We start from the raw sequence: 57671 nt of genomic DNA, 5'->3' as shown, positions 1-57671 counted from the left end.
GATTATATACCGAAGAAGACGTTGAGCAGTTGAAAAATATTGTACTCGCGAAAAAGGTACTTGGTTTTTCCCTGCAGGAGATCCAGGAATTTTTGCAAATCCATGATCAGGTCATGAAGCACCGCAGCAATGCTTCTTCCTCCTCGGATGATGCCCTGCGCCAAGCGGAGCTGGAGCATATGGCCGAGGCGGTTAACAAGCAGCTGGAACTGGTAGATTATAAAATTACGGAGATGGCGAAGGTCAGAGAGGAATTGGCTGGTCTCAGCGGCCGGATCACCAAAGCGATGCGCCAATAAAAAAAGGACTAATTAACACAAATTCAAGCGGCAGTTCAGGACATTAGCAAAGATCCCGGACTGCCGCTTGAATTGTTTTCAGCTATCGTTTCCCGTTCATTCAATAAACTTCAGCTAAAGGTTCCGTGATATTTTTACCCTTAACGAATTTTGAAAATAAAAACCGGACAACCGGTCCCACAATGATGACCTGCAGAGGGAAAGCAAAGATGAAATTTCGGAAGACTAGAGAAAAGTAACTTTTAAGCAATGGTTCTCCATTGAGACCGTTAGAGAAATAAGAAGTCATCAAGCCATAAAAAGACATACAGAGAACCATTCCACTCACCATAAAAAATGCCAGGGTTAGGATGACAAATAACTTCTTAGATTTGTCATAGGGTAATGAGAAAGCAATTTTCTTTGCCACTGGACCGACAATAAACAACTCCAATAAAAAAGCAGTAATAAAGACCAGAATAAGCTGGATAAGTATCTCTTTCACCGTTATCGTGCCAAGCAAGCCGTGATTCAATAAATTATAGAATGTCATGAATAGGACCATTCCACAGCACATCATCAACCCAAAATAAAAATTTTCTTTCTTCGTTGTAGGCAACTTTCATCATCCTTTCTGTTTACCTTTTGTCATTATAGAGATCGAGGAATCCTCTTCATAAGTGAACGTTCTGTGAACATTTTAAAAATGAGTGTATTTTTTTACATGCTAAAAAATATAAAAAGCAAAAGCCCGCCCGAAATAAATCGGGGGGGCTTTTTTGGTGTTGTCCTTTTTTGTAGTGTTCCGTACGAACGGACATCTTCTATTCCAAGCCTATCAGCGCTCTACGATGAGGGCCGGGCGCAGCTCCAAAACGCTGGCTGAGCATACTTTATTGCGCCCGCTGTTTTTGGCTTGATACAGCGCCTTGTCCGCCTGTTCTACGAGCGCATTCTCTGTCTCGGTGGCTTCCGTATCTGCCGGATAAGTCGCTGTCCCGATCGAGACGGTAATCCGCAGTTTCTTCTGATTCAAGGCTGGAAGCTTGAAGACATTCGCCTGTACCGCCTTTCGAATCTTTTCTGCAGTTGCTATGGCAAGGGCAGAGGAGCAATTCGGCAGCAGCACAGTGAATTCCTCCCCGCCGTTTCGGGAAACGATGCCCATAGGGCGGGCCTGGGCCAGTAGAATTTTACCGAGATCACGCAGCACCTCATCGCCGGCGGCGTGGCCGTACGTATCATTGACAAGCTTGAAGTGGTCGATGTCAATGGCGAGCAAAGACAGATTTTCCGCGCGCAGCTTTGCTCCGGCCATTTCATTGTGAAGCGACCACTCGAACTGGCGTAAATTGTTCAACTGGGTCAAATGATCGGTAGTGGCCCTTTTTTCCAGCTGGGCAAACAGCACATTGGATGAGTCGATATGCTCGGTGATTACATAGAGAAATAAACAGGCAATAACTGAAATGATCAACTGGGTTGGATAGTACCTCATCACCGTTGTCATATTATCGAGGTTTAAGCTGAGCGTAACGAAAATAACGGCCATGCTAGCCAGATTCATCATATTCATTTTGAACAAACGGGACCGGGAAATCGTGGATATGTAGGCGCATAACAGCCCAACCACCAACATGCCGAGACAAGCAATCAGGGCAGCAGGTGACCAGCCGTAGAGGGCGATTCTGCCGATACCCAGCACGACGCTGCACAGGAGAGCAGGCAACCATCCCATATATACTCCGATGACAACGACCGTCAGATGGCGCATATCCGCGATGACATGTGGTCCAACCGGAAAGCTGTAATTCATCAGAATCATGCCGTACAGGCCAAACAGCAGCCCGGAGTTGATCTTGACGGGTAAGGTCAGGGGACGGGAACCAATCACATATTTTTTGGACAGGACTCCCGAAAAGAAAAGGAATGTCACAAAGATACAAACATTTACGAAGAGACTGCTCAGCATGTCCTTGAAAAACCCTCCACTATCCAAAATCTTGCATCTTGATTCCTATATTAGCGGATTTAATAGAAATTTGTCAGCTTCCAGAGAAAATTTTCATAGAATTTCAAAGAAAGAAAGCTGTTTTTTAAGGTATAGGCCTCTATGCCTATGAAACGGATGATGATAGAATATTTTAAGGGAAATGGATATAAGTTGAAAAAATATTGTGCAATATTCCGATAATATATGAATAAGTACCCAAAAAACTATGTCCATGGTATGATTTTTTTTGGTAACATGCCCCAAATTATTGATGCAGAAAGGAAAATGCCATTGTGAAACGATTGTCTTTCACCATCAAACGGAAATTGTTGATTACTTATCTTATCGTTTTGCTCGTCCCAAGCTTCATGATCGGCATTCTGTCCTATGAATCCGCCAAAAATGCGAATGCTGAGGATATGATGAACAGCGCGCTCGAAAGTACAAAGTCAGCCGATAATATCGTCACCCAGAGCATTCAGGCGAAAATTGATGATATTGCCTATCTGCTGAAGCAGCCTTATCTGGAACGGGCCATAGAAGATCCGATGGGAAAAGGCGCCGAGTTGAAGCTGCAGCTGCGGCGGTATTTGGAAATGAATAAAGATGCCAAAGACATTATTTTAGGCGTGGACGGCGGCTATTTCCTGCGTGCATCCGAGGATCCTCTACCGGAGCAGTATGATGTGACCAAGCAGGATTGGTATATCCGGGCACTCAAGCAGGGCAAGACACCGACCATATCCCCGGTTTTCAAGGCGGCGAATGGTAAAATGGCAGTGTCTATTTCTCAAGCGGCTCCCTCGGGTAAAGGCGTACTTTCCATTGAGCTGAACCTGGACAACATCCGTACACTTACTAATATGAAGCTCGGTAACAAGGGCTATATTTTCATCACAGACCAGGCGAAAAATTATGTGGTTCATCCGAATTACACCGGCCAGAAGGCGGAGGGAGATTATCTCAAACCGCTTTATGCCAGCGCGGAAGGACATTTCTCTTATACGTTTGAAAATGAGAATAAACGCATGGCGTTTACAACGAATAAACTGACGGGCTGGAAAATTGCCGGATCGATGTATGAAGATGAGATTGAGGCATCGGCAGCGGGTATCCGGAATTCAGTGATGATCGTCATGATTATTTCTATCCTGGCGGCGCTCGTTATCATTTTCCTGAATATTCGTTCGATCATCCGCCCGATCACCAAGCTGACACAGGCGACGGAACGAATCAGCCAGGGGGATTTAACCGAAAATATCGATACCTCAAGCAGAGATGAAATCGGCAATCTGAGCCGTCATTTTCAGGTAATGGTAGATAACTTGCGTACAATGATTGTGAATGTTCAGGATATTACCGGTCAGGTCAGCATGTCGGCCAAAGGACTCTCAACAGGTGCAGATCAGACGACCAAAGCAATCGAAAGTGTGACCGAGGCCATTCAGGAGGTTGCAGTCGGAAGCGAGCAGCAGCTTCGGAGTGTGGAGAAGAGCATGGAAAGCATGGATGTCATGTCGATGCAATCTGAAAGCATCCGTAGTCATATGGACGATGCGTCAGCCAAAATGTCACGCACATCCGCATCTGCGGAAGAGGGCCATGCCGCTGTAGTGGACGTTACGGATAAAATTCAGGGCATACATACGACAGTCAGCGATCTGGACGGCGTTGTCGCACATATGAACGAACGCACCAGCCGGATTGGCGAGATCGTCACGATGATGGCTGAAATCGCCAAGCAAACGCATTTGCTTGCGCTGAATGCTTCTATAGAAGCAGCTCGTGCCGGAGAGCATGGCAGAGGCTTCGCTGTGGTTGCCGTAGAGGTCCGCAAGCTTGCAGAACAGTCCGGCAATTCCGCGCAGCGGATTGAGGAACTGGTAGATGGCATGCGTACAGAGATGCAGCGCGTGCTTACTGCAATGGATGATGCCAAGGGCAGAGTATCCGAGGGAATCCAGGCTGTGGATGTCACCGGCAAATCGTTTACCCGTATTCGTAAGGCAGTGGAGGGAGCGGCCGTTGGCATCGCCTCCGCAGCTGAAGCTTCACGCGAGCTTGCCCGCAATGGAGAGAGCGCCATGGAATCCATCCGGAGCATACAGAGTATCTCTGAGATTGCTGCGGATAATACGCAGTCTGTATCCGCCTCAGCGCAGGAGCAGCTTGCATCCATAGAAGAGATTGCCTCTTCCGCGGAGCATCTAAGCCGCCTGGCCGAGCAGCTGCAGGAACTGGTGTCCAAGTTTAAAATTGCGTAAAACGTTTTTGTCGCTTTGAAAACGTCGACGCAGCATGCAACTCACTATTTATAAAATTCAATCTTAAACCAGCAGTGCCAATCCGGTACTGCTGGTTTTTTTATTTTAGGCGTAATAACGTGCTCCACATAATTTATCCAAATATGGCACAAGCTATGGTGAAAACATTCCAAGTAATGGACGGCATACGAGGTGATGAAGACAATGGGTAAACGAAGTATGAATTCTGACCATAAAGCAGAGGCTTTGCCATCCGGCAAGCATCTAGGGCTTCCTTCTCCGTCCTGGGAGAAGCTGTCCATATCGAAAAGCCTGGACCAGAATATTCAAACACTGAAAGATATTTTTAAAGACTGCTCGGATATGATCTACCGAACCATCGAGCTTGCCCCAGACATCAAGGCCTTTGTGGCATATGTGGAAGGGATTGTACTTTCGGAAGAGCTTCAGCTGCATGTGCTGGAACCTATTGTGGAGGGGCTTGTCCGCATCAAAAATTCAGGTCCGGAGGAGCAGATTACCGAGGCATCAGAACTGGAGCCGCTTGAAAACACGCGGGTCTCGCTTTCGCAAGTCATGTCGGCTACGAAATGGATTGACACCGTAGAAGGTATTTTAAACTCCAGTGTAGCGGTTTTCGTGGACGGTCTAAGTGAGGTTCATCTCTTCAACATTAAAGGAGGCATCCGCCGTCCTGTACAGGAGCCGGAAACCGAGTCGGTCATCCGCGGTCCACGCGAAGGCTTTACTGAAATGATCCGTATTAACACGGCGCTGATCCGCTTTAAGATTAAAACGCCGAACCTCAAGATGTCCAGCTTGGTGCTGGGTACGAATACCAAGACAGATATTGTCGTCTCTTATATTGAGGGACTTGCCGATCCCAAGATGGTAGACGATGTGAAGAAACGGCTGAAGGATATTAAAATTGACGGTATTTTGGAGTCGGGTTACATCGAGGAGCTGATTGAAGACCACCCGTATTCCCCCTTCCCGCAGGTACAGTACACAGAGCGCCCGGATAGTGTGGCAGCCCAGCTCCTTGAAGGCAGATGTGCCATTTTCATAGATGGAACGCCATTTGTTCTGGTCGCGCCTATAACTTTCTTTCAGCTGATGCAGGCTACTGAGGATTACTATGAGCGTTTTTTTATCACGAATTTCATCCGGTGGATCCGGTATATATTTCTGTTTATTGCACTGTTTCTGCCCTCACTTTATATCGCGGTGACAACATACCACCAGGACATGCTGCCGTCTACTCTGGTTCTCAGTATTGCGGCGGCAAGGGAAGCAATTCCTTTTCCTGCGCTTGTCGAAGCCTTGATGATGGAAATTTCCTTCGAAGCACTGCGCGAGGCCGGTATCCGTTTGCCGAAGACGGTAGGCCAAGCCGTCAGTATACTTGGAGCGCTAGTGATTGGCCAAGCGGCCGTTCAGGCGGGAATCGTATCGGCACCAATGGTTATCATTGTGTCCATGACAGGGATTGCATCCTTTACGATTCCTCACTATAACCTCGCCATCACCATTCGCCTGCTGCGGTTCCCCCTGATGCTTCTCGCGGGCGTACTTGGGCTGTTTGGCATCATCCTTGGCATTACCTGGGTACTGGTTCATGTGACGCAGCTGACTTCTTTTGGCGTCCCTTATATGTCAGGCGTCAGTCCGTTCCATGGCTCTGACCATAAGGACATATTCGTCCGTGCGCCGTGGTGGAAGATGAACAAACGCCCCACGTGGCTTTCGAAAGAGAATCAAAAGCGGGAAGAGAAGGATATCAACGGAAATCCTAAATTGAACAAGGTATGGTGATGATGCCTCATGAAAAAGACTGTTATCGCAGCTTTGCTGGTGATGACCTCTATAGGACTGGCCGGCTGCTGGGACCGTAAGGAAATCAATGACGTCGCTTTCGTGATCGGATCAGCCGTCGATAAGGAAAAGGATCTGTACCGAAGTACCCTCCAAATCGCTTTGCCGGGAAATTTGGGGGGAGCCGGGAGTGAGGGCGGGGGCGGAGGCACCGAAGGCAGCAAATCCTATTACCTGGAGTCCAAGACGGGTGTTTCGCTGCGTAATTCAAACATGGAAGTCCAGTCAGGGAACTCCCGAACCCTGTCTTTTGCCCACCGTAGGACACTGCTGCTGGGTGAAGATTTTGCACGAGGCGGGATTAGTCCCATGCTGGATCAATTCGCCCGGATTCCTCAAAACAGGCTCTCTTCCCTGGTTGCAGTAACATCCGGACCCGCGTACAAAATTCTGGATGCCGAAGCGCCCATGGAGCAGTTCCCCAGCGAAATGATCCGGGAGCTGATGAATGAATATTCCAAAAGACCCATTTCACTCAAGTACCTGGCCAATGAGCTGCTATCCGATGGAGTGGATGTTTCCCTTCCGTATATTTCGCTGCAGGAAGTAGAACCTGAGGACCTCGCGAAGAACAAGAAAAATATACAAATTACCGGTCTTGCCTTGTTTAAGGGAGATCGATTAGTTGGCATATTGAAGGGACAGGAAGCGAAGATGATGAACCTGGCGCTGAATCAGGCGCCATCTCCGGATATTTTGGTCCCGGGAAGAGACGGGAAGGGAGTTGTTACTGTTAAGTTTATGGAAAATACCGTAAAGTTAAAACCGGTTATTCGTGGTAATAACGTCACCATGTATGTAGATATCCTCGTCAAGGGCTCTGTTATAGAGAACAACACCAATTACACGCTGGGCGGCGGGAGAAACATGGGTATGCTGGAGGATCGTACGAGCAAGGAAGTTGTTACGCAGATCCAATCGGGTATACGTCTGCTGCAGGATCGATATCACTCCGATATTCTGGGTTTTGGACGAACGATTCAGCAAAAAAAACCGAAGGACTGGCAGCGCATCAAGGATCACTGGGAGGAGATATTTCCTACCGTTAAGGTTGTAGTCAATGCCCGAATTCATGTTGAAAATATCGGAGCGGTAGATAAGCCCTTTGGCAGAAAGGATAAGGATATAAAAAAATGATTAGAATTTTGCTGATTTACATCGTGTCGGCTGTGATTATTCTGCTCTTGGACCGCAAAGTGATCCAAAGCCTTCCTAAAATCAACCGCTGGTTTACATATATTATCCTGATCGCGGGCATGTTCATATTCGCTTACAGCCTGCAGGTCAAGCATGTCGTTTATGGATCGGTATGGCTCAGCAGATGGCTCGGCCCATTTGTTCCGTTCTAACCATTTTGCAAGAACCCGATGAAGGAGGGATGTTTGTGCAAAAAATTACTCCACGCCAAATTGTGCTGCTCGGTGTCACCTATGTACTCAATATCACCATGATCAATTTGCCGAGCCAGATCATCATGGTAGCGAAACAACATGCATATATGCCCTATTTGATTGGGGGAGTGATTGTCCTGATTATGCTGTTTTTTCTCACACGAAGCTCACGGCGTTTTCCTGGCCAGGACTTGTTCCAATCCATGGCAAGCCGGTTTCCCGTGATCGGCAGAGTGATTATAATGCTGTATATACTGTTCTTTTTTTTGATTCTGGTTAGAGACATCCGTATCATGACCGATTTTACCAATGTGATTTTGCTGCCGATCACCCCCATATTGATCATAGGCCTATGCATTACAGCAACCGCGATTTACATTGCAAGAGGAGGTGTGAGAACCGTACTCGGCATTACGGAGCTGTATGGACCCATCATGATTTTCGTTATCGTAGCCATGCCCATTATCGTTTTCCGGGACTTCAATTTCCGCTTCATGCAGCCAACTCTCTATGTGGACTGGAAAGGTGTGGCCCATGGAAGCTGGTTATCCTTCTCTTACGTGGGGCAGATTCTGGTTCTGCCGTTTATTTTCTCCAGCAAGGATTACAAGTTTAAATACGGTCTGTATTCCCTGCTGCTGAGCCTTGGTATACTGGTGCTGTTGGTCCTGATGACTTTGCTGCTTTTAGGCGTCCATATTTCCGGAAGAATGATGTATCCCTCTTATGAATTGGTGCGCCAGCTGCGGATTACCGATTTTCTGGACCGATTTGACCTGTTTTTGGTTGCGCTCTGGTATCCGGCGGTTCTGCTTAACCTTGCGATCAGTCTGTATGTTGTCTGCTATGGCTTAAAAACCATACTCTCACAGGTATCCGGGAAAATGATGGCTGCTCCCATTGGGCTGTTTGCATACAGCTGCGCTTTTTGGTTTTATCAGAACTCTATTCAGCTGTTTAATTTCACTCGTGTGTGGACCCTGATCGGGCTGCTTTATATCCTCGTGCTGCCGCTTCTGATCTTTGCGATTCACCGCCCCTCGAAGGCCTGAATATTATGGGACATACCGGGAAGGTATGGTTAGAAAAAAGGGCGCGGAAATGATACAATGTCGTATAAGGGCGGCCTTGATGGTACGGCTCCCCATACGACTTTGGCGTCGTTTTGGGCTATGAAGGGTGATTACATGACAAAGAAACGTAAAAAGCATAACGTATTCCATAAATTTTCCCGGAAACTCAAGTTTAATATGATTAAACTGTTCCGCTCCCCGGGAGGTGTGAGAAAAGTATCTCTCGGCTTTGCGCTCGGGTTCGGGCTGGAGATGATCGTGATCTCGACCGGCTCCTTGGTATATCTGATTTTTTATCCTACCGTCAGACTGGCTGGAGGATCACTCCCCGCCGCGATTATCGGCAACGTGATCGGCAAGCTGACGTTCCTGCCTATTGTTCTTCTTCCTTTTGCAAAAAAAATTGGCGAATGGTTCTTCCCGAAAAAAATGATTGATGTGCCTATGGAGGAGCATGCATGGCGTAATTTGCTGCATGGCGATTTTACGATCTTCAGGCATTTGCTGCAGGGTGGCCTGCATGTGCTGATCGGCATGTCGGTGTTTGGCCTGGTGCTTGGCGTTATTTCATACTTCGTTGTCCAGTATTTCTACAATCAGCGAAAAAAGCATCGTCTTGCGAAAAGAGCAGGCGCATCGCTCTAAAATTCCTTTCACTCTTCCGCGCGGTCAAGTATACTGTTCAAAACAAGACGCGCTCCGGAAGAGGGGGAACGATATGGCGAATCGATTGGCAGGCAGGACGATTGCTTTAACAGGCCCGCGCAAAGCGGGAGATATGGTCAAGATCGTGGAGAAAATGGGCGGTACAGCCTTGATCCGGCCGGCTCAGGGCACCGTATTTCTGGATGATTCCAAGGTTCGAAGCGACCTTGCGGATTGGATCGCGGCGCCGCCGGCATGGACGATTCTGACAACCGGAATGGGGCTGGATGCTTTATTCGGGATTGCGGCCGATATGGGCCTGGAACAGAATTATCTGGAGACGCTGCAGAAATCCTCCATAGCCGCCCGGGGCTACAAGACCGTCAATGCCCTCCGTAAAAGAGGACTTGCTCCGCTTGTCCGCGATGATGACGGCAGCACATCCGGATTAATTCGCAGTCTTGAGGAATACGAGCTTCGAGGAGCGGATGTTGTGCTTCAGCTTCATGGCGATCCGGCACCCCGGCTGGAGGCTTGGCTTGTGGAACAGGGAGCGAAGGTGCGAAAGGTACTGCCGTATCTGCATATTCCACCGGAACCTGAACAGCTTGAGCAGCTTTTGAATGATATTCTCCTGCAAAGAATCGATGCAGCTGCTTTTACGAGCGCACCGCAGATTCGCAATCTGGCGGAGTACGCCCGCAGCCAGGGTCATCTCGAGGACATGGTCCACGCCTTTCAAGGACCGGTTATCGCGGCGGCTGTCGGGAAAATTACCGCTCAGGCTTTGCTGGAAGAAGGCATCATGCGGGTGGTGTATCCTCCGGAAGACGAGCGAATGGGCAGTATGATGGTCGAGCTGGCACGATATTTTCAAACAAAGGATGCGTAACAATTCAATAAAATGGTTATTTTGGTATTGCAACACTAGGGATGCGAAAAGAGCGGCATCTCTTTTTTATTTGCCCCTGATTTTGGATCGATCCAAACGGTTTTATTGGTCTATATATAGTTTCGATTTTATCGTTTTAGTGAGTTATGGAATGGATTCAAGAAGGTTTTTTTTCGGAAATGTGGAATGCTATAGAATAACCATAAAGACACGACCGGTGTGCGCCAAAGAGGAGGAATAGACCGTGTACAACAAAAAAAGCATATTGCTGGGGGACTATACCCACCCCAAATTCCATCCCCTGCAGGGGATTGACGAGCAAATCAGCCATATATTAAACGACGTGATTTCGGTACAGTGCAGCGAGAACAAAAACCTGCTGTTGCTGGAGCATTTGAAACCTTTTGATCTTTGCATCTGTTATTTTGATCTCTGGGATGAGCAGGTGTCGAGGCAGCAAACCTCAGGGCTCCTCTCCTATGTCAGCCAGGGAGGCGGGCTGCTTGTACTCCATAACGGTCTGTCTCTAGGAAACCGGCGTTATGAGCTGGCCCAGCTGATGGGAGGGCGTTTTGACGGAAATGGTCCAATTCAGCCTCTATCCTTCAGAACAAGCGGCGAACATTTTATTACAGAGGGCATCGAGCCATTCGAGCTGGCTGAGGAGCCTTTCCAGATCGAGCTCAGCCCGTTTACGGAAAGAAAGGTGCTGCTGGAATATAAGCTGGGTGATACATGGCATCCTGCGGCTTGGAGGCATAATTACGGACTTGGAAGAGTCGTATTTTTGATGCCGGGTCACCATGAGCCGACCTTCAGGAATCCGCAGATCAGACAGCTTGTTCTGCAGGCAGCCCAATGGGCCGCACATCTGCCGGGCTGATCCGGCCATTTCATATTGGCAAAGATTTCAGGGTATAATAAGGGAAATATAGCATTGGGAGGGAATAATCATGAGTGATCTGTTGAAAAAAGCAATCTCGTTAGGATGGGGTTTAACCATTGTCAGCAAGGAGAAAATCGAGAAAACCGTCGATGATCTGGTCAAGCGGGGGGAACTCGCTCCTACGGAATCAAAGGATTTGGTCGACCGGCTTGTGGAGCGCGGCGAAGAAGAAAAGTCCCAATTCAAAGATTTTTTACGGGAGCAAATCCAGCGTATTTTAACAGAGCTTCATGTGCCTTCCGAAAATGATGTAGCCAGCCTGGAACAGCGCATTACCACCTTGGAAAACCGTATTGCGGAACTCGAAGCGGACGGCGGGGAAAAGGTTCCGGAAGCGGACATCGAAACGGACATCCTATAAAATGGCTGTACGCATCAGGCATACCGGCCGCTACCGGGAGATCGCCATGGCGCTCATGCGTCATGGCTTTGGCTACATGGCGGAGGAATTGGGACTGTTCCAGGTGCTATCCCTTCCCCGGCGCTGGGTCACGCATGAGACGCCTGAAACCAAAACGCTTGGGGAACGCATCCGACTGGTACTGGAGGATCTCGGTCCGACATTCGTGAAGCTGGGGCAGCTTGCGAGTACGCGCTCCGATCTGTTGCCGGATTCAATCATTCAGGAGCTCGTCAAGCTGCAGGATCAGGTTCCCCCGTTCTCTTCGGGTGATGCCCGAAGCATTCTGGAAGAGGACTTGGACGCTCCGGTAGAGGACATGTTCTCCTGGTTTGACGAAACTCCGGTGGCTGCCGCATCGATCGGACAAGTACATCTCGGCAGGCTGAAATCAGGGGAAGAAGTCGCGATTAAAATCCAGCGTCCCGGCGCGCTGCAGACCATTACCCGCGACCTCAGCATTTTGCGGGATTTGACCATGCTCGCGGAGAAACGCTGGGTATGGGCTAAGCGTTATCAGATGGTTAGGCTCGTTGAGGAGTTCTCCAAATCCATGCTGGCGGAAATGGATTACAGCCGGGAAGGCCGCAACACGGAAAAAATCGCGCTGCAATTCCAGAACGATTCCCATATTTTTATCCCTGCGATCTATTGGCAGTATACCTCTTCTCGCGTCCTAACGATGGAATATGTGGAGGGCGTGACGCTCAGTCAGCGGGAGAAGCTCGAGGAAGGCGGCTTCGACCTGCAGGATATTGCAAAGCGGTTCGTAAATGGCATGCTGCATCAGATGTTCATTGAGGGCTTCTTCCATGCGGATCCGCATCCGGGCAATTTGCTTATCCGTAAGGATGGCAGTCTGGCTTTCCTGGACTTCGGCATGGTCGGGCGGCTTAGTGAAGACATGAAAGATCATTTATCCGAACTGATTATCGCGCTCATGCGTAAAAATACCGACAGTATGATCCGGGCGATTCTTCGCCTCGGTCTGCTGCCTGAAGATCATGATATGGATGCTCTGCACAGGGACCTGGATGTCCTGCGTGACGAATACTATGACATTCCTTTTGCCGAGATCGGCATTGGAAGGGCGCTGAATGATCTGTTTGGGGTCGCCCAGCGGCATGCAATCGTGATGCCTCCAGATTTGACGCTCCTTGGCAAGGCGCTGCTGACAATGGAAGGGGTCATTCAAAAGCTGGATCCCGCACTCAGCATCGTTGATATGGCGGAGCCCTTTGGCCGAAGGCTTGTCAAGGAGCGGTTCAGCGCACGCCGTTTGCGCAGCAAGCTGCTGGGAGGTGCAAGCGGGCTGGCCGAGGCTCTGCTTGAGCTGCCTTCTCATGCGAGGCAGCTGTCAGCCTTGATCAGCAAGGGAAAGCTCAAAGTAGAGATCAACGTGCCTGAATTGGAATCGCTGATGAAGAAGCTGGATCAAATCAGCAACAGGCTGTCCTTCAGCATTGTGCTGCTGGCTTTCAGCATTATTATGGTGGGACTGATTATCGGATCATCTCTGAACCGTCAGTCCTCCATCCTGTGGCATTTCCCGGTTATCGGCATCGGGTTTGGTGTCGCATTTTTCATGGTGCTGTGGCTGTTGTTCGCCATTTTTAAATCGGGAAAATTTTAAGTGGACTTATGTTTTATATTATTATGACTTGGCCGGAATGTTATGGAAGAACAATTTTAATAAATGTATAAGTGAGGACTTCTCAGAAATCAGAATCCTCCTGAATATGAATAGAACTTAATGAGGTGGATGTTTTGCCAAATTTTTCAGAGCTAGGCATACAAGAGCAGTGGGTTAAAACGCTGAAGGAGAACGGAATTACCGTACCAACTCCGGTGCAGGAGGAGACGATTCCGCTGCTGCTGGCAGAACGGGACGTGATTGCCCGCGCGCGGACAGGAACGGGGAAAACGCTCGCGTTTTTGCTGCCAATGATGCAGAAGCTGGATCCAAGCCGCGCTTTTCCTCAGGCACTGATTATCGCGCCTACACGTGAGCTGGCGCTGCAGATTACGGAAGAGGCGCGGAAGCTGTCCCGTGGAACAGAGCTGCGCATTCTGGCGGTATACGGAGGCCAGGACGTGGACAAGCAGCTGCGCAAGCTTGAAGGCGGACGGCATTTAATCATTGGAACGCCAGGGCGTCTGAACGACCATTTGCGCCGCGGCACGCTTGAGCTGGGCGGCGTAAAGACACTGGTGCTCGATGAAGCGGACCAAATGCTGCATATGGGCTTTCTCGACGAGGTGGAAACGCTGATTCAGGCTCTGCCGTACAAGCGTCAGACACTGCTCTTTAGTGCAACAATGCCATCTGAAGTTAAGCAGTTAGCGTCGTTCTATACCCGGGATGCTGAAGATGTAACCATCAAGGTGGAAAATTCACCTGTACCGTTGAAGCATATCCGTCAGCTTGTGGTAGAGGTCTCGGACCGCAATAAACAACAGGCTCTCATATCCATGATTGAGTCGAACAAGCCTTATCTGGCTATCATTTTCTGCCGTACAAAGCGTCGGGCCTCAACACTCAATGCCGCGCTGCTGGAATCGGGCTATGCCTCGGATGAACTGCATGGAGACTTGTCGCAAGCAAAGCGCGAACAGGTCATGAAGCGTTTCCGCGAAGCCAAGCTTCAGCTTCTGGTTGCGACGGACGTGGCGGCAAGAGGTTTGGACGTGGAAGGCGTTACCCATGTATTCAACTACGATATTCCGCTTGAGGTAGACAGCTATATTCACCGGATTGGCCGTACAGGGCGTGCCGGGGAGAAGGGGATGGCGATTACGTTTGTCGCCCCGAGAGATAAGGGTGAGCTGCAGCGTATTGAGCAGGGCATCCAATTCGCCATTGAGCGCAGCCATTATGAAAAGTCCGGCGAGATCGTGGAGAACAGAGGTGCATCTCGTTCATCCGCTGCAGGCAGAAGCAGCCGTAATGAAAAGGATGGCCGTCGTGGTGAGGGACGTGTGCCTGGCGGCCGCCGAGGCGAAGGGCGTACATCCACGGGAGGCCGTCGTGGTGAAGGGCGGACATCAACCGGGGGGCGCCGTGATGAAGGACGGGCATCAACCGGAGGTCGCCGTGATGAAGGGCGGGCCAGCGAAGGCCGTCCAAGTCAGGGACGCTCCCGCCGGGATGATAAACCACAGACTTCTTCTTCCCGCACGGGCGGGGAAGGACGCGGAGGCTCCAATCGTGGTTCCTCCGGCAGCCGCGGTCAAGGCCGCGGCGAATCACCGGCACAGGGCCGGGGTGGACGTGGTTCCACTTCTGGACGCCGGGGTGGCCCAGGCCGCAGATCATAGAACCAAATCAAACAGGGAGCAGCCTCTTGCAGGCGCTCCCTGTTTGATTCTGTCTTTAGAATGGGTAAATACCGGTTTTAATGATAACTTTATTTTGAAATGATGGTTATTGACTGGTGTTGGTGTATTCATCCCGCGATTGCTCATAGACTACAATAATGAAACAATCTATAACGAAAGGTCTTGAAGCCTCATGATAAAGCTTAGCATTTTGGATCAATCGACCATCTCCGAGGGAAGTTCGCCAGTGGAGGCATTGGCGCAAACCGGTAGAATGGCTCAGGAAGCCGAACGTATGGGCTATAACCGCTTCTGGGTTTCAGAGCATCATTTTTCTCCCAATCTCGCAGGGTCAAGCCCAGAGGTACTGATCTCCCATCTGGCCGCCGTCACTTCCACGATCCGCGTCGGCTCCGGCGGTGTCATGCTGCCGCATTACAGCTCCTACAAGGTTGCGGAGAATTTTCGCGTTTTGGAAGGCTTGTACCCGGGAAGAATTGATCTTGGGCTTGGTCGCGCTCCAGGCGGCATGCCGCTCGCAACTCGGGCTCTGCAGGAGGGGAAGATGCGGAATGTGGACCGTTATGCAGAGCAGATTGCTGATTTGAGTGCCTATCTGACGGATACTTTAAGCCCGGGACATCCGTTTGCGGGACTTGTGGCTACGCCGCTCGTCAAAACCATTCCGGAGATGTGGATGCTCGGATCCAGCGGCGGCAGTGCCGGCATTGCGGCACAGCAGGGCACAGGCTTTGCGTTCGCACAATTTATCAATGGCTCAGGCGGGGCAGAAGTGATGCGCTGGTATCAGGAAAACTTCAGACCTTCTGTAGTTTTGGATAAACCGAGATCGCTGCTGGCCATTTTTGCGGTTTGCGCTGAAACCGAAGAAGAGGCGAACCGTTTGGCCTCCAGTATGGACCTGTCATTGCTGATGCTGGAGAAGGGTGGGACTTCCGGAGGCACCCCTTCCATTGAAAGAGCCTTGAATTATTCATATTCACCGTACGACCGGATGCGTATGCAGGAGAACCGTAAGCGGATGATTGTGGGATCCCCTGAACAGATCAAACGGAAGATTGAAAGCTTATGCGAAGAATACCGTACGGAAGAAGTGATGGTCGCCAGCATCATTCACCGGTTTGAAGATAAGGTCAAATCATTCCGTCTGATCGCCGAGGCCTTCGGAATTTCAAAAAAGGCGCGGACAAACAGGTCGTAAACTTGCACTTGATTATCACTGGTGTATGATGGAAGAAGAACGGGAAAACTCGGGTCCGGTTGGTAGTCCGGAGCAGATATATACTATTTTCAAGAAAGCGGGGTATGGAAATGTCTGTCTATACGTTTTCAGCCGCCACTCCGGCGGGCAAGGAAGTTTCTCTTGAGGATTACAAAGGGAAGGTGCTGGTCATCGCCAACACAGCGAGCAAATGTGGTTTGACGCCGCAATATGGCGATCTGCAAAAGCTTTATGACCGTTATCAGGAGCAGGGACTGGTCATTCTCGGATTCCCATGCAACCAGTTCGGAGCACAGGAGCCGGGGAGCAGCGAAGATGCCGCTTCATTCTGTCAGCTGAACTATGGTGTATCCTTCCCTGTTTTTGCAAAAGTTGATGTGAACGGGGATAACGCCCATCCACTCTTTACGTACCTGAAGGATCAACAGCCTGGGGATACAGAGAGCAGCGATATCCAGTGGAACTTTACAAAGTTTCTGGTGAACAAGAGCGGTGAGGTGGTAGCCCGTTTTGAACCGAAGGAAGCTCCGGAGGCCATGACAGGCGCAATCGAACAGCTGCTCTAAAAGAGCAACATGAATACAACTTTTAAAAATAATAGGGAGAAGGGTCTGTCCGGAAGCGGCAGACTCTTTTTTCAGCGGTAATAGAACGTTAAGACTTGAAAGAAATACATAGGAGGTACGATCAGGTCATGAAACCAATCATGGAAGTTGCAGGTTTGATCGGTGTGGAAGAAGAGGAACTGGAGCTGTACGGACGATATAAGGCTAAGCTCAGTCCATCTCTGTGGAACCGCGTAAAAGCAAACGGGGACGGTAAGCTGGTGTTAGTCACGGCAATGAGTCCGACACCGGCGGGGGAAGGGAAGACATTAACGACCATCGGTCTTGCCCAAGCGCTAAATGCGATTGGGCATCAGACGGTGGCAGCTTTGCGCGAGCCTTCACTTGGTCCATGCTTCGGTATGAAGGGCGGAGCCACAGGCAGCGGTAAAGCGCAGATTGTTCCGGCTGAGGATATCAACCTACATTTCACGGGTGATCTGCATGCAATTACGTCTGCGCATAATTTACTGGCGGCGATGATAGATAATCACATCTTTCAGGGAAATGCACTGCAGCTGAATCCGCAGCGGATCGTCTGGAAGCGGGCCATGGATATGAATGACCGCAGTCTCCGCAGCATAGTTACAGGACTCGGTGATGGGAATGGCGTTGTCCGTGAAGGCGGCTTTCTGATTACAACCGCTTCGGAAGTCATGGCTGTGCTCTGTTTGAGCGAAGGTATTGGTGATTTAAAGGAGCGTCTCGGCCGGATCATTATCGGATACAATCAGAAGGGGGAGGCTGTGACTGCTTCCCAGCTGGGGGCCGTGGAGGCCATGACCATCCTTCTGAAGGATGCAATCAATCCAAACCTTGTACAGACACTGGAAGGAACTCCGGTGATCGTTCACGGCGGACCGTTCGCCAATATTGCCCATGGCTGCAGCAGCGTCATCGGAACGCGGCTTGCCTTGAAGCTCGGTGAAATTGTAGTTACCGAAGCCGGCTTTGGTGCAGATCTCGGTGCGGAGAAATTCATGGATATCAAATGCCGCCAGGCGGGTCTCAATCCGTCAGCTGCAGTGCTGGTTGTGACAGTCAAAGCCCTGAAATATAATGGCGGGGCCGCTAAAGACAAACTGCATGAGCCAGGTATGCAGGAGCTTGCAGACGGACTTGCCAATATGAACCGGCATGTGGAGAATTTGAAGAAGTTTGGCATTCCGGTTGTGGTGGCGGTGAATCATTTTGCCGATGATAGGCCTGAAGAGGTCGAGCGTGTACTTGCGGAATGCCGTGCATTACATGTCACTGCTGCTGTGTCGAAGGTATGGGCGCAAGGCAGCGCAGGCGGCCGTGAGCTTGCGGAAGCCCTGGTCAAGCTGCTTGGGGAGGGAGAGTCCAGCTATCGACCGCTGTATGACCTCGAAACGGATATCCGTTCCAAAATCGGAACGATCGTCCGGGAAATATACCTGGGCGCAGAAGTATCCTATTCTCCTTCGGCTTTGCGGAGTCTTTCGGATATTGAGAGACTTGGATACGGGAATCTTCCTGTTTGTATGGCCAAAACCCAGTACTCGTTCTCGGATCAGCCGCGTCTTCTGGGAGCACCGGAAGGCTTTACCGTGCAGGTTAGGGAGATATCATTGTCTGCAGGCGCAGGATTTGCCGTTGTGCAGACCGGAAGCATTATGACGATGCCTGGACTACCTCAGTCTCCTGCTGCGGAACATATGGGCATCGACGAAGACGGCCGGATCTCCGGATTGTTCTAGGATAGAAAAAACCAGCTCTTTTCTGCATATGGTTGATGCAGCGAAGGCTGGTTTTTTATTATAGCGCAGATGCATGAATTACCTGTCACGCACCTGATTTGCCTGTGTTGATGAGGCTCGTGAGTGCTTTTTCCAAAGGTTCCATACCTGCCACCAAATCAAAGGATTGGTTCCGGGTTTCATCCATGCCCAGGGAAAGAACGGCAGCAGCGGCCACATCATCCCGGAAAATGCGGCCGGATTCGGCAAGCCGCGGTGCAGCCATGACATTGCCGGTCGCCGGCTCATTGGTCAGTCCTCCCGGCCGGATGATGGTGTACACCATACCGCTCTCTTCAAGCACTTTCTCGGCTTTGCGTTTGGCAATGAGAAATGGCTTGAGGAATGAAGGCATTTCCTCCGGGTTCATCGTGCCCATAGAGCTGATCAGAACGAACCGGGGAATCTTATCCAGCACGCACTGCTCGATCAATCTTACGGTTCCCACATGATCCACATGCTCGGGATCACCATTGGCTCCGGCACCAACCGCGCAAATTACGGCATCGGCCCCCTTCATTCCATCGGAAAACGACTCGGATAAATCACCCAGATAGCCAGTGGCACCGACTGCCTCTACGTTACGCTGATGCTCGGCGCTCCGCACCAGCCCGCGCACTTCATAGCCCGCCTTTACCAGCTCTTTGACAATTCTCCCGCCCGTCTGGCCGTGGGCACCTGCTACAAATACCGTTGTCATCGCTTCAACACCTCCATGACCATTTTACCCATCCTGACTTGTCCTTTAAGCATAGAAAGGGCTTTTGCCAAAAACCAATCATGTAAATCATATATTTTAGGGCCCTCATAGATAGAATATTCCTTATTGCAACTATTATGTGATTATTTTCACATAATAAAATTATGTATTCCATTACAATAAAAATGAAGAGCAGACCAAAAGAATATAACCGAATGCCTGATTCGTTCAAATCTGTGCAGATTAAATTTTAAATAAGTTAAGGCTTCTATAGGTGTATGCAAAGGAGAGGACATTATGGCTTCCTACAAACCTCAGCAAATTGCTGAACTCACCGTGGAGACAGGAATCAAGAAGGCACATAATCCGCTGTTATCCGTATTGGTACTCGGTTTTTTGGCCGGCGCGTTTATTGCGCTAGGGTTCTTGCTGGATATCCGTGTCATTGCAAGCGCCCCGAAAGAATGGGGATCCTTCGCCGGATTCATTGGGGCTGCTGTATTTCCCACCGGGCTGATCCTGGTGCTCCTTGCGGGCGGCGAGCTGCTCACGGGGAATATGATGGTCGTATCCCTGGCCCGGATGGCGAAGAAGATCACGACGCTCGAGCTTTTGAAAAATTGGGTGCTGGTGCTTGCAGCCAACTTTGTCGGCGCATTGTTTGTGGCCTATTTTTTCGGTCATGTGAACGGGCTTACGGAAAGCGGCCCTTATCTGGATAAACTGGTGGATATGGCAGGGCATAAGCTGGATGACAGCTTCCTGCAGGCTTTTGTCTCGGGTATCGGGTGCAACTGGCTGGTGGCACTGGCTGTATGGCTGTGCTATGCGTCGGATAGCTTGAGCGGTAAAATTCTGGGGATTTGGTTTCCGACCATGGCTTTTGTCGCCATTGGTTTTCAGCACGTTGTTGCGAACATGTTCCTGATTCCGGCAGCAATTTTCGCAGGCCATTTTACATGGGGCGATTACTTCATGAACTTCATTCCCGTACTGCTCGGCAATCTCGTCGGCGGTGTCGTATTTGTGGCTGCAGCGTACTGGACTTCCTACCTGCGTGATGCCAAGCCGGCGACTGCGAAGGAAGTTACCGGTGCCAAGCCGGCCGGAATACGCAAGCACGCATAGGACATGGACGCTTAAGCATAAGAACCGGTTCAGCTCTGTAAGGGGCGAACCGGTTCTTTTTGTGTTGTTTTGGTATGTAGGATCACGATTTCGCAGGCATGTTTACGAAAAAGGACAGGCTTTTATGACTTTCCAGTTTTTCAAAAATAGGATTTTGGTACCGTTTACATTTGTTTGGGCAAAAGATTAATATAAGCATACATAATTTAATTTTTACATAATATTGTATATTTAAAAAAATTAAAAAGTATACTTTGTGTACTGGTCTAAGCTTGCATGCAAACTAGAAGCACGAAATGATCAGACAGGCACGAAATAGGCCGAGGCCGGGAGGAAAGGAAGTGCTGCTTGCCGGCGGGCAGCTGCAATGGCAGCTTGGCGAGGCGGGCGATGTCTTGTCGTCGGGGAATTTCGCCCTGTCTCTCGATCAACGTAACGCGCTATCGGTGAAGCTGGCGAATGCCACGCCTGCGGCGGCCATGAAAGTGTCGTGGACAACGGCTGAGGACCCGGAATACAGCGAAGAGAAATCCCAAATCTTCGAGCTGACACCGAACAGTGCCCTCACAACGTATGATTTCAATCTGTCTAGCCAGCCGGCGTGGAAGGGAACGCTCAGCAGCATCCGGCTCGAGCCTGTCCTTCAGGCAGGGGAAGGCGGCGCCGTACAGATCGACGGTCTGGAGTTCAAAAAGATGCCCGATCTTCCGCCTGCCTATATCGGCAGCCTGAGTACGGCGTCCATCGGCGCGAATGGCAGCATTGCGCTGAAAGGAACGGTCAAGCAGGAGATCGTAACCAAGTATCCGGACGGACAGCTTCAGCTCTATGAGATGCCGACGTATGCCGACCCGGCGAAGCCGGATGCGGAGCGAACGCTGCTGGACTCTCGTCCTCTTGAGGCTTCTTTCGCATTCGAAGCTCCGCTGCAGGATGCCAATCACAGCCGGCTGTATTCCAAATTCGGCGTTGCGGTGGAAAGCGGGGGCCAGCTGCAATGGGTAGATGCCCCGCAGTATATCGTGAATCCCGAACTCATAGCACCGAACACTTACGATTTCCCGGAAGCGAAGAGCAAAAAGGGCCTGCAGGTCCAGTTCACCGATGATGCCGAGGATCTGGGCATCAGCCATGCGGCGCTTAACGTCGCATACGATCAGATGCTCTACCTGAAGAACAGCAAGCCGGAAAATACGATTCCGTATGAGTTCCAGGGAAAAACCTACTACTTCAAGAAAAACACCGTGTTGGATTTGGATCGACGGGTAAAAAGCCTGTCCGACAACGATACGATCGTGTCGCTCATTCTGATCATGTACCGTAATCTCGATCCCGATACGCCGAACAGCATTCTGATCCACCCCGATTCGGAGCCGAACGGAACGGTGTATGCCGTAAATACGAAGACGGCCGAAGGCGTCGGGTATTACAGCGCCGTTACGAACTTCCTGGCAGAGCGGTACGCGCGCGCGGATGAAGCCTATGGAAGAGCCGTGAATTATATCGTGGGGAACGAGGTTGGTGAGAACAAAACCTGGAACAACATGGGGCCGAAAACCATCTATGAGTACGTTGAAGATTACGCGCGTACGCTTCGCCTGACGGACACCATCGTACGCAGCAATTACAGCCAGGGCCGGGTATACGTATCACTGGATCATTTTTGGGAAACGAACCTGCCTTCGGATTCGGTATGGAAGTACGACAACAAGGATTTGGTCGAGCTCCTGTCCAAGGATTTGAAGCAGCAGGGTGATATTCCCTGGCATATGGCGTTCCACCCTTATCCGGAGAACCTGATGGAGCCGAGATTCTGGAATGACAAGGCAGCCACCGATTCGTTCGATACGGAGCAGATTACCTTCAAGAACTTGCAGGTTCTGGTCGACTACCTGCGTCAGCCGGCCTATCTTTATAACGGGGAGCCGCGCCGGATCATCCTGTCCGAGCAGGGCTTCCACAGTCTCGACAATACCCTTGAATCGCAGCAAATTCAGGCCGCAGCCTATGCGTATGCGTATTATAAAGTCAAATTCCTGGACGGCATCGATTCGTTCATCCTTCACCGCCATGTCGATCATGCGCAAGAGGGCGGGCTGAATCTCGGACTCTGGACCAACCTGAAGGGCGAAATCGCGACACCGGATCAGAAGAAGGTCATTTATAACGTCTTCCGCGACATCGATACGGCCCAGTCGCTTACAGCCACGGATTTTGCTAAGAAGATCATCGGTATCCAGTCCTGGAACGACGTCATTCCAAACTTTGATGCGAAGGCGCTTGCCGACCGCGCCGTACCGTTCTCATCTCCGGTGAGCCTGCCTAAGAAGGAGAAGGGCGGTGTGCCGGTATCGGATTTTGAGAATGGAACGGGCGACTGGACGCTGGCGGATAACAGCAGCAGCATCCAACAGACGAAGGTTTCCGCCTATGAAGGTAAAGGGGCTTTACAGGTCAACTTCGATGAAATCGGCAAAATGTGGCGCGGGGCGGACATGAAGCTTGCCAAAGTTGTCGATGCGACAAAGTCGCCTGCTCTTAACCTTGCTTTGAAGGTCAATGATGCGGCAGCGGAAAAGCCATACTACGCCAAGATTAAGGTGTACAGCGGAGCGCAGTCTGCTGAAGGCATGGTGGCTCTGAACCAGCCGGGAGAATGGGAGTATGTGTCGATGGACCTGTCTGGCTGGTCCGGGCTGAAATCCGTTGACCGGATCAAGGTATGGATGAATACGCCGACGACGGATCGATGGAAGGGATCCTTCCTGATCGATAGCGTCTCGTTCGCCAAGTCTGCGAACGGGCAGGGGGGCACAGTCAATCTGGATATCGCTCCGAAGCTTGGGGCGGATGGCCTTCAGGCTGGCTCGACGCTTGATGTGACTGTCTCGAACTATGACGGCAAGGATTTGACCGGGAACATCCAGGTGACTTCGGAGGCCGTCCAGTTCTCTTCCGACAAGCTTCACGTGAATAAGATCAAGCCGGGGGACTCGAAGACATTCACGCTGACGGTGGAAAAGTACACGCCGCCTGCGCAAGGCAGCGTAAACGTGACCTTTCAATACCGGAGCACCGAGATCGTGAAAACCCTCGCCACGGTGAAAGATAATGGCGAGGGAACGGTTCCGGCGGGCGAGAAGGTCTTGTATAACTTCGAGAACAGTGCGGAAGGCTGGAGCGGCGCATCCCGTGTCAGCTCGGCAGCGCCGGTGCAGACGTTTCCGAATGGACCCGGCACGCCGAAGCTCGGAAGCTATGCGCTGAATGTCAAAGCAGAGGCGGTGGCGGCAACCGAATGGAAATCGGTTAAGGTAACTCCGGCCACTCCGATCGATATGTCCCAAGCATCGAGTTTCTTCTATTACATCGATTCGTACGGCGGCGTTCCGAACGCCACGTATGAGACAAGAGCGATCCTGACCGCCAGCGACGGGTCGACGAAAACCATTGCCGCGCCTTCGGCTCCTGATTCCTGGAGTCGGATCGAAGGCAGCATCGCGGATTGGGGCGGCAGGGGGCAAGTCGCCTCCATCGAAATCGGATTTCGGGCCGTCGGCAATACGATGGCTTGGCAGCCGGAATTCCAATTGGATTATATCGGCTACACCCAATAAACGCTGGAGTCAGAAAAGGAAAAACCGGCCGCTCTCAAGGAAGCGGCCGGTTTTTTCATATGGATACACCCTTCAACGGCATAAAAACAAATTCGCCATGATAAAGTTCGGGGGAACGAAACTTTAACATGACGAATTTTTTGGGAGTGGTCCATGATATGGCATAGCTGGCGGAACGAAAGGAATGTCCCATGCTTTATGCTCTTATTTGATGATTACCCTGATGCTTAAGAAGTGAAACAACATCATTCGATTTTCTTTGCGCATTTTTCCTCTGCCGATTAAGATGAAAGAAGAGCATGTTATCATGGGAAATTCAGAGGAGAGTGGAGCGGGAATGATTGAACAGAAGGATGGCGTGTTTCCGGCGGTTTGCCCGCTGGATTGTCCGGACACATGCGGCCTCTTGCTGCATAAGAAAGATGGTAAAATTGTGAAGGTGACAGGCAACCCGGAACATCCGGTGACGCAGGGAGCCATATGTAACAAGGTTCGTAATATGACAGAGCGGATTTATCATAATGAACGTATTCTATACCCTTTGAAACGGACAGGACCGAAGGGCTCGGGTGAATTCACCCGCATTTCTTGGGAGGAAGCTGTTGATGAAATCACAGGCCGGTATCGCGAGCTGATCGCGGAATATGGACCGGAGTCCATTTTGCCTTACAGCTTTTACGGCAATATGGGCATCCTCAGCGTAGACGGCATGGACCGGCGGTTTTTCAATGCGCTGGGTGCGAGTCAGCTGGATCAGGGAATATGCAATGCTGCCGGCAATGCCGGCTGGAAATATACAATGGGCTTTAAGGGCGGGACGTCACCGGAGGATACGGAGTTTGCCGATCTGATCATCGTCTGGGGCGGCAACTTGATGAGCACGAACATGCACCAGGTGGTCTATGCCGAGAAGGCGCGCAAGCGCGGCGCCAAGGTCATTGTCATCGACGTGCATAAAAACCGCACTGCCCAGTGGGCAGATTGGTTTATTCCCCTTTACCCGGGAACGGATACGGCACTTGCGCTTGGCGTCATGCATATCCTGTTCCGCGATGGACGGACGGACGAAGCTTTTCTGAAGCGTTACACCGTAGGTTATGAAGAGCTTCGCGAGCATGTCAAGAGCTATACACCTGCCCATGTTTCGGCCATCACAGGAGTACCGGCAGAAGATATCGAGAAACTGGCATCTATGTACGGTGAAGCCTCCACCTCTTATATCGCGATAGGAAATGGACTTCAGCATCATGACAATGGCGGCATGAATGTGCGCAGCATCTCCTGCCTGCCGGCTCTGACCGGCCAATGGCTGAAAAAGGGTGGCGGAGCGGTTAAAACCAACGGCGGCTATAATGCCATGGACAGCAGCTATTTGGAACGGCCGGATTTGCGGCCAAGCCAGCAGGCGCGCAGCATTAGTATGAACCGGATCGGAGAAGCGCTGGAAATGGTGGAAGAGCCGGTTAAATCCATATTCGTCTATTGCAGCAATCCGCTGGTTGTCGCACCGGATACAGAGCGGGTACAAGCAGGTTTTGCACGGGAGGACCTGTTTACGGTGGTGCATGATCTCTTCATGACGGATACGGCCAAATACGCAGATATCGTACTGCCTGCGGCCTCGACCTTCGAGACGACGGATCTGTACGGTTCATACTGGCATCATTATATCCAGCTGCAGGAGCCGGTTATTGAAAGAGTAGGGGAGTCCAAGGGAAACGTGGAGTTATTCGCAATGCTGGGTCGCGCGATGGGACTGGACGATAAGGCTTTTTCCGAATCTCCGGAAGAGATGATTGCCGGTGCGCTCGATTATCCAGCGAATCCTTATTTGAACGGCGTAACACTCGAAGCATTAAAAGAGAAGCGTTTCGTGAAGCTGGACATGTCTCCGCAAGAAACGTATCTGGAGCGGCTGAGCACACCTTCAGGCAAAATAGAGCTGTACTCTGCAGCGATGCAGGAGGCCGGTATGCCCGCGCTTCCGGAATATGTTCCGCTGCATGAAGGATATGACGGTGTCAGCCGTCCGGGTAAGGACGATCTTTATCCGCTCATGTTCATCTCGCCACCCAACCATAACTTTTTGAATTCCACCTTTGCGAATGTAGAGAAGCATCAGCGGCTGGAAAAAGAGCCGCAGCTGCAGATCCATCCGGAGGATGCCTCTGAGCGCGGCATCAGTGATGGCGACCCGGTTGTTATTTATAACCAGCGCGGGCAGCTGGAAATTAAGGCCATGGTCACGGATAAGATGCTGCCGGGGACCGTCATCAGCCAGGGATTATGGTGGGATGGCAAAGGCCGCAAGCAGCGGGCCAATGCCTTGACCCCTGACAGGCTGGCAGACATGGGCGGCGGAGCCACTTTCTTTTCTACCGTTGCCCAAGTAAAGCGTCAGTGAGGTCTATTGCCGGGACTTCAATTATGAAGGATACTGGTTCAGGGACATAAACCTTGAATATGATCTTAAAAGCCCCTCGGGGCTTTTAGTGTCTTCAATAGTATTTGCATAAATCAATTTCAGAACTCACGAAAACGATAAAATTGAAGCTATATATAAACCATTAAAACCGTTTGGATCTATATATAGCCTTGATTGAAGCGGCTTTAGGTATTATGAAATTGATTTGCATAACAGGAGAAAAAAATATATGAAATTTTTGCAATCCTATCCGAAGGAAGTCAAAATCTTTCTCGCAGCCAGCCTAATCAATTCCGCCGGTGGATCGCTGATGTGGCCGCTCACCACAATGTATGTTTTTGACGAGCTGGGACGAAGTATGGCGGATGCGGGACTGGTCGTGATGATCCAGGCCTTTGGCGGCATTATCGGACAGCTGCTTGGCGGGGCGCTCTATCACCGTGTAGGGGTGAAAAAGCTTATCGTCGGCTCGTTAGCGCTGAATGCGCTTGGACTATTCACTCTGCCTTTTATCAGCTCATACTGGGTTATATATATGGTGATGATGGGTTTTATCGGACTCTGCAACGCCGTCTCCATGCCGGCCATTCAGGCATTTGTCGGTTTCCGTTTTGCCGACCGGCGGGGAGAGCTGTTCAATGTGATTTATGTAGCTAATAATATCGGTGTGGCGCTCGGAACGGCACTCAGCGGTTTTCTCGCCGATGTGTCCTACCATTTAACCTTTGTTCTGAACGGGGTCACCTCCGCCGTATTCGCGATGTTCTTCCTGAATTATCTGAATCGGCTGGACAAGCAGGATGGACCTGTGCACCTGGAGAAAAAGGTCAAAACCGATGCGAAGGACGGCATTCCAGCGCTGCTTGGCAATACGCGGATTTATTTATATTTGGGTTTAGGATCTCTCTTTCTGTGGTTTGGTAACTCGATTTGGAACACAGGGGTATCGCCGCATATTATATCCGAGGGTATGAACAAGAGCTCCTACGGCTTCCTTTGGACACTGAACGGGATATTGATTTTCGTTGCGCAGCCCGTGACGACGCTGATCAAACGCTGGTTTGCCAAAGAGTCATCGTCGCAAATGACATCAAGCGGCATCTTCTACCTGGCAGCCTACATCGTCATTCTGCTGCTTCCAAGCTATTCCGGGATGGTGCTCGCGATGGTGCTCGCCACCTTGGGAGAAATGCTCATATCTCCAGCGGTGCCTGCCTTTATATCGGATCATGCCTTTAAGGCAGCTCCGTTCTATATCGGTCTGACAGGCGGCATGACCGCGGTTGGTCGCATGGTCGGGCCTTATTTCATGGGTATACTATATGACCAGGGAGGACTTGAGCCGGTGGCTTGGCTCTCCATCGTCATCGCTGTTGTTGCCGTTGTTTTCTTCGTCATTCACTCGGTGCGGAACAGAGCGGCCGAACGCGCGTTGGCCGAATCATTAAGCAGTTAATACGGGACATTTCCGGCAAACGGCCGGGTTGCTGCAAGTTTCCTGAAAAAGAGGTGTGAACCATGAAGCTTCATGAGCAGCTACTTACGATCAGGCTTTCCCAAATGAAGGATGCACAGGCTCTGATGGACATCGATGCGCTGGTATGGACAGACCGGACAGCTCCGGAGCCGGTGCTCTGGCCATCCAGGGAGGATTTCCTTCAGCATTGTCCTCCGGCGTCGCAGCTCGTGGCTGAAGCGGATGGGACCCTGTGCGGGTATGTCGGCTTCCGTCATCCGACGAACCTGTCCGGCAACAGACATGTGTACGAGATCAACATTGCCGTGCATCCGGCATATCAGCGTGAAGGGATCGGCGCACGATTGATTGGGGCGGCCAAGACATGGGCTGCGCAAGAAGGGAAGCTGAAGCTAAGGCTCCGTGTCCTATCGACCAATCCTGGCGCTATAGCCTTTTATCGCAAATGCGGGTTTGTGGAGGAAGGGCGTCTGATGGAGGAATTTTGGATAGGAGACAGGTACGTCGATGACATCTGGATGAGCTTTTTTCTGGATGGGAAAAAGGATTAATTCTTATTGTATGAATGGGGACTAGGGCCTGCATCCTTCTTACTAAAATCATCATAGAACCGCCCGGCTACGATTATCTGACGGGTGGTTTTTTTGTCCGGAGCAATTTAGGTCGAAGGTCGGGGAAATGAAGAATTTTTGGACGCTATATTTTATGGATAAATGACCGGAATTTGATATTTTTCAGTGACGGACTTATTCTTAATTGAATAGAGTAGATGGATGGACCTTACACGAAATGAAGGTTCTTTTTACAACAGGACGCAGACCCGGTTTGCAGAAATTTCCTGTTTGCCCCCAAGGGAAGAAGTGTAATGTAAGTTAACTGTCTTTTTTAAAATTAGGGAAAATAGCAGCATTCCAAATAAAAATAAAAGAACTATAATTCATATATTAGGAAAAGGGGTTGTCATGATGGATTTGCATCTTCAAGGCAAAAAGGCGCTGGTCATCGCCTCCAGCCAAGGTCTGGGCAAGGCCATTGCCGCAGAGCTTGTGAAAGAGGGAGCGGATGTGATGATCAGCAGCCGCAGCGACGATAAGCTCGAGGCGGTACAGCAGGAGCTGCAGCAGCTCGGCAGCGGGCAAGTCGAGTACTACGCGGCGGATATTACGATTCCGCATGAGGTAGAAGGCTTGATCCGGTATACAGCCGAAACATTTGGCCATATCGATATTTTGGTCAATAATGCTGGCGGCCCGCCATCAGGTACGTTTGAATCCTTTACGGACGAGGATTGGGAGAAGGCATTCCAGCTGAATCTCCTTAGCTACGTGCGCACGATTCGCTGCGCGCTGCCTCATATGAAGGAAAAAGGCGGTCATATCGTCAATCTAACGTCAAGTTCGATCAAGCAGCCGATTCCTGGACTTATACTCTCCAACACCTTCCGTACAGGTGTGGCGGGTATGAGCAAGACCCTGTCGCAAGAGCTGGCGCAATACGGGATACTGGTGAACACGGTAGCCCCTGGCCGAATTGCCACAGATCGAATCAAGAAGCTGGATGAAAGCAAAGCCGAAGCGAAGGGCATAACGGCCGAGGAGATGAAAGATCAGTCACAACAGGAAATTCCGCTCGGACGTTACGGAGAGCCTGAGGAATTTGCCAAAGCTGTCGTTTTTCTGTTGTCCGGAGCCAACACGTATATTACTGGCAGTACACTTGTGGTCGACGGCGGGCTGGTTGAAGCCCTATAGCCTTCGGCACTGATTGTTATAGATTTTGCATGAATCCGGTTATGTTCAGTCACCTTTTGGTATGATGGGATTTAACAATACATACAAGGAGACGGATAAAGGATGGAGGAGAACGGCAGGTACGGCATCGTGTCCGTTAATACCGGCAAGCCTATTACGGTGGAATATTTGGGCAAGCCGCTGACAACCGGTATATACAAGCATCCTGTTCAAGGGGAAGTGTTCGTGGGGCGCACGCAAATGGATGGAGACGGACAGGCGGATCTCAAACATCACGGCGGTGCCGATAAGGCTGTGTGCGTCTATCCCTATGAACATTACGCTTACTGGGAGAATCAGCTTGATAAGCAGCTGGATTATTCCGCTTTCGGCGAGAATCTGACCGTGACGGGATTACTTGAGACTGAGGTTTGCATCGGAGATATTTTCGAGATTGGAGAAGTTGTCGTACAGGTCAGCCAGCCGCGATTTCCATGCTTTAAAATTTCGAGCAAGCATGCCGTCAAGGACTTTCCGGCGCGGGTACTGGACACCGGATACAGCGGCTTTTATCTGCGCATTTTGCAGGAGGGCCGCTTAAGCAATGAATCTGTCATTGTGAAACGGATTTCCGACCCCATGCAGGTTACGGTGGCTTCCGTACTTAAGCAGCAGTCCCTTGGCCGCCGCCAGGCGGACCGGGAACAGCTGAAGCGGATGCTCGAAGTGGATGCGCTGGCAGCGAATGTGAAGGAATCGTTTACCGAGTGGCTGCAGGAGACTTAAGGTCCAGAATACTTTTACCTCTGCATCATGCAAGCTGAGAACAGAAATCTGTAAACTAAAAAAGCCGTTCCTGCCAGATACGTTCATCCGGCATGGGCGGCTTTTTAACATGAAGGAAGCATTATCTCAGCAGTTTCCACTCGCTTTGAATCATGCCGTAGATGGCGTGGTTCACAAACCCCTGCGGCAGCAGCTCGGCTTCACGGACGATACCCTCCAGAACAAAGCCTAATCTCTCCGGTATGGCCCGGCTGCGCAGGTTACCCGTGGCACAACGGATTTCAACGCGGTTCAGGTCAAGCTCCATCAGCGCGTAATCCACGAAAGCCCGGCAGGCGCTGCTCATGATGCCTTGACCGACATATTCCTGTCCGAGCCAGTAGCCAATACTGACCGAGTGGTTATGCCAGTTGATTTCATGAAAGCTGATCATACCTGCAAGCTCACCCTGCACCCAGATGCCTGAGGATATGGCACCGTTCTCGGCTCCCTGCTTAATGGCGTTTCTCACAAAATTTGCGGTATGATCCACCTCTGTAATGGCATCAACCCAAGGAAGCCACTCGCGCAGCGTATCGCGTGAACGGTTGGTCAGGATAAACAGGGGGCGTGCATGCTGCAAAGCCAGAGGTTGCAGTTCAATATGATCGTCCAGAGGATATGTAAACATATGATTTCAGACCTTCTTTCTATGGAAGATGAGATGATGCGGTTTGCCGCGCTTTTTGGTTTTCGTTTCCATGCTACCCTATTCAAAAGCCTCCGTCAAAGCAGAAAAGGCCGAATCATTGAACTATCCGGTCATTACAGGTATATTTAAATGAAACACGCTTATACAGAATAGATATAGAGTGGAGTAGGAAACTGCTATCGTTTCATTCTATTAGGGCGGACATAATTCAGGATGAAAGGTTGATTACTGTGGAGAAACCAAGCACCCCCTCCAATTTTATTAAAAACGTAATTACAGATGACCTGGAGTCCGGCAAAGTCCAGAAAGTGATTACCCGCTTTCCGCCGGAGCCTAACGGTTATTTGCATATCGGACATGCCAAGGCCATCTGGATTAACTTTACACTTGCGCAGGAATTCGGCGGTTCAACGAACCTCCGCTTTGATGATACCAACCCGATGAAAGAAGATGTGGAATACGTCAATTCTATAGAGGAAGACGTAAAATGGCTCGGCTACGACTGGACAGAGAAACGCTTCGCTTCGGATTATTTTGAAGAAATGTACAAACGTGCCGAGCTGCTGATCCAAAAGGGCAAAGCCTATGTGGATGACCAAAGCGCCGACCAAATCCGTGAAACGCGCGGAACCTTGACCGAGCCTGGACAAAACAGCCCGTACCGGGACCGCAGCATAGAGGAGAACCTCGGGCTGTTCCGCAGCATGCGTGCCGGTGAATTCAAGGATGGCGAAAAGGTGCTCCGTGCCAAAATTGACATGAGCTCGCCGAATATCAATCTGCGTGACCCCGTCATTTACCGAATTGCTCACGTCGCTCATCACAACACAGGAGATCAATGGTGCATTTACCCAATGTACACCTTTGCTCATCCACTGGAAGATGCGATTGAGGGCGTGACCCATTCCCTCTGCTCACTTGAGTTTGAGGACCAACGTCCATTTTATGACTGGGTGATTGCAGAATGCGAAATGCCGAGCACGCCGCATCAATATGAGTTCGGACGCTTGAATGTGGCCCAGACGCTCACCAGCAAGCGCAAGCTGAAGCTATTGGTGGATGAAAAGATCGTGGATGGCTGGGACGACCCGCGCATGCCGACGATCTCGGGACTCCGCCGCCGCGGCTACACGCCGGAAGCGATCCGCAGCTTCGTGTATGAAACGGGCATTTCCAAAAGTCAGGGCTTGATCGACCTGCAAATGCTGGAGCATTTCGTCCGTGAGGATCTGAAGCTGAAGGCACCGCGTACGATGGCTGTGCTAAAACCGCTTAAAGTGGTCATCACGAACTACCCTGAAGGGCAAGTGGAATGGCTGGAAGCCGAAAACAACACCGAAAATCCGGACATGGGCAGCCGTCAAATTCCGTTCTCGCGTGAGATTTACATCGAACAGGACGATTTTATGGAGAATCCGCCGAATAAATATTTCCGTTTGTTCCCTGGGAATGAAGTACGTCTGAAGAATGCGTACTTTATCAAGTGCAATGAGTTCATTAAAGACGAAGACGGAAACGTAACGGAAATTCACTGCACCTATGACCCGGAAACCAAAAGCGGCTCCGGATTTACGGGACGCAAGGTGAAGGGCACGATTCATTGGGTGGAAGCCTCCCATGCTGTACCTGCGGAATTCCGTCTGTACGAGCCACTGATCAAGCCGAAAGAGGAAGAGACCGTGGAAGCAGAGGAAGACGCTCAAGAAGCCGGAAAAGTGGAGAAATCATTCCTGGACGAGATCAATCCGAACTCACTCGAGATTCTGCACGGATTTGTAGAGCCTGAGATGAAGGAAGCAGGAGCGCAGGATAAATTCCAGTTCTTCCGCCATGGCTATTTCAACGTGGATCCAAAATATTCTTTGCCAGGTCAGCCGGTCTTTAATCTGATCGTATCAATGAAGAGCTCATTCCAGCTCCCTAAATAAGTTTGTTGTTCGTATGCAATAGAAAAGCCAGTGCAGAGAGAAGATTCTCTAAGCACTGGCTTTTTATTAGCGGTATTCTTCTTCAAGCAGCTCTTCCAGTTCCTCCTCCGGTGAATCGGGTTTTGGGTGATGCCCCTGGAACCGGAGCCAGTACCACATGATGCCAAAGCCTATGGCCCCGAACATAGCCAGCATAAATCCTATGTTATACATGGCTTGACCACCAAAGTTCTGGAACAACCAGCCTCCAGCCAGACTGCCGATCATGCCGGAAATGCCACTCCAGGTCAAGGTGAACAGGGATTGCGCAGAAGCGCGGTGAACAGGAGGCACTAATTGGCTGACCACCTGGGTGCCGACGAAAAAGTATCCGCCAAAGGTAAGACAGTGCATGATCTGAATGATCGCAACCTCCAGCGGATGTGCGGCACCTGCCATGAGCAGCCAACGTACACAGAACAGCACGCTCACCAAGGTCAAGCAGCCGATCAGGGTGGAGAGGGAGCGTTTTAGATAGCGGTGGAAGAGTAAGAGTACGGCGACCTCCAGAAAGGAAGACAGAAATACGGCTAATCCAACCATCGTCTTCGAGCCGCCTAGCTCCGTAATATAGAGCGACATAAATGTGTTGTTCATCGAATTGGGCACCGAAACCAACATGCCAAGCACGATAAAAGCGATGACATAGCGGTTAATCACTATTTTTCCGAAGCCTCTCAGGCGGATCGGCGGTGTCTCTGAGGCTGCCCTCAGCGGCGGAAGCAGCAGGACCGTACCGATGGCCAGCAGCAGGATGCCGGTAATCAGAAACGACAGCCGTGATATGCCAACCTGGTCAATAAGGATCCCGGCAGTAATGGCAATGACGGCCCATCCAATGGAGCCCCAGTTCCGGAAGGTGCTGAAGTGCTGCGGTTTATCTGAGATATAGCCTAAAATTAGCGTGTTGCTCTGGGCAAAGAGTGGACTCTGAAAAAAGAAAAAGAGTATCATTGCCAAATAAATCATATTATACGTACCCGCATGAAATACAAATTGAATAAGCAGAAGAGTTCCAGTCATCATAAACAATAGAATGCGCCGCGCATTCTGCATGCGGTCACTCCAGAATGTCCAGAAAGGATTGGCGATCAGGGACACAAAGGGACCCAGTGCCATCAAGCTGCCGATTTCCAGTTTGTTCATGCCTGCGTCCTGCAGGTATAATTGAAAAAAGCTGGTGAAGATCACCACGGTGCCGTAGATTAAAAAGTTAAAAGCCTTAAGCGGCAGCAGCTTGGACTCTTTTTTTACAAGTTCCTGCACGTTGCACATTCCTTTCCGACCGAATGCGAATCGACAGTGGCTTTTTTAGAAGCCGCCAATCCCACTTTATCATTTGTTGAAAAGGGATACAAACCAATAAGTGTTAAAGTATCCATTTGTATGGATTTTAAACTACAAATGGTTTACGGTGATATATATTTTTGAACAAAATATAAAGGTAAAAGGAAGTGATGGAATGACGGAAATGACAGGTGTTGTGCTGGCAGGCGGGAAGTCGAGCCGGATGGGAAAGAACAAGGCATTACTCAGGATGAACGGAAACGAAACGGTCATTGAATCCGTGATCCGGAGCATGGCTGATATAACATCCAGAATCATTATTTCAGCTAATGACAAAAAGGTTTACGAAAATTTGGGACGCGAAATTGTATCAGACCTGTTTCCGATGATGGGGCCGCTATCAGGACTTCATGCTGCGCTTACGATGGCGGAGACGCCATGGGTGATCGTATCGGCATGTGATCTGCCTTTTGTCAGCGAAGGGATCTTTAAATATCTGAAAGAAATGATTGAGAAGCAGGCGACGGGTGAAGAAAAGCCTGCGTACCAGGGCTTCATACCCTTAGTGGACGGGAGAATCCAGCCGTTGGTTGCAGCCTATCATATCAGCACGCTCCCCTCCCTTGAGAAGTCGCTCGCAGAAAGCAAGCTGCGTATGACAGATTGGCTGAAGGAGCTCCGGATCTGCTATATTCCAGAGGAACAAATTCGAAACGAAACAGGACTCGACCCGGGGCGGGAATTTTTCAACATGAATAACCCTGTAGATTATAAGCAGGCTGTGGAGAATGATCAGGATACAAATGAATTGGATCGATAACTTTGAACATTCCATTAAAATTTAAAATAATATGGGTGGTTTTGGCGTTTAATGTGAATTATATCACATAAGAGTCTCTAATGATAAGGTAAGGTTAAATCAGGAAGAAGAAAGCGCTATCTTGTCTGTAAGAATGGAGACAATTATGATATGGACCATGATAAAGGAGGATTCAGCTATGACGACGATGACTGTGAAATCGCTGCTGGACACCGCGAAAGGGGTACAATGGCTTCAGGGTAGAGGCTGGGTTTATCAGCTGCTGATCGATTTTCTGGAGAATCCGCCAAGCTTGTCGCAGATTGCTTTGTGGCAGCGGCAGGCTGCAATGCGCGAGGAAATGGCGCTGACGGAAGGGGGACGCCGGCTTCAGGAGCATTGGGGCAAGCTGGAGCCTTGCGAGCTCTCGGATGTATGCCGTATGGAGACGAAAGAATATGAGCGTCTGTTTACTGGTCCGGATGCCCTTCTCCCTTGTGTATGCGAAAGTGTATACCGTACAACGGATCAACGCAGCGGTCACCGCTGCCTGCAGCAAATCCGGGAGGCCTATGCGGCCTGCGGCATTGTATTTAACAAGCTGCAGAGCGAAAAGGATGATCATCTTACCATTGAGCTCGAGTTCATAGCCGTCGCGGGCGAGCATATGGATAACACGCAAGGCTTGCCGGAGTGCCAGCTGATGTGGCTCGATACGCAGATTGATTTTCTGGAGAATCACCTGCTGCAGTGGACGCCACGTCTCTCGAATGAGTTAACGAGTCTCGCACGCACTCCACTGTACCGGGAAATCGGGCATATTGTGAGCGAATTTATTCCATATGATCTACAAATGCTTCGCTTGCTGCGGGAGGAACTGGCTGGCTGACGCGAGTGCCGGTTGAATGGATCATGCGATAAATCCAGAAACGAATATGCAATACAAAAAGGACGCATCCTCTCCCGGCAGGGAGGGAACGCGTCCTTTTAAATAATCAAAGCTTCAAATCTTAATCATCCACTTTGGGTTTGCGGAACTTCATCAGGAATTCGTACACAACCGGTACGATGACGAGCGTCAGCAATGTGGAACTGATCAGACCACCGATAACGGTAATACCAAGGCCTCTGGAGATGATACCCGCGCTGTTCTCAAGTCCCGACACCAGCGGAAGTAGGGCTCCAATGGTGGCAAGAGCTGTCATCAGGATCGGGCGAAGACGGGTGGCACCTGCTTCGAGCAGGGCTTCACGCGTTGACATGCCTTCGCGTTCCTTGTGAATAACGCGGTCGATCAATACGATGGCGTTGGTAACAACGATACCGATCAGCATCAGCGCACCCATGAGAGAGGATACGTTGAGCGTTTCTCCGCCAATCCACAGGCCGACAAGCGCACCGATGATTGTGAACGGCAGGGAGAACAGGATGGCAAATGGTGCAAGACCGCCGCCAAAGGTCACAACGAGCACGAAATACACAATAGCGATGGCTGCAGCCATGGCCAAGCCAAGCTGTGTAAAGGTGTCATTGATCTGTTCGGTGGTTCCGCCGAACTTGATCTCTACGCCGTCAGGCTTATCGATTTTGTCGATTTGCTTTTGCAGGTCGCTAGAGGCTTGACCTACATTCGAAGATACGATGTTGGCTGTTACGTTCACGACCATTTTGCCGTCTGTGCGCGTAATCGTATCTGGGGAAGTCCCTTTTTCAACCTTGGCTACATCCTTGATCGGTACCTTCATACCGAGTGGAGATGTAAGGGTCTCATTCGAGATTTCATCGACACTCTTATATTCCTTGCTGTCCGCTTCAATGTACACTTTGTAGTCTTTGTTATCGACCTTGATCTCTGTGAGTACAGGGCGTTCCCGTACCGGGCTGAGCTTCATGGCGATTTGACCGGCTGTAAGACCCATCGAACTGAGCTTTTGCTGGTCAGCGACAATGGTGTACTGATCATAGGCTTTGGACAGGCTGGTTTTTGCTTTTTCAAAATTGGTCTTGTCTGCTTCAACCAGCTTCAGAACCTGATCGGATACCGGCTTGATGTCATCCAGGCTGTTGCCGAATACGCTGACGCTGAGTGAGCTTCCGCCCATGCCGCCGGACATATCCATCGTAGCCCATTCACCCTTGGCGACCTGTTTTTTCAGACCTTCGACCAGGTTCTTCTTCACGTCTTCAAAATCCTTGGTGTCTTTCTTATATTCAACATAGAAGAGTCCGGAGTTTGAGGATCCTCCACCCATCGGATTGCCGCTTCCACCAATGGAATACTGCATTTTATCTACGTTTGGCTGCTCAAGAATATATTTCTCGGCATCCAGTGCACGCTGCTCAACCGTTTCAAGCTGGGCACCGGGCTCTGGAGAGTAGGTTACCATTACATATTTATCTTCCTGTTCCGGCATGAAGCTGGTACCGATGAGCGGAGTCAGGAAGCAGCTTGCAACGAGCAGGACCACGGCGAGTCCGAAAGTGATCAGCTTATGAGACAGCGACCAGTTCAGGATGCGTTGATAGCCGCGGGCCATTTTGCCCGGTTTGTCGTGATCATGTTTTTTGGATGTCTTGATGCCTTTTTTGAACAGGGAATGCGCGAGCATCGGCACCAGGGTAATCGCAACCAGCAGCGATGCCAACAGGGCGAAGACCATCGTAAGCGCAAACGGCAAGAACAGTTCGCCGACCATGCCGCTGACGAAGGCAAGTGGCAGGAAGACGGCGATCGTAACAATCGTCGAAGACATGATCGGTACGAACATTTCACGGGTTGCTTCACGAACCAGCTCACGTCCACGCAGCTTCTCGCCGCCGCTGGTCATCCGCCGGTAAATATTCTCGATAACGACAATGGAGTCATCGACGACACGCCCTATGGCTACAGTCATCGCGCCCAGGGTCATCATGTTCAAAGTGATATCCATTCTCCACAAAATCAGCAGAGCGATCAGCAGGGAGAGCGGAATGGACAGAATCGAGATGATAGTAGAGCGGATGTTTCTCAGGAAGATGAGAATGATGAGGACGGCGAACAAAGCGCCGAATACCGCTTTACTCATCATCGTGGATACCGCATCTTCGATTGGCTTGCCTTGGTCAAGCAGTACGGTCAGGTTCATGCCTTTGAACTCGCCTTCAAGTTCCGTGGCTTTATCCTTAACGGCATTGACGACATCCACCGTGTTGGCATCGTTATCTTTAACGATCTGCAGACCAATGGATGGCTTGCCGTTCGTACGGGAGACAGATTCTGCTTTGCCGATGACTTGAATATCAGCGATTTCGCTCAGCTTTACGGTTGGAATGCCGGCAGGAATGCCTTGAGCCGCATTACCTTGTACGGATGCTCCAGAACCTTGGGCAGCGCCACCGTTCGTACCTTGCGTACCAGCAGGGGCTCCTTGGCCTTGGGCACCGCCGGCGCCAGAGGCTGCTCCGCCTGGGCTAGGAATAACAGGAATCGTCAGGTTCTTCAGATCATCCAGTGAGATGATATTGCCATCCACAACGACGGCCTTCGAGGACTGATCCAGTGTGAACAGACCAAGAGGGACACGAATGGACGAGCCTTGGACAATGCCCTTCACGGTATCTTCAGAAAGACCGAGCTGGGCCATTTTTTCTTTATTAAACTTCAGCTGCACTTCTTTGACATATTGACCGGAAATGGAGATCGAGGCTACGCCGGGAATTTTCTCGAGTGCAGGCTCAACTTGATTCTCAATGTTCTTGGTCAGCTTCTCCAAGTCGTTGGAGTCGTCTGATGCACTTAGCGAGACGACAGGGAAGGAGCTCATGCTGAATTTGGAAATGGTAGGCTTCTGAGCCCCTTCAGGCAAGGTCACCTCATTCAGTGCCTCGCGGACAGCCGCGGTCGCCTGGTCCAGATCGGAACCATAATCAAACTCCATCGCAATGTTGGCGGCATTCTCCATCGAGGTAGAGGTGACGGTCTTCACGCCATCCACATTACGCAGCCGCTGTTCGAGCGGCATGGTTACATCCTGTACAACACCTTCAGGGGCTGCTCCAGGATAAACCGCGGTGACACTTAGAAAAGGGATGTTAATGTTCGGTATCGTCTCTTGCTTCATCGACAAACCGCTGTAGAGTCCGGCTGCTGCAACGATGACGGTTAGTATCCAGACAGCAAATTTATTGTTTAGTGAGAAATTAATAATTCCTTTCATTTCGCAGGTTTCTACTCCTCTCTATATACCTTTCAAATACGTTCATGAACGGTCAGTTCTTGAGTCCACATAAAGCAGGTAAATCTCCTTCAGTTCTTCACTCATCGGCGAGAGCTCCGGTATCTGCTCCAGATTGCTCATCATTCCGATCAGAATGGCCTTACGCGGCTCGATATCCAGCAGTTCCTTTTCAATAATCTGAATGGAATCGAGTCCGAATTCCCGCCTTGCTTCATCCATTTGGATATCCTTCAGCTTATCTTTCATCTGCTTGGTTACCATCAGGGGATGACGCAGGCTGCCGGAAGCGTCCATATACTTCTCCATCCATTGTGACCATATCTGCGTGGCTATAAGCGGTTCCTTGCGTACGCGGAGCGTGCTGGCAACCACATCATCCAGAAGCGTGATCAGATGCTCTGCCATTCTGCGTACGTTCAGCGGCAGCCCCGGAATCATCAGCATGCGGATATATCCGCTGAGCATCCCGCCGACAAACAAGGTAAGATCCATGGTATACGGCTGTACATCCTGTCCGTAGATCAGGATCAGCTTGTTATGGAACCAATTCAGCGCATGCATATGCTTCTCGCGAAGGCAACCGTCCAGAGCGGGTTTTTTGCCGCCCATATGCTGGTCTCGCATCTGCATCATGACGAATTCACGCAGCTCAACCAGACGGTTCAGAAGAACTTCAACCTGCTTGTGAAGCTGTTCTTTGGGAGTCAGAAGATGCTCCTGCTCCACCTGCATGACACTGTCACGGATCATCCCCTCGCAGTACAGATAAATACTCTGCTCGAGCTCTTCTTTGGACTTGAAGTGCAAATAAAGGCTTCCCTTGGACATACCGCAGTACTCCGCGATTTCCTGCATAGAGGTAGATGATATCCCTTTGGTGGAAAACAGCTGCAGGGCGGTCTTCAGAATCTGCTTCTTTTTGTCCGCCAGTTTCTCAGACAAATGAACATTCACTCCTTTCTGAACACTTCGGTTCTCAATTTGACCGTGTAGTCAAAATGATTATATTACAAAAGGCAGGGTAGATACAAATCTACGGTGTCGCTTCGTGTTTTCCAGTTAATAGGCAGGCGTGAAGATGAATGGAATAACGTCCTTTGACGTCTTCCGACAGATTCAGCTAAAGCTAGCGGCCGAGGCATTGCGGGGATTGTTTAGCAAGCGGCTAAGAATTCCTCGTAACAAAAAACCGCCGGAAGGCGGCTCACATACAGGTATACGGATGAAATGAGGTTTGGATTCTTTTTTTAATAAGCCAGTCATATTGGAAGGGTCTCATTATCCGGTTTCAAGAGATGCTTCGCGCAGATAAGTCTGCATATGCTTTAGCTTCTGCGGATTTTTGATCATATACAAATGCTGCACCTGGTCTCCGGACTCGCTGAATTGAAAGCATAACACCGATTTAACCTCTGCCTCACTTGTATAGACTAGATTGATCTCGCCGTTGATCTCAGCCATATGCACATTCCAGGTACGCATGTCCCGGTAAGCTTTGGGTGATGTAAAAAGCCTCAGGAGGCGTTCACGGCTGACGATCGGCCGGATGGCTGCACGCGCTGCACCTCCGCCGTCTGAAATCAGAACCGCGTCTTCAGTCAGCAGACTGAGCAGCGTCTCGGGATCATAATGCAGAAAGGCATTGGCGAACCGCTCCACCATCGCTTTCCGCTGCCCCTGTGCAATCGGAGTGGAGGGGATTTCACTCCCTTTAAGCTGTTGCTTCGCCCGGCTGAAAATTTTGCGGCAGTTGGCCTCCGACTTGCCCGTCATATCCGCGATCTGATCATAGTCGTACTCAAACACCTCCCGCAGCAGGAAGACCGCGCGTTCCACCGGTCCAAGCCGCTCCAGCATCAGCAGGTAGGCATAGGACAGGGTGTCCTTTTGCTCCGCGGCAAGCTCAGGGAGCTCGGCTGTCCCGGTGACCGGTTCCGGCAGCCACTCTCCGATATACTCTTCCCGCTTTTTCTTTGCCGAGTGCAGCAGGTTCAAACAGCGGTTGGTCACGGACTTGGCGATATAGGCTTTCATGTTTTGCACATCAGCCCTATTTTTAACCGCCAGTTCTGCAAAAAGATCCTGAATGATGTCCTCCGCATCGGTGAACGTACCCAGCATGCGGTAGGCAATGGACAGTCCGTAGGTGCGGTAAGTGCGGTAAAGCGATTCGATTTCTGTTTTCTCAGTCATCCGTAAACCTCCCAAGCTTCCGCCGACCAGATGCGGCCGTTGTTGTCTATGCTTAACACCGATTTGTGAACGAATTCTATAATCATCATTATACTCGTGCAGCCATGAGCATTTCATCATAAATGCTTCGCAAGCAGCAAGAAACCCTGCGCCTTATAAAAGGACAGGGTTTCTTGATATGCAAGGGGAACCGATTCCCCGGCTCCCATCGGTCACGCAAAGCATCCCGGGAACATGCCCGTCGATATTGCGATCCGGTTCCAGCTGTTGATTGTATTGATGGCTAAGATGAGCTCCATGAATTCCTTTTCATCAAAATACTCCCGGGCGTGCTCATATACCGCGTCCGGTACCCCTTTTTCGGAGATCCGTGTTACAGCTTCAGCCAGCTCCAAAGCCGCCCGCTCCGTTTCTGTGAATATCGGAGCTTCCCGCCAGGCGCTCAGCAGCAGAATGTGATCCTGATACTCCCCGAGCTTCAGCAGATCCTTGGCATGCATATCGAGGCAAAATGCACATCCGTTGATTTGGGATACACGGATCTTAATCAGCTCATGCAGCACAGGATCGATCGCACTGCTCGAATCGGCCTTCTGCAAGTTCATCATCGCCTGAAATACATGCGGACTTGTAGTCCGGTAATTTAATCTTAGTTTCATCTAATTTCTCCTCCTTTGTGCTTACTTAAGGAAGACAAAGGAGGAGTCCGTTTTGTGACAAGAATTAAGAAATTAATTTAAGTCCCACGGCCGAACCGAGAATCATGGCAATAAACAGGATACGCCGCCATTCCTTTGGCTCTCCGAATATAAACATGCCGACGATCGTGCTGCCCACCGTTCCAATTCCGGTCCATACCGCATAAGCCGTGCCCATCGGGAGCGTATTCATCGCGTAGGAGAGGAGCAGGAAGCTGCCGGCGAAGGAGGCAAACATAAGTGCATAAGAGGACCAGCCCTTCTTCTGCGTCACGCCCTTCATCCCAATAACCCCAAAAATTTCACATATTCCTGCAAGTACAATTGCTACCCAAGCCATCACACATCCGCTCCTTTCTTACTGCCTTCTTCACTGGTAATCATCTTCAATCCGACGACACCTGCGAGCAGCAAAAGAATAAGCAGCGTTTTCGACCAGCGGAACGGCTCACCGAAGACGAGCATCTCGGTCACGACCGTACCTGCCGTTCCAAGGCCTGTGAAGACTGCATAAACTGTACCCACAGGTAGATGCTTCGACGCTTCAACAATGAGATAAAAGCTTATGATAATGGCGACTGCCGTCAAAATCCATTCCAGGATGTTGCTTGAATGCTTGAGGCCAGATACCCACAGCACCTCCACAACACCGCCTAAAATAACAAATAACCAATGCCTGTTCATGATGTTACCTCCTCTATAATCCTTTCCGGGCTTCAAATGCTTGAATACCGGCCCAGTAGATCGGCCAGGATGCTTTCAGTCTTCGCTGCGCGCCCGGGAGCCCGCCATACACCATTTCTACAAGGATGCCATCCGTCAGCGTCATATATGCAAGAGCCGCATCTTCGGATGGAACGATGTGCACTGTCCCGTCCCTTTTCGCCTGCTCCATCAGCTGGACAACCCTTCTCTCCATGGAGTCAAGGAAAGGGTAAATGAGCTCCATAACCTCATCGTAGAGGGAAGACGGCGGAAAAAAGGCCATCCGCAGCACGAACTTGCTTTCGTTGCTTCGGGTATATTCCTCTTGCAGAAATTCCAGCAGCTCGGACAGACGAACTTCCAGCGGCTGATCCTTCCGGCTGATAAAGTAGCGGGTGATCCGCCGCTTTTCCTCCTTGAGCGCATTTTTCAGCGTGCTAAGAAACAGATCATCTTTCCCCTTGAAATGGGCGTATATGGAAGGCTTCTTGATCCCTACGTCTTCCGCTATTTTCTGCAGGGAAGCTCCTTCATAACCTTCCCGGGCAAAATGGGCAAGCGCGGTATCCAAAAGCATGCGTTTTGCATTCATAGCCATACCTCCTTTTCTTAACTACCTAACGATCGTTAGGCTTATCTTTTCACGAATATGATTTCCTGTCAAGGTTTCTTAATGACACAAAAGCGGCTGCATTCCGTAAAAGTGCATCGAAAAGACTTTTTTATACGTATCATATAGGAAGATGGGCCCGGTTCATGTAAAATATAGTTTACTGGTTCTAAGTGAAACGTTATGTCAAAAGTGATATATAAGCGAGGGAAGATATGAGAAGGGGAATACAGGCTGTCATTGTTGCCGCGTTATTATTTGCATTTTATTATTTCGGCTTTGGCGTTTTCGGCAAGACGGCGGGTACCATCGTCAGTATTTTCTCCACCCTGACGGTCGTATCGCTCGGATTTATGATTTTTATGGAGAACAGGAATCCTTCCTCAACCATGGCTTGGATACTGCTGCTTGCGCTCGTGCCGGTCGTTGGACTGTTTTTTTATTTTTTGTTCGGGCAAAATTACTTCAAACGCCGCAAATTCAACAAGAAGGCTGAGCAGGATTTGAAGACATACGAGAGACTGGAAGAGGGAAGCGTGCGCGTTCATCCCGATCTTTCGGGATTCAACCCGATGCAGCAGCAGCTGCTCCGTCTGTCGCAGAGGTTGGCACGGACTCCAATATCCTTTTCGAGCGAAACCAAGATTCTGACGAATGGAAAAGAAACCTTTTCCACCCTGCTGCAGGAGCTGCAGAAGGCCAAGCATCATATCCATATGGAGTACTACATTTACCGCGCCGATGATATCGGGACCCGGATTCAGCGGATATTGATTGAAAAGGCCAGATCGGGTGTTCATGTGCGCTTTATGTACGATGCCTGGGGCAGTATGCAGCTGCCGAAATCATTTCTGCGAGAGATGTCGGAGGCCGGGGTGCAGGTAGTGGCTTATGGAAGCTCGAAGGCGTTCTTCCTCTCGAGGGTGAATTACCGGAATCACCGCAAGATTGTTGTCGTTGACGGTAATGTCGGCTTTATCGGCGGCCTGAATGTGGGAGATGAATATTTGAGCCGCAGCTCCGCATACGGATTCTGGCGCGATACGCATATGTCCGTCAAAGGCGAGGCCGTGAGAACGCTGCAGATCATTTTCCTTCAGGACTGGCATTACATGACGGGTGAGCAGGTGCTTGAGGCTGAATACCTGTCACCGCTCCTGTCAGAGGAGAACAGCGGGGCCGTGCAAATTATACCAAGCGGGCCTGACAATGACCGTCGCGCGCTCAAAAATATTTTTTTCTCCATGATTACCTCCGCACAAAAATCAGTGTGGCTGGCTACACCCTATTTCATACCGGATGATGACATTCTTACCTCCCTGCGGGTTGCCGCCATGTCGGGCCTGGATGTACGCATCCTGTTCCCGTCCAAACCGGATAAATGGCTGCCTTTCCTGGCGTCGCATTCCTATTTTCCGGCGCTGCTGGATGTCGGAGTCAAGATTTATGAATATGAAAAAGGCTTTCTGCATTCCAAGCTGCTGATCATCGACGGAGAAGTGGCTACGATCGGTACGGCGAATATGGACATGCGCAGCTTTCACCTGAATTTTGAGGTGAATGCGCTGCTGGTTCAGACGGAAAGCGTGCAGCGTATCGTATCGGATTTTGAGCGCGATTTGAAATCGACCAAGCAGATTGTTCCTGACACATTTATGAAAAAAAGAATCTACGAGCGCTTTCTGGAGTCGCTCGCACGGCTGATGTCCCCGCTTTTGTAGGGTGGAAGAACTGAGCCTGGAGTTGACAGCGGCGCCCGGGCATTTTATTATTGTTGATAATGATTATCATTTATTAGACATATATATTTCACGGGATCACTGTGACGGATAACATATACTTAAAGCTATCAACTGAAGAACAGAGAATGGGGAGGTAACCGGCGATGACCCTTTTGCAAACCGAGGCACTGACGCTCAGTTACGGAGATACGGAGATAATTAAGGACCTCAGTCTTCATGTCCCTGAAGGCAAAGTGACCGTGCTGATCGGCAGCAACGGATGCGGCAAATCAACTTTGCTGCGTTCGCTGGCGCGCCTGCTCAGACCCAAGAGCGGATCTGTGCTTCTGGACGGAAAAGAAATACACCGCACTTCTACCAAAGAGGTTGCACGCAGTATGGCCATTTTGCCGCAGGGTCCTACAGCGCCTGAGGGGCTGACGGTGCTCCAGCTGGTGAAGCAGGGGCGGTATCCTCATCAATCCTGGCTCAAGCAATGGAGCGCGGAGGATGAACGGCTGGTTCACGAGGCGCTGGCAATGACAGGACTGTCCGATCTCGCGGAACGTACAGTGGATTCCCTTTCAGGCGGACAACGTCAGCGGGCATGGATTGCCATGACGCTTGCCCAGAATACGGATCTGATTTTGCTGGACGAACCGACGACCTATCTCGATCTCAGTCACCAGATTGAAGTACTGGATCTCTTGTATGAGCTGAATCGTGAGCAGGGACGTACCATTGTCATGGTGCTGCATGATCTGAATTTGGCCTGCCGCTATGCGGATCATATGATTGCGGTCAAGGACCAGGGAGTGCACTGCGCCGGAGCGCCGGAAGATGTGCTGACTCCTCAGATGGTTAAGGAAGTATTCTGCATGGACTGCATGATCGCAGAGGATCCGATCTTTGGCACTCCGATGTGCGTTCCGCACGGAAAAGGCCGTATATGCGGAGAACGCTGTCAGTTGAAGGCCGTATGTGAGAAATAAATGCGAATACGATATAAAAAGGTGTTCTGCCCTTGGCAGAACACCTTTTCTTTTTTTGCGCGGCTTGTCCACAGGATTTACATCTTAGAAGGTGGTGAATCCAAGTGCCTTCTGAATACGGAAGAGCATGTCTTTGAACCAAGTGGATTTCTCCTGATAGGCGCTTAAGTCCAAGCTGAAGGAGCCGCCCTTATTGTTCCATAAACGGTCGAAATAGCCCTCCATCTGAAGATCAAGCGCTGCTCCTGAAGGGACGGACACCCATAGGTCGTTCTCGAGATTGTAGTTGTCGAGATTACGCGGGGTCATATTGGTGGAGCCGCCCAGGATAATGGACTGCGCGTCCGGTTTATGGATATACATCATTTTCGTGTGAAACTGTTCCTCGGTTGTATGATACCACCGGATCGCAATGCGTTCCTTTGAGCGTTTTGTCAGCTCGGCAGCAACCGGCCGGTTAGGAATACCGATTTTCTCCTGTCCAAACGCATTTTCATTCGGATCCAGCAGAAGCCTTATCTCTACGCCGCGATCTGCTGCGGACAGCAGTGCATTCATCACCTTTTCATCGGCAATGTAGAACATGCCCATCCAGAGCGTATCGCCTTTTTTGGTGGCGTCGATCTCTTGGAGCACGTATTTATACACTTTTCCCTCTGTCAGATAGCGCACGCCGATCGGGCCATCATTTGCCTTTATCTTAGCACTCTCATCCGGAATGTACTGCGGAAGCTGCCCGCCGTTCGACAGATCGGCTGCAGCTTGCTCGGAGGCCAGAATATCCTTGATAATCGGTCCCTGAACCTCAAAGGCGACATTGGAGTGATAGGCACTGGCGTCATGAACATTGCCGGAGGAGACCAGAGCCGTATTCTCGCTGACGACGACCTTCCGGTGATTGGCCTTCACATTGACGAGCTTCAGGTAAGAGCGGACAGTCATCTTGGGTCCGTCGCTTGCCATCAGATTCGGAAGCCAGCCTTTGCCCGATTGGCCGAACCATTGGAAAAATGTGCGCCACACCGAAGAGTAGATCGGATTGGAATCACGGAGCGGATCCACATTCGTCACAATGACCCGGATTCCCGCTGACTTCATCTGCTCCAGCAGCGGATTGGGGGCAGAGCCGTAATTGGTGTTCACATCATCGGTAATGAAGACGATATCCATATCGGGATAGGTCTTTTTATGCTGAACCAGCTTGTCCGTCAGCCCTTGGCTGATCTTGGGGAACTCTTGCCCCTTGTGGGTGTAGTTATTAAAAAGGAACAGGTCTATGACGAGAAATTTGCGTGAATGGTCCACAATTTCGTTGATTCTTTGGAGAATCTGCTGCTCACTGACGACCTTTCCGCTTGGATCCGGGTAGGTTAAATCATGCAGAAAACGAACCTGCTTTACATGGTAGAGCGGACTATCGTAGGAAATACCCGGAGGAAGGGGCTTATGCGTCTGATAGACAATAACGCCCGCCAGCCAGAGAACCAGCAGAGCCAGGACACTGAATACCCAGCGGCGCTTTCGTGGTTTGGGCTTGCTGATTGGGTCTGCCTCTGGAGCTGCTGCGGCTCTATAATATCTGCTCTGTTGATCCGTATCTTGTCCCATCTGTATCCTCCTTTTAAGAAATGATGTTCGACGAATATGAGTTTAAGCCATGGACGCTTGTTCCGAATCTGATCCTTGGTTCCGTAAGATATTAACGTCGAAACACCCGGTTTGACGCAGAAGCTGCTTTATCAGTGGCTTTTGCAGGCGGGCAGGAAAGGGAAAAGCTGTACAGCCTTTAGAAAAAGGTGCTGTACAGCAGATATATATTTAATGCGGCGATGACGACCGCAACGATTCTGGCAAGGACACGAACCCATTGGGGAGCGAGAAACGGTCCCATTTTAACCGGATCCGAAGTGAATTTAACAAGCGGGAAGACCGCAAAGGATAGCTGGAGGGAGAGGACGACCTGGCTGAATATGAGCAGCTGGCCGGTGTAGCCTTCACCATACAATCCAATAACGATAATCGCGGGAATGATGGCAATCAGCCGTGTAATCAGCCGCCGAATCCATGGCTTCAATCGGAGATTGAGAAAGCCCTCCATCACGATTTGCCCGGCAAGCGTACCGGTTAGGGTGGAGTTCTGACCTGAAGCCAGCAGCGCAACGGCAAACAGGATACTGGCCATGCCGGTGCCAAGAAGCGGGGTGAGCAAATGGTATGCGTCCTGAATCTCCGCTACTTCAGTATGCCCCGTAGAATAAAAGGCAGATGCAGCCAAAATCAGAATAGCAGCATTTACGAACAGCGCGATGGTCAGAGCAACGGTCGAATCAATGGTGGCAAAGCGGATTGCGGATTTTTTGCCTGCTACGCTTTGATCGATTTTGCGGGTCTGGACGATCGATGAATGCAGGTACAGGTTATGCGGCATGACGGTCGCGCCGAGCATTGCGAGGGCAATATACAGCATCTCTGGATTGGTAACGATATCTGTCGTAGGTACGAAACCGCCCATTACACCCGCCATATCTGGTTGGGACAAGAAGAGCTCTACGCCGAAACATAGGATGATAATCGCGATAAAAGAGATGACCATGACCTCGATATGCCGGAAGCCCTTATTCTGCAGCATGAGTACAAGGATGACATCAACGGATGTGATCAGTACACCATATAGCAGAGGTATGCCGAATAGAAGCTGGAGTGCGATGGCAGTTCCGATGACTTCCGCAAGATCGCAAGCGGCGATGGCGAGCTCGCACAGCACCCATAGACCCATGCTGACGGGTTTGCTGTAATGGTCGCGGCAGGCCTGGGCCAGATCACGGCCGGTGGCGATGCCGAGGCGGGCAGAAAGAGACTGCAGCAAAATTGCCATGAGGTTGGAAATCATGATTACGGATAAAAGCGAGTAATTGAACATGGCGCCCCCGGCCAGATCGGATGCCCAGTTCCCCGGATCCATGTAACCAACCGCAACGAGATAACCGGGTCCGGCGAAGGCTAGCAGCTTGCGAAAAAAGCCGGCCTTCAGCGGGACTTTCATGGATTGATGGACTTCCGGCAGGCTTGGAGTATCATTTCGCTTCCGCCAGCCGCGGCTGGTGGAAGCTAATCTGCTTTCTTCACTGGCATTCATGTGTAGCATTCACCTTCCTGTAGCAATGATATATTCACGGGACGATCATAAATGACCAAAAAGGATGGAGCGGCCTGGGCTCAAACTTGCTACCTCATCATATGGATTGGGCCCGGTAGAATTGCATGTACTTAAAACATTTTCCTGAGGGAAACATTAGGGATCGTTTTTCCTGGAGTGACATACTCCGGTGCATCATGTATAATCGGTGTATTAAATTTGTAGAATGTTAGATGAGTGTTCCCTTGCTCATGAACGTGATGATCGGATAAAAGTTAAAGAGAGTGTGAGCAGTGTGTATTCCATTAAACAGGTTTCCGAAATGCTGGAAATTCCGACAGTGACCCTGAGGGCGTGGGAAAACCGGTACGGAGCGGTTAATCCAACGCGTACGGAATCAGGATACCGGGTGTACAGCAGTGAAAATATTGAAGATCTGAAGTGGCTCAAGGAGCAGGTAGAAGACAAGCATATGAGCATTTCTCAAGCCGTTTTATTACTGAAGGAGTACAGGAAAGAGAAGCGGCAGGTTCATGCCTTCTCCGAGCCGCCTGTCGGCAGCTCAAAGGAAGCTTTCTCGAAAATGTCGGATCAGATTTACCGTACGCTATACCAGTTCCAGGGCGAGCGGGCTAATGGATTGATTGACTTCGGCTTTTCGATGTACGGCTATGATTCGATGTTTTATCATGTGCTGGTTCCTGTGCTGATCCGTGTAGGGGATGCATGGGAATCTGGAAGAGCAACCGTGGCGCAGGAGCATTTTATGACGACGCTGATCTCGCAGCGGTTTTATCAGTTCTTCCACTTGTTTCCGATCTACCCGAAGCTTCCGAAAGTGCTGTCATTTTGTCCGGAGGGAGAGCATCATCAGGTTGGTTTAATGTTGTTCTCGTTATTTCTGCGTAAAAATGGTGTCGAGGTGTTGTACCTTGGTGCCAATACACCGCTTAATGGGGTGCTGGACATGATCGGAGAGCAGCATGTGCAATTGATCTGTATTTCGACGATGAGCAGTGAGCTCGTTCCGGAGTCGGATGCGTTTGTATCGCTGATTGCCAGACGGTATCCGGATGTGAATTTTATTCTTGGCGGTAAAGGTTATGAAAGCGCGGCACAGCCGATGCACCCGGATTGGGTAATGAAGGAGCCAGCGGACAAGTGGCAGGATTGGTTTGAGACAAGTCCGTATTTCCGTTGAGTATACTTCCGAACATGGGCTCCCAATTGCCTAGCTAGTACAACAAAAAAGCCTGTCTGAACTTAAATGTTCAGCAGGCTTTTCTTATGCACTAAATATGTAATCTATCTATCAGGCTGAAATAGTAGGTTTTACAAAATTGTATAATATTTAGTTGATATTTGTATTGGATTTGTATAATGTTTATAAATGGAATAAACACTGGCTGGCTTTGCCATGTAATCCGGACATCCAGTCTTGGTTGGAGAGGTGCGTCATCATGTCTCTATGAGGATGTACTGCTTTTGTACATATTTGTATATTTGCCGCCGGTTATTACTGCCGGTATTATTTGGTTAATGGGGTATGACGATATGATCATTTGGGCGGGAGCAGCGACCCTGATTGGCTGTCATCGCGATAAGTTCCTGGCAGACAGGAGTCACCGGGCGAGGTTACATAAGGAAAGTCAGGCGTTATGAGTGACACATCAGGCTGTTATTATCGGAGCGGGCCTCGGCGGATTATCATGCGCGATCACGCTCGCTTCTAAAGGCTGGAAGGTTACGGTGCTGGAACGCCAACATACACCGGGCGGGAAGCTGCAGCGTATCCAGCAGGGAGGATACATGTTTGACCGCGGGCCGAGTACGATTACCATGCCCCATGTTTTTCGCGGAATCTTTGAGCAGGGGGGCGCCAAAATGGAGGACTATGTCAGTCTTTACGAATTGGAGCCGCGCTCGAGAAGTATTTTTGCAGATGGCTCCGTAGTGGACATGACCCGGGATGTAGAAAAAATGAAAGATCAAATATCGACATTCAGCCCTTCCGATGCCCTGCAATATGAGAATTTTCTTCGGGAATCCGCTGAGCTGTATCAACTTTCGGAAGAGCATTTCTTAAACCGTCTTCTGCTGCATTGGCGGGATAAGGCGAGTCCGTCCATGCTGCGCAGCCTATTGAGAGTGAGGCCGATGACCTCCCTGAAATCTCTGCTGTCTCGCTATTTTAGTCATCCAAACACGCTGGCGATGATAGGAAGATATTCGACCTATGTCGGATCATCACCCCATCAGGCTCCATCCATATTTGCCATGCTTGGTCATGTGGAAGCGGAAATGGGCGTTTATGGCGTTCGCGGCGGAACATACTCTATTGTGGAAGGTATGGTCAAGCTCGCTAAGGAGCTTGGCGTCGAGCTGGTTACCGGTACGGAAGTGAAACACATTGTGGTCAAGGGCGGCAGAGCGGCTGGCGTGGAAACCGATAGCGGATATTATAAGGCGGATACGATAATCTCGAATGGAGATGTGCTCACAGTGAATCGGACGCTGCTGGATGAAGTTGACCGCCCCTCCATGCGTAATGAGAAAATCAGCAGTTATGAGCCGTCTCTTTCAGGCTTTGTCATGCTTGCAGGAGTGCCCCGCCAGTATAACAGGCTGCTGCATCATACCGTCTTTTTTCCGGAGCAGTATGGTCGTGAATTCCAAGAGATTTTCATGGACAAGCAGCCTCCCGAGCACCCTGCATTATATGTCTGCCATTCGGGATATTCTGAATCGGGCATGGCTCCAGATGGCTGCAGTAACCTGTTTATTTTAGCCAATGCACCTTACCTCAGCCCGCTGACGAACTGGAACAGAGAGACGGAAGCTTATGGCGAAAAAGTGCTTGCTGATCTGAAAAGCTATGGTCTGACCGACATCGATCAAAATCAGGTGCTGCTCCATTACACGCCGCAGGATATTGCAGATGATACGCTGGCTCACAAGGGAGCCATTTACGGCATATCCTCGAATTCGATCAGGCAGACCTTTTTCCGTCCAGGCAACCGGAGCAAGGATGTTAAAGGGCTGTGGTTTGTGGGGGGCGCGACGCATCGGGGCGGAGGGACGCCGATCGTGACATTGTCCGGCAGACTTGTAGGTGAATATATCGACTCACATAAGGTATAATATATTTTTCGAGATTCTTGAACGGGCAACGGGTATTCACTTCAATAAATAGACTTCTTAAGAATCCTCAAACCATCACAGCGCAGAAAGGAGCCCCGCCATGAATGGAAAACCTGCAGATAACCGGTCACTGCTGCCTGAAGTGCCAACGGGTGAACGGAAAATAGAACATGTACGGCTATGTCTGAACGAAGAGGTAGGGAGCGTAGGGATTACATCCGGACTGGAAAAATACCGCTTCCGCCATAATGCGCTGCCTGAAACGGATTTTAACGAGATCTCTCTGAAAACATCCTTTTTAGGAATGCCGGTACGCACCCCTCTGCTGATTAGTTCGATGACAGGCGGCAGCAAGGCTACAGGGGCCATCAATGAACGGCTCGCGGCGGCGGCCGAAGAACGGGGCTGGGCAATCGGTGTCGGCTCGGTGCGGGCTGCCGTGGAAAAAGAAGAGCTTGCCCCGACGTTTCACGTACGGAGGCACGCTCCGACCGTACCGGTCATTGCCAATCTGGGCGCGGTTCAGCTCAACTACGGCTTTGGTGCGGATGAATGCCGCCGTGCCGTTGATATTGCGGGCGCGGATCTGCTGGTGCTCCACTTGAATGGACTGCAGGAGCTGTTCCAGCCGGAAGGCAATACGAATTTCAGCGGCCTTTTATCCCGAATTCAGCAGGTATGTCGGCAGGTACATGTCCCCGTCGGTGTCAAAGAGGTCGGTTGGGGAATCGATGGAGAGACAGCGGCGAGGCTGTTTAGCGCCGGCGTGGACTTTGTAGACGTGGCCGGTGCCGGGGGAACCTCATGGAGCCAGGTCGAAAAATTCCGCAGCAAGGATGCGGTTCGCCGCGCGGCAGCGGAGGCTTTTGCCGGCTGGGGTATTCCTACAGCTGAGTGTATTACCGAGGTGCGGAAGGTGTCGCATAAGGCGGGACTCATCGGCAGCGGCGGTTTGACAAACGGGGTCGACGCCGCCAAGGTACTGGCGCTTGGAGCGGACCTGGCGGGATATGGCCGCAGTGTCCTCGGTCCGGCGGTGGAATCGGAGGACTCGCTGCATGCAGCTCTCGCCCAGGTGGAATTTGAGCTCCGTACGGCAATGTTTGGAATCGGGGCAGGCGATATCGCTGCGCTTCGGGGAACGACAAGGCTGGTAAGGAGCATGTCATAGTGTCCATCAGAAAGCCTTTGGTCCGTTAGAAACGGGGACTGGAGGCTTTTTCATGTGAACGGAATCAACGGGCCTTTATCTTGATGACCCCAAGGTTCTAATATATAATGGGTAGGACTTGAGAGGCTGTGCCTCTGGTTTGAAGAGAAATGTTATTAATACAGCTAGCCCAGGCTTTTAGCCCATTCTAATATGAAATAGGAGTGTCATATCCATGGCTTTGAAAGCAGGTATCGTGGGGCTGCCGAACGTTGGCAAATCCACTTTGTTTAATGCAATTACGCAGGCGGGTGCAGAATCCGCCAACTATCCATTTTGTACGATTGATCCGAATGTAGGTATCGTTGAGGTGCCGGATGAGCGTCTGGACAAGCTGACCGAGCTTGTGAAGCCGAACAAAACCGTTCCAACGGCTTTTGAATTTGTGGACATTGCGGGTCTGGTTCGCGGTGCAAGCAAAGGCGAAGGACTTGGCAACAAGTTTCTGGCCCATATCCGTGAAGTCGATGCCATCGTTCATGTTGTGAGATGCTTTGAAGACGAGAACATCACTCATGTTGACGGTAAGGTTGACCCTGTCAGCGACATTCAGACCATTAACCTGGAGCTGATTCTTGCCGATCTGGAGAGCGTAGACAAGCGTATCGATCGTTCCCGCAAGAACATGAAGGGCGGCAACAAGCAGTATGAGCAGGAGGTGGCTGTGCTCGAACGCGTGAAGGAAGCCCTTTATAACGATCAGCCTGCACGCAGCATAGAACTGACAGATGATGAGAAAGCCATTGTCCGTGATCTGCATCTGCTGACCCTGAAGCCTGTTCTCTATGCGGCAAATGTCAGCGAAGATGAAGTATCCGAAGCCGATAACAATCCGTATGTGCAGCAGGTCAGAGACTTCGCCGCGGCGGAAAATGCCGAAGTAGTGCCGATCAGTGCCAAGGTTGAGGCTGAAATCGCCGAGCTTGAAGGGGAAGACAAGGCCATGTTCCTGGAGGAGCTGGGTCTGGAAGAATCGGGCCTGAACCGTCTGATCAAAGCAGCGTACCGCCTGCTGGGTCTGTACACATACTTCACAGCTGGCGTGCAGGAAGTCCGTGCATGGACCATCCGCAAGGGAATGAAAGCTCCACAGGCAGCAGGTGTCATTCATACGGACTTTGAGCGCGGTTTTATTCGTGCCGAGGTGGTTTCTTATGAAGATCTGGTTGCAGCAGGTACCATGAATGTAGCCAAAGAGCGGGGCCAGCTCCGCCTTGAAGGTAAAGAATATGTTGTTGCAGACGGCGATGTCATGCATTTCCGTTTCAACGTGTAATCATAATCATGCTATAAAAAAAGCCTGCCGTCATGGCAGGCTTTTGTATTTGAACTGCCGGATATTCCGGCAGTTTTTTCTGTTTCTTCAAAAAGGGAAGCTACTCCCCGTAATTCACCTTAATGCTGCCATTGGTTGTCGACAGCTCGACCTTATGGGAGCCTTCACCAAGCGAGGCTCTGGCCTTCTTATCGTCGCTTTCCCCGCTCCAGGGAATGTCACCCTTGATGGAGGAGTTGGTTGTTTTTGCCTTAATAACAGCATTGGTGTTTTGCGGAATGTCGAAGGCAATGCTGCCGTTCGTGCTGCTGCAGGTCCAATCTCCACCAATGGTTGAAGCACCTTTGATGGAGCCGTTCGTTGTCTTAGCCGTTAACACGCCGGCGATCTGATCCAGCGTAATGGAGCCGTTGGTGGATTTGATCTGAGCCGCTCCCCCGATATCGGTCACATGAACGGAACCGTTGGTCGTTGTTGCAGAGACGCTCCCCTTGATGTTTTCCATCGTGATCGACGAGTTGGTGGTGACGGCCGTGAACCCCGATTCCAATTGTTCTCCTTTAACAGAGTAATCCTTGGTATGCACCTCGACCTCGAGAGCTTTGGGAAGCTCGACATTAAAATATTCATCGTCAGGGCTGTATCCGATATTAAAGAATGAATTCGGGTTGTCTTCGAGCTGTATAACGAGTGTGTCTCCCGAGGGATTGATTTTGAATTTCTCCTTAGTCTTGCTGTCGGCAGCCTCCTGACTGGAGACATCCCGGAAGCGGAATCTGCCATCATACGAAAGCTTGGCATCGTCCGTTCCGGTCACATTGATTTTTGCATGGTCGACCCGGATTTCAACGCGCTTGATGCTGCCGCCGACTTCCGTGGATCCTTGTATGGTACTTGCATATCCTTGATTAAATAAGCTGCTCCAATTCGGCACGACGATCTGGGCGGCGCTGACAAGCAGCAGCAGAACCAGAATCGTAATGCTCCCTCCCCCAAGACGGATTCGTTTTTCAGAGTGAATGACATTAGCCAGCACTACCTCCAAGCCGAGGAGAATCAGCAGCACAGGCCCCACATATTTTAGCATCTCAAAAGAAAGGACATGGTTGAACTGCAGCAAAATCATGACGCCAATGCCGATTAAGCCGATGGCTGTGGTCCACCTCCCTACTTTAACGGTGGGTGGAGCATTATTAATGGGGGTGTTCATATAGATTCGCTCCCTTTGCGCTCGGGTCTCTTAAATAATAGCCACAGACCGTATCCGATCAGTGCGACAGCCAGCAGCACGCCGGCTACGTTTTGCTGAAGCAGCCAGTGCCATAGACCAGGGAAAATGGTCATCAGCAGCACCATCCCGCCAACAAGGATGCAGCCTGCGCCGGTCCAGAGCGGATTCATGGAGTTTTCCCGCTGGTACCCCCCAAGCGTCATCCAGTCCTGAGCGGTCCAAGGATAGCCGAAGGTCTCCTGACCCATCATCATTCGCTCATGTTCTGCGGAAGCGGCCTTCATCCAGGTAGCCTTTTGCAGTGCGTCAAACATTTGATAGAACCACAGAATCGCCAGCGCGAAAGAGAAGACGAGCGGAATGGATGGTATTAAAATAATACAGGCGCAGGTGCCGACCATAATCTGCAGTCCCTGTTTGGTAAAATTGAGGTACAAGTGGCCTAGTCCGGGAATAATAGCAAGCAAAAACGTAATCCATTTACTTTTCTTAATCATCGTTTACCCTCCTTCATAATATGGTCCACGGAATTGGAGAATATCTCCGTTGCCTGCGTAATACCTGTTCCCAAATGCTCGAATACACCGAACTGGAATAGGCAAAAGGCTATGCAGGCCGCCAGTCCGAAATGGGCGATCATGGTTTTCCGTGAGTCCTTTGGCTTCATACGCGAAGCCTGACGTTTATATAGCGGTGGCATCTGCCGGATTTCATTCATGATGTCAGCGGTCATATCGGGAATATCGGGAATATCAAGCTCCAATTCAGGCTGCTGCCAGATGCGGGCCATCTCCTGAACCTCCTCGAGCCAAGCCTGGCATGCAGGACAGGTACGAAGATGCTTTTCAATGTAAAGGGAGGATTCGGGCGGCAGTTCACCTGCGGAATAAGCCCCCAGCTGGTATTGTATAAATTCACATTTCATCGTAATTCCTCTCCTTTCTTTCGCATCATAGCCCTTGCGCGGTACAGCTGGGATTCCACCGTTTTAGCTGTAATTCCACGCCTGTCGGCAATTTCCTGATAAGAGCATTGTTCAAAATAATACATCTGGACGGCTGACCGGTAAGGCTCAGCCAGCTCGTCGACAATCCTTCGGAGTTTACTGCTCCGTTCCTCGGACAGAAAGATCTGCTCAGGCGTTTCATTTGTTACCCAATCGTTCTCACTAACCTCTCCCGGACTCCGCCGTGCCTGCTCGCGCTGATGCGCGCGTTTCCAGTCGAGACATTTACGGACGGCAATCTGGTA

At 50.5% G+C, this 57671-nt stretch carries 50 protein-coding genes (2 of these 50 only partly in view); 32 read left to right on the top strand and 18 right to left on the bottom strand.

Going from position 1 to position 57671, the window contains the following annotated elements; translation table 11 throughout:
• Positions 1–299 carry the 3' portion of a MerR family transcriptional regulator gene (locus tag E6W40_RS19145; protein WP_136607236.1) on the top strand. 118 nt of this gene lie to the left of the window's left edge, so only the last 299 of its 417 coding nucleotides appear in the window; the start codon falls outside the window, past its left edge; the stop codon is at positions 297–299.
• A 100-nt stretch (positions 300–399) separates the two neighbouring features.
• Here E6W40_RS19145 and E6W40_RS19140 read toward each other — a convergent pair whose 3' ends face one another.
• On the bottom strand, positions 400–897 hold the full coding sequence (locus E6W40_RS19140; protein WP_136607235.1) for a DUF2798 domain-containing protein: 498 nt from the start codon (positions 895–897) through the stop codon (positions 400–402).
• A 219-nt stretch (positions 898–1116) separates the two neighbouring features.
• Complete coding sequence (locus E6W40_RS19135) at positions 1117–2250, bottom strand: GGDEF domain-containing protein (RefSeq protein ID WP_136607234.1); 1134 nt, start codon at positions 2248–2250, stop codon at positions 1117–1119.
• Between the two features lie 314 nt (positions 2251–2564).
• Here E6W40_RS19135 and E6W40_RS19130 point away from each other — a divergent pair, with 314 nt between their 5' ends.
• The 14 genes from E6W40_RS19130 to E6W40_RS19065 all read left to right on the top strand — a co-directional run bounded on the left by E6W40_RS19130 (position 2565) and on the right by E6W40_RS19065 (position 18644).
• A complete protein-coding gene (locus E6W40_RS19130; RefSeq protein ID WP_136607233.1) occupies positions 2565–4535 on the top strand; it encodes a methyl-accepting chemotaxis protein in 1971 nt (656 codons plus the stop codon).
• Positions 4536–4754: 219 nt separating this feature from the next.
• A complete protein-coding gene (locus E6W40_RS19125) occupies positions 4755–6350 on the top strand; it encodes a spore germination protein (RefSeq protein ID WP_136608147.1) in 1596 nt (531 codons plus the stop codon).
• A gap of 9 nt (positions 6351–6359) precedes the next feature.
• Complete coding sequence (locus tag E6W40_RS19120; protein WP_136607232.1) at positions 6360–7547, top strand: Ger(x)C family spore germination protein; 1188 nt, start codon at positions 6360–6362, stop codon at positions 7545–7547.
• Entirely contained in the window at positions 7544–7759 is a 216-nt protein-coding gene (locus E6W40_RS19115; protein WP_136607231.1) for a hypothetical protein, read from the top strand. The genes E6W40_RS19120 and E6W40_RS19115 overlap by 4 nt, the downstream gene beginning before the upstream one ends.
• Positions 7760–7794: 35 nt before the next feature.
• Positions 7795–8853 carry a GerAB/ArcD/ProY family transporter gene (locus E6W40_RS19110; RefSeq protein ID WP_168928985.1) on the top strand — a complete coding sequence of 353 codons (1059 nt, stop codon included), beginning with the start codon at positions 7795–7797 and terminating at the stop codon, positions 8851–8853.
• A gap of 135 nt (positions 8854–8988) precedes the next feature.
• Positions 8989–9519, top strand: coding sequence for a DUF2062 domain-containing protein (locus E6W40_RS19105; RefSeq protein WP_136608146.1), 531 nt, complete (start codon positions 8989–8991; stop codon positions 9517–9519).
• A gap of 73 nt (positions 9520–9592) precedes the next feature.
• On the top strand, positions 9593–10411 hold the full coding sequence (locus E6W40_RS19100) for a uroporphyrinogen-III synthase (protein WP_136607229.1): 819 nt from the start codon (positions 9593–9595) through the stop codon (positions 10409–10411).
• Between the two features lie 244 nt (positions 10412–10655).
• Entirely contained in the window at positions 10656–11294 is a 639-nt protein-coding gene (locus E6W40_RS19095; protein ID WP_136607228.1) for a ThuA domain-containing protein, read from the top strand.
• Between the two features lie 70 nt (positions 11295–11364).
• Entirely contained in the window at positions 11365–11718 is a 354-nt protein-coding gene (locus E6W40_RS19090; RefSeq protein WP_136607227.1) for a phasin family protein, read from the top strand.
• A gap of 1 nt (position 11719) precedes the next feature.
• Entirely contained in the window at positions 11720–13390 is a 1671-nt protein-coding gene (locus tag E6W40_RS19085; protein ID WP_136607226.1) for an ABC1 kinase family protein, read from the top strand.
• Positions 13391–13524: 134 nt separating this feature from the next.
• Positions 13525–15075, top strand: a complete 1551-nt coding sequence (locus tag E6W40_RS19080; protein ID WP_136607225.1) for a DEAD/DEAH box helicase — start codon at positions 13525–13527, stop codon at positions 15073–15075.
• Positions 15076–15268: 193 nt separating this feature from the next.
• Entirely contained in the window at positions 15269–16297 is a 1029-nt protein-coding gene (locus E6W40_RS19075) for an LLM class flavin-dependent oxidoreductase (RefSeq protein WP_136607224.1), read from the top strand.
• 110 nt (positions 16298–16407) lie between these two features.
• The gene (locus tag E6W40_RS19070) at positions 16408–16884 is read left to right on the top strand and encodes a glutathione peroxidase (protein WP_136607223.1); all 477 of its coding nucleotides are present in this window, start codon (positions 16408–16410) and stop codon (positions 16882–16884) included.
• A gap of 128 nt (positions 16885–17012) precedes the next feature.
• Complete coding sequence (locus tag E6W40_RS19065; protein WP_136607222.1) at positions 17013–18644, top strand: formate--tetrahydrofolate ligase; 1632 nt, start codon at positions 17013–17015, stop codon at positions 18642–18644.
• 85 nt (positions 18645–18729) lie between these two features.
• Here the strand turns inward: E6W40_RS19065 and E6W40_RS19060 are convergent, their stop codons facing one another.
• Positions 18730–19383, bottom strand: a complete 654-nt coding sequence (locus tag E6W40_RS19060) for an SDR family oxidoreductase (protein WP_136607221.1) — start codon at positions 19381–19383, stop codon at positions 18730–18732.
• Between the two features lie 297 nt (positions 19384–19680).
• Between E6W40_RS19060 and E6W40_RS19055 the strand changes: the two genes are divergently transcribed.
• The 7 genes from E6W40_RS19055 to E6W40_RS19025 all read left to right on the top strand — a co-directional run bounded on the left by E6W40_RS19055 (position 19681) and on the right by E6W40_RS19025 (position 30546).
• Positions 19681–20511, top strand: coding sequence for a formate/nitrite transporter family protein (locus tag E6W40_RS19055; protein WP_136607220.1), 831 nt, complete (start codon positions 19681–19683; stop codon positions 20509–20511).
• A 341-nt stretch (positions 20512–20852) separates the two neighbouring features.
• A complete protein-coding gene (locus E6W40_RS19050) occupies positions 20853–24128 on the top strand; it encodes a DUF5722 domain-containing protein (protein WP_136607219.1) in 3276 nt (1091 codons plus the stop codon).
• A 307-nt stretch (positions 24129–24435) separates the two neighbouring features.
• A complete protein-coding gene (locus tag E6W40_RS19045) occupies positions 24436–26532 on the top strand; it encodes a molybdopterin-containing oxidoreductase family protein (protein WP_425464948.1) in 2097 nt (698 codons plus the stop codon).
• A 250-nt stretch (positions 26533–26782) separates the two neighbouring features.
• A complete protein-coding gene (locus E6W40_RS19040) occupies positions 26783–28009 on the top strand; it encodes an MFS transporter (RefSeq protein WP_136607218.1) in 1227 nt (408 codons plus the stop codon).
• A gap of 62 nt (positions 28010–28071) precedes the next feature.
• The gene (locus E6W40_RS19035) at positions 28072–28581 is read left to right on the top strand and encodes a GNAT family N-acetyltransferase (RefSeq protein WP_136607217.1); all 510 of its coding nucleotides are present in this window, start codon (positions 28072–28074) and stop codon (positions 28579–28581) included.
• A gap of 414 nt (positions 28582–28995) precedes the next feature.
• Entirely contained in the window at positions 28996–29781 is a 786-nt protein-coding gene (locus E6W40_RS19030; protein ID WP_136607216.1) for an SDR family oxidoreductase, read from the top strand.
• Between the two features lie 102 nt (positions 29782–29883).
• Entirely contained in the window at positions 29884–30546 is a 663-nt protein-coding gene (locus E6W40_RS19025) for an MOSC domain-containing protein (RefSeq protein WP_136607215.1), read from the top strand.
• A 121-nt stretch (positions 30547–30667) separates the two neighbouring features.
• Here the strand turns inward: E6W40_RS19025 and E6W40_RS19020 are convergent, their stop codons facing one another.
• Complete coding sequence (locus E6W40_RS19020; protein WP_136607214.1) at positions 30668–31216, bottom strand: GNAT family N-acetyltransferase; 549 nt, start codon at positions 31214–31216, stop codon at positions 30668–30670.
• Positions 31217–31467: 251 nt separating this feature from the next.
• Between E6W40_RS19020 and E6W40_RS19015 the strand changes: the two genes are divergently transcribed.
• Entirely contained in the window at positions 31468–33165 is a 1698-nt protein-coding gene (locus E6W40_RS19015; protein ID WP_136607213.1) for a glutamine--tRNA ligase/YqeY domain fusion protein, read from the top strand.
• Between the two features lie 66 nt (positions 33166–33231).
• Here the strand turns inward: E6W40_RS19015 and E6W40_RS19010 are convergent, their stop codons facing one another.
• Positions 33232–34479 carry an MFS transporter gene (locus E6W40_RS19010; RefSeq protein WP_136607212.1) on the bottom strand — a complete coding sequence of 416 codons (1248 nt, stop codon included), beginning with the start codon at positions 34477–34479 and terminating at the stop codon, positions 33232–33234.
• A 187-nt stretch (positions 34480–34666) separates the two neighbouring features.
• Here E6W40_RS19010 and mobA point away from each other — a divergent pair, with 187 nt between their 5' ends.
• Both mobA and E6W40_RS19000 read left to right on the top strand, forming a co-directional pair.
• Positions 34667–35311, top strand: a complete 645-nt coding sequence (gene mobA / locus E6W40_RS19005) for a molybdenum cofactor guanylyltransferase (protein WP_136607211.1) — start codon at positions 34667–34669, stop codon at positions 35309–35311.
• Between the two features lie 178 nt (positions 35312–35489).
• Positions 35490–36179: a TorD/DmsD family molecular chaperone gene (locus E6W40_RS19000; protein WP_168928984.1), complete on the top strand. Its 690-nt coding sequence runs from the start codon at positions 35490–35492 to the stop codon at positions 36177–36179.
• Between the two features lie 121 nt (positions 36180–36300).
• On the opposite strand, the gene E6W40_RS18995 is transcribed toward E6W40_RS19000, so the two are convergent.
• From E6W40_RS18995 to E6W40_RS18965, 7 genes are all read right to left on the bottom strand, one after another.
• On the bottom strand, positions 36301–39486 hold the full coding sequence (locus E6W40_RS18995) for an efflux RND transporter permease subunit (protein ID WP_136607209.1): 3186 nt from the start codon (positions 39484–39486) through the stop codon (positions 36301–36303).
• 42 nt (positions 39487–39528) lie between these two features.
• The gene (locus tag E6W40_RS18990) at positions 39529–40449 is read right to left on the bottom strand and encodes a TetR/AcrR family transcriptional regulator (protein ID WP_136607208.1); all 921 of its coding nucleotides are present in this window, start codon (positions 40447–40449) and stop codon (positions 39529–39531) included.
• A gap of 336 nt (positions 40450–40785) precedes the next feature.
• Positions 40786–41700 carry an RNA polymerase sigma-70 factor gene (locus tag E6W40_RS18985; RefSeq protein ID WP_136607207.1) on the bottom strand — a complete coding sequence of 305 codons (915 nt, stop codon included), beginning with the start codon at positions 41698–41700 and terminating at the stop codon, positions 40786–40788.
• 212 nt (positions 41701–41912) lie between these two features.
• Entirely contained in the window at positions 41913–42359 is a 447-nt protein-coding gene (locus tag E6W40_RS18980) for a carboxymuconolactone decarboxylase family protein (protein ID WP_136607206.1), read from the bottom strand.
• Positions 42360–42423: 64 nt separating this feature from the next.
• Positions 42424–42738, bottom strand: a complete 315-nt coding sequence (locus tag E6W40_RS18975; RefSeq protein WP_136607205.1) for a DMT family transporter — start codon at positions 42736–42738, stop codon at positions 42424–42426.
• Positions 42738–43082, bottom strand: coding sequence for a DMT family transporter (locus tag E6W40_RS18970; protein ID WP_136607204.1), 345 nt, complete (start codon positions 43080–43082; stop codon positions 42738–42740). Before E6W40_RS18970 ends, E6W40_RS18975 begins: the two co-directional genes overlap by 1 nt.
• A 13-nt stretch (positions 43083–43095) precedes the next feature.
• Entirely contained in the window at positions 43096–43695 is a 600-nt protein-coding gene (locus tag E6W40_RS18965; protein ID WP_136607203.1) for a TetR/AcrR family transcriptional regulator, read from the bottom strand.
• Positions 43696–43928: 233 nt separating this feature from the next.
• Here E6W40_RS18965 and cls point away from each other — a divergent pair, with 233 nt between their 5' ends.
• The gene (gene cls / locus E6W40_RS18960) at positions 43929–45434 is read left to right on the top strand and encodes a cardiolipin synthase (protein ID WP_136607202.1); all 1506 of its coding nucleotides are present in this window, start codon (positions 43929–43931) and stop codon (positions 45432–45434) included.
• Between the two features lie 164 nt (positions 45435–45598).
• Positions 45599–46426, top strand: coding sequence for an ABC transporter ATP-binding protein (locus tag E6W40_RS18955; RefSeq protein WP_136607201.1), 828 nt, complete (start codon positions 45599–45601; stop codon positions 46424–46426).
• A gap of 84 nt (positions 46427–46510) precedes the next feature.
• Here the strand turns inward: E6W40_RS18955 and E6W40_RS18950 are convergent, their stop codons facing one another.
• Positions 46511–48034 (bottom strand): phospholipase D family protein, encoded by a 1524-nt coding sequence (locus E6W40_RS18950; protein WP_136607200.1) that lies wholly within the window; start codon positions 48032–48034, stop codon positions 46511–46513.
• A gap of 178 nt (positions 48035–48212) precedes the next feature.
• Positions 48213–49562, bottom strand: a complete 1350-nt coding sequence (locus E6W40_RS18945) for an Nramp family divalent metal transporter (RefSeq protein ID WP_136607199.1) — start codon at positions 49560–49562, stop codon at positions 48213–48215.
• A 295-nt stretch (positions 49563–49857) separates the two neighbouring features.
• Between E6W40_RS18945 and E6W40_RS18940 the strand changes: the two genes are divergently transcribed.
• The 5 genes from E6W40_RS18940 to ychF all read left to right on the top strand — a co-directional run bounded on the left by E6W40_RS18940 (position 49858) and on the right by ychF (position 55189).
• Positions 49858–50763 (top strand): MerR family transcriptional regulator, encoded by a 906-nt coding sequence (locus E6W40_RS18940; protein WP_136608144.1) that lies wholly within the window; start codon positions 49858–49860, stop codon positions 50761–50763.
• Between the two features lie 284 nt (positions 50764–51047).
• On the top strand, positions 51048–51224 hold the full coding sequence (locus tag E6W40_RS29560; protein WP_168928983.1) for a hypothetical protein: 177 nt from the start codon (positions 51048–51050) through the stop codon (positions 51222–51224).
• Positions 51225–52703 carry a phytoene desaturase family protein gene (locus E6W40_RS18935; RefSeq protein WP_136607198.1) on the top strand — a complete coding sequence of 493 codons (1479 nt, stop codon included), beginning with the start codon at positions 51225–51227 and terminating at the stop codon, positions 52701–52703.
• A 100-nt stretch (positions 52704–52803) separates the two neighbouring features.
• On the top strand, positions 52804–53874 hold the full coding sequence (gene fni / locus E6W40_RS18930; RefSeq protein WP_136607197.1) for a type 2 isopentenyl-diphosphate Delta-isomerase: 1071 nt from the start codon (positions 52804–52806) through the stop codon (positions 53872–53874).
• A 214-nt stretch (positions 53875–54088) separates the two neighbouring features.
• Positions 54089–55189, top strand: coding sequence for a redox-regulated ATPase YchF (gene ychF / locus E6W40_RS18925; RefSeq protein WP_136607196.1), 1101 nt, complete (start codon positions 54089–54091; stop codon positions 55187–55189).
• Between the two features lie 100 nt (positions 55190–55289).
• On the opposite strand, the gene E6W40_RS18920 is transcribed toward ychF, so the two are convergent.
• The 4 genes in view from E6W40_RS18920 to E6W40_RS18905 are tightly spaced (each overlapping or abutting the next) and all read right to left on the bottom strand, a layout consistent with a single transcriptional unit that may run on beyond the window.
• Complete coding sequence (locus tag E6W40_RS18920; protein WP_136607195.1) at positions 55290–56399, bottom strand: DUF4097 family beta strand repeat-containing protein; 1110 nt, start codon at positions 56397–56399, stop codon at positions 55290–55292.
• Positions 56396–56917 carry a hypothetical protein gene (locus tag E6W40_RS18915; protein ID WP_136607194.1) on the bottom strand — a complete coding sequence of 174 codons (522 nt, stop codon included), beginning with the start codon at positions 56915–56917 and terminating at the stop codon, positions 56396–56398. Before E6W40_RS18915 ends, E6W40_RS18920 begins: the two co-directional genes overlap by 4 nt.
• Positions 56914–57345, bottom strand: a complete 432-nt coding sequence (locus E6W40_RS18910) for a zf-HC2 domain-containing protein (protein WP_136607193.1) — start codon at positions 57343–57345, stop codon at positions 56914–56916. The genes E6W40_RS18915 and E6W40_RS18910 overlap by 4 nt, the downstream gene beginning before the upstream one ends.
• On the bottom strand, positions 57342–57671 hold the 3' portion of the coding sequence (locus tag E6W40_RS18905) for an RNA polymerase sigma factor (RefSeq protein ID WP_136607192.1). 234 nt of this gene lie beyond the right edge of the window; only the last 330 of its 564 coding nucleotides appear in the window; its start codon lies beyond the right edge, outside the window — the gene reads right to left on this strand; its stop codon occupies positions 57342–57344. Before E6W40_RS18905 ends, E6W40_RS18910 begins: the two co-directional genes overlap by 4 nt.

The sequence above is a fragment of the Paenibacillus dokdonensis genome (assembly GCF_004916975.1).
GTDB lineage: Bacteria > Bacillota > Bacilli > Paenibacillales > Paenibacillaceae > Paenibacillus_AQ > Paenibacillus_AQ dokdonensis.
This window is presented reverse-complemented; position numbering and strand designations above follow the sequence as displayed.

What these genes read in the sequence shown, in the direction of transcription:
- E6W40_RS19135 (WP_136607234.1), bottom strand. Translation starts at nt 2,250, where the DNA reads ATGCTGAGCAGTCTCTTCGTAAATGTTTGTATCTTTGTGACATTCCTT.
- E6W40_RS19125 (WP_136608147.1), top strand. Translation starts at nt 4,755, where the DNA reads ATGAATTCTGACCATAAAGCAGAGGCTTTGCCATCCGGCAAGCATCTA.
- E6W40_RS19120 (WP_136607232.1), top strand. Translation starts at nt 6,360, where the DNA reads ATGAAAAAGACTGTTATCGCAGCTTTGCTGGTGATGACCTCTATAGGA.
- E6W40_RS19115 (WP_136607231.1), top strand. Translation starts at nt 7,544, where the DNA reads ATGATTAGAATTTTGCTGATTTACATCGTGTCGGCTGTGATTATTCTG.
- E6W40_RS19105 (WP_136608146.1), top strand. Translation starts at nt 8,989, where the DNA reads ATGACAAAGAAACGTAAAAAGCATAACGTATTCCATAAATTTTCCCGG.
- E6W40_RS19100 (WP_136607229.1), top strand. Translation starts at nt 9,593, where the DNA reads ATGGCGAATCGATTGGCAGGCAGGACGATTGCTTTAACAGGCCCGCGC.
- E6W40_RS19090 (WP_136607227.1), top strand. Translation starts at nt 11,365, where the DNA reads ATGAGTGATCTGTTGAAAAAAGCAATCTCGTTAGGATGGGGTTTAACC.
- E6W40_RS19085 (WP_136607226.1), top strand. Translation starts at nt 11,720, where the DNA reads ATGGCTGTACGCATCAGGCATACCGGCCGCTACCGGGAGATCGCCATG.
- E6W40_RS19075 (WP_136607224.1), top strand. Translation starts at nt 15,269, where the DNA reads ATGATAAAGCTTAGCATTTTGGATCAATCGACCATCTCCGAGGGAAGT.
- E6W40_RS19070 (WP_136607223.1), top strand. Translation starts at nt 16,408, where the DNA reads ATGTCTGTCTATACGTTTTCAGCCGCCACTCCGGCGGGCAAGGAAGTT.
- E6W40_RS19065 (WP_136607222.1), top strand. Translation starts at nt 17,013, where the DNA reads ATGAAACCAATCATGGAAGTTGCAGGTTTGATCGGTGTGGAAGAAGAG.
- E6W40_RS19060 (WP_136607221.1), bottom strand. Translation starts at nt 19,383, where the DNA reads ATGACAACGGTATTTGTAGCAGGTGCCCACGGCCAGACGGGCGGGAGA.
- E6W40_RS19055 (WP_136607220.1), top strand. Translation starts at nt 19,681, where the DNA reads ATGGCTTCCTACAAACCTCAGCAAATTGCTGAACTCACCGTGGAGACA.
- E6W40_RS19045 (WP_425464948.1), top strand. Translation starts at nt 24,436, where the DNA reads ATGGGAAATTCAGAGGAGAGTGGAGCGGGAATGATTGAACAGAAGGAT.
- E6W40_RS19040 (WP_136607218.1), top strand. Translation starts at nt 26,783, where the DNA reads ATGAAATTTTTGCAATCCTATCCGAAGGAAGTCAAAATCTTTCTCGCA.
- E6W40_RS19035 (WP_136607217.1), top strand. Translation starts at nt 28,072, where the DNA reads ATGAAGCTTCATGAGCAGCTACTTACGATCAGGCTTTCCCAAATGAAG.
- E6W40_RS19030 (WP_136607216.1), top strand. Translation starts at nt 28,996, where the DNA reads ATGGATTTGCATCTTCAAGGCAAAAAGGCGCTGGTCATCGCCTCCAGC.
- E6W40_RS19025 (WP_136607215.1), top strand. Translation starts at nt 29,884, where the DNA reads ATGGAGGAGAACGGCAGGTACGGCATCGTGTCCGTTAATACCGGCAAG.
- E6W40_RS19020 (WP_136607214.1), bottom strand. Translation starts at nt 31,216, where the DNA reads ATGTTTACATATCCTCTGGACGATCATATTGAACTGCAACCTCTGGCT.
- E6W40_RS19010 (WP_136607212.1), bottom strand. Translation starts at nt 34,479, where the DNA reads ATGTGCAACGTGCAGGAACTTGTAAAAAAAGAGTCCAAGCTGCTGCCG.
- mobA (WP_136607211.1), top strand. Translation starts at nt 34,667, where the DNA reads ATGACGGAAATGACAGGTGTTGTGCTGGCAGGCGGGAAGTCGAGCCGG.
- E6W40_RS19000 (WP_168928984.1), top strand. Translation starts at nt 35,490, where the DNA reads ATGACGACGATGACTGTGAAATCGCTGCTGGACACCGCGAAAGGGGTA.
- E6W40_RS18995 (WP_136607209.1), bottom strand. Translation starts at nt 39,486, where the DNA reads ATGAAAGGAATTATTAATTTCTCACTAAACAATAAATTTGCTGTCTGG.
- E6W40_RS18985 (WP_136607207.1), bottom strand. Translation starts at nt 41,700, where the DNA reads ATGACTGAGAAAACAGAAATCGAATCGCTTTACCGCACTTACCGCACC.
- E6W40_RS18980 (WP_136607206.1), bottom strand. Translation starts at nt 42,359, where the DNA reads ATGAAACTAAGATTAAATTACCGGACTACAAGTCCGCATGTATTTCAG.
- E6W40_RS18975 (WP_136607205.1), bottom strand. Translation starts at nt 42,738, where the DNA reads ATGGCTTGGGTAGCAATTGTACTTGCAGGAATATGTGAAATTTTTGGG.
- E6W40_RS18970 (WP_136607204.1), bottom strand. Translation starts at nt 43,082, where the DNA reads ATGAACAGGCATTGGTTATTTGTTATTTTAGGCGGTGTTGTGGAGGTG.
- E6W40_RS18965 (WP_136607203.1), bottom strand. Translation starts at nt 43,695, where the DNA reads ATGAATGCAAAACGCATGCTTTTGGATACCGCGCTTGCCCATTTTGCC.
- cls (WP_136607202.1), top strand. Translation starts at nt 43,929, where the DNA reads ATGAGAAGGGGAATACAGGCTGTCATTGTTGCCGCGTTATTATTTGCA.
- E6W40_RS18955 (WP_136607201.1), top strand. Translation starts at nt 45,599, where the DNA reads ATGACCCTTTTGCAAACCGAGGCACTGACGCTCAGTTACGGAGATACG.
- E6W40_RS18950 (WP_136607200.1), bottom strand. Translation starts at nt 48,034, where the DNA reads ATGGGACAAGATACGGATCAACAGAGCAGATATTATAGAGCCGCAGCA.
- E6W40_RS18945 (WP_136607199.1), bottom strand. Translation starts at nt 49,562, where the DNA reads ATGAATGCCAGTGAAGAAAGCAGATTAGCTTCCACCAGCCGCGGCTGG.
- fni (WP_136607197.1), top strand. Translation starts at nt 52,804, where the DNA reads ATGAATGGAAAACCTGCAGATAACCGGTCACTGCTGCCTGAAGTGCCA.
- ychF (WP_136607196.1), top strand. Translation starts at nt 54,089, where the DNA reads ATGGCTTTGAAAGCAGGTATCGTGGGGCTGCCGAACGTTGGCAAATCC.
- E6W40_RS18920 (WP_136607195.1), bottom strand. Translation starts at nt 56,399, where the DNA reads ATGAACACCCCCATTAATAATGCTCCACCCACCGTTAAAGTAGGGAGG.
- E6W40_RS18915 (WP_136607194.1), bottom strand. Translation starts at nt 56,917, where the DNA reads ATGATTAAGAAAAGTAAATGGATTACGTTTTTGCTTGCTATTATTCCC.
- E6W40_RS18910 (WP_136607193.1), bottom strand. Translation starts at nt 57,345, where the DNA reads ATGAAATGTGAATTTATACAATACCAGCTGGGGGCTTATTCCGCAGGT.